The following is a 57,671-nucleotide window of genomic DNA, read 5'->3' as shown; positions in this document are numbered from 1 at the left end:
GTTCCGGTTCCGGTTCCGGTTCCGGCGCAGAGCCCGGCGACGAGCCTGACGTCACGGATCCCACCACCGGGGCCCCGCTCGCGTGCAAGGACGGCGCGGTGTACCCCGGGCGAGCGCCGCTGCGGCGGCTCACGCGCGTCGAGTACAACAACACCGTCCGCGATCTCCTGGGCGACACGACAAACCCCGCCTTTTCGCTGCCCAGCGAGGATGTCGGGAACGGCTTCGGCAATGACGCGGACACGCTGTCGGTCTCGAGCCTGCTTGCCGAGCAGCTGAGCACCGTCGCGGAGGGCGTCGCCCAGCGCGCGACCGCCACCCCGGAGGCGCTCGCGAAGCTCGCCCCTTGCGCGCGCAACGTGGCGGCGGCGGACGAGGAGGCGTGCGCGCGCACGATCATCGAGGGGTTCGCCCCGGTCGCGTACCGCAGGCCCCTCGCCGACGGCGAGGCGGACGAGCTCCTCGCGCTGTACCGAGTCGGCAGGACCGACGCGACGTTCGCCACCGGCGTCGCGACGGTGATCGAGGCGCTGCTGCAATCGCCGGACTTCCTCTACCGCATCGAGCGCGGCATGCCCGACCCGGAGCGCCCCGAGCTCCGCCGGCCCACGGGCGACGAGATGGCGACGCGGCTCTCGTACATGCTCTGGGGCACGACGCCCGACGAGCAGCTGCGGACGGCCGCGCAGGCGGGTGAGCTCTCGACGAAGGAAGGCGTGCGCAAGCACGCCGAGCGCATGCTCGAGGATCCCCGGTCCCGGCCCACCATCCGGTTCTTCTTCGACAACCTGCTCCCCATCAGCAGCCTCGCGGACCTCGAGCGGAACGCGGAGACGTTCCCGACCTTCTCTCGCACCATCGGCTCGCTGATGCGCGAGGAGACACAGCGGCTCATCGAGCACGAGGTCTTCGAGGGGGGCGGGACATGGCCGTCCATCTTGACGGCCCCGTACTCGTTCATGAACGAGCAGCTCGCGGCGTTCTACGGCGTCTCCGGCGTGACGGGCGACGAGTTCCAGAAGGTAGAGCTCGACACGACCCAGCGCCTCGGGATCCTCACCCAGGCGGGCATGATGGCCGGGACGACGCACTCGAACACGACGAACCCCGTGACCCGCGGCTCGTTCGTGCTGCAGAAGCTCATGTGCATCCAGATCCCGCTCCCCACCGGCGACATCCTGGAGCAGGTGAAGCCGCCGGATCCGTACTCCGGCAAGACGGCGCGCGACCGCTTCAGCCAGCACAGCCAGGACAAGGCGTGCGCGGGGTGCCACCAGTTCATGGATCCGGTCGGCTTCGCGTTCGAGAACTACGACGCGGTCGGGCTGTACCGCACCACCGAGAACGACGTCGTGATCGACCCGAGCGGCACGGTCCCGGGGACGCTGGGGGACGTGAGCGGGCCGATCGAGCTGGTGCAGAAGCTCGCCGCGTCGGAAGAGGTGCAGGACTGCTTCGCCAAGCGCTGGAGCGAGTTCGCCTACGGCCTCACCCTGCGCAAAGAGGACAAGTGCACCGAAGAGGCTGTCACGACCGCCTTCAAGGCCTCCGGGTACAACGTGAAACAGCTCCTGATCGATCTCACGCAGACGGACGCTTTCCACTATTTGGCTTCAGGACAGGAGTGAAGGTCATGTCGAAATTTCGTTTGAGCCGACGTGCCATGCTGCGGGGCGCCGGCGCCATCGCGGTCTCGCTCCCCTGGCTGGAGATCATGGGCACCGAGCGCCCGGCGCACGCGGCCCCTGCCCCCGCCAAACGCTTCCTCGCCGTCTACACGCCCGGCGGGACCGTGCTGAACCGCTGGAGGCCGACCGGCTCGGAGACGAGCTTCACCCTGAGCCCCATCCTGGCGCCGCTCGCGCCGGTGCAGAACCGCCTGATCGTCGTCGACGGCCTCGACATGAAGAGCGCGCGCGGCGAGCAGCACCAGGCCGGGATCATCGCCTGGCTCACGGGCACGTCGCAGGAGGGCTCCAACAACGGCGGCTACGGGAAGGGGCCGTCCATCGATCAGGTGATCGCCGCCCGGATCTCCGCCGGTCAGAAGGCGAAGGCCAGCATCCAGATCGCGTTGCGCTGGGCCACGGGCAAGTCTCACGGCCTGCTGTCGCCGATGAACGCCGCGAATTTCGAGAACGACGCGCCGCACAAGCCGATCCCGCCGCGCCTCGATCCGGTGGAGATCTTCACCGAGCTCTTCGGCACGCTGAACCCGAACGACGGCAACGACGCTGCCCGTCGCCTCGCGCGGAAGCAATCGATCCTCGACTTCCTCGACCGGCGCTACGCCACCCTGTCCGGGCAGCTCGGCGCCGCCGACAGGCAGAAGATCGACCAGCACCTCACGAAGATCCGCGAGATCGAGCAGAGCCTCAGCAACATCCCGGTCGAGACGAGCGCGTGCAAGGTGCCGACGAGGGTCGACACGTCCGACTACAACCCGCGCACGGGGCTCAACTCATCCGACAACGGCTCGATCAAGGACACCTCGACCGACGCGGCGATCCCGAAGGTCGGCAAGCTGTTGACGGACATGATGGTGATGGCGTTCGCCTGCGACATCACCGGGGTCGGCACCCTGCAGTGGAGCGACACCGAGGCGAAGCACACCTTCCCCTGGCTCAACCTGACCGAGCACCACCATTTCTACCAGCACGACGGCGGCTTCAGGCCGAACGAGTGCGAGGCCATCTGCACCTGGTACTCGAAGCAGCACCTCTATCTCCTGCAGGAGATGGAGAAGATCGACATGGGCGGGCACTCGCTGCTCGACGAGAGCGTCGTCTTCTTCGGTTCCGAGCTGTCGGATCCGCCGTCGCACAAGAAGAACGACATGCCGTTCCTGCTGGCCGGCGGCGGCGGCGGCCTGCGCACCGGGCGCTGGCTCCGGTACCCGAACCTCCCGCACAACAACCTGCTCGTCTCGATCTTGAACCTGTTCGGCGACACCCGGACCACGTTCGGCGACCCGCGGGACTGCACCGGGCCGCTCACCAACCTGACCTAGCCGCTCCCGAGGCGGGACGCCCCCTCGCTCGAACGCGACAGGGCGGCGCCCGCCCCTCGCCCGCGCGCCCGCTACGGTGAGCCGCAGTCGTCGCAGGCGACGCTGGGGGGCGGCTCGCCGTTCGCGAGCGCGTCGAGCCATCGGACGAGGCGCGTCCCTCCCGACTCCAACGTGTAGAACTCCGGCCGCCAGAGGATGCAATGAGCGCTGCCGGCGGCGAGGTACGCGCTGAAGTTCGGCGTCGACGCCTCGATGTGGCCGACGGACGCCCTCATCGCCGCCGACCACGCCTCCGCGCCGCCCTCGCCGCCCATCGCGCTGTAAAAGAAGATCTGGTCCTCGTCGTGGACCGTGTTGTACTGCGACAGGCGCATATCGGGGTAGTGCGCGCCGATCTTCTCGTAGAGCACGTACAGGTTCACGAGCTCGGCCGGATCGAGCCCGGGGATCCACGTCGGATAGGCGCCCTCCGGCTTCCAGGAGGGGAGGCTGTCGTTGAAGAAGGCGTCGGTGATGACCCCCGCGCCGCTGTCGGCGAACTGGACCACGGACGCGTTCTTGTAGTGCTCCCGCAGGTGGGCAGACCACAGGATCGAGCCATACGCGCCCGCGCTGCAGCCGGTCACGAAGATCTTCTCGGGCGCGGGGACGTTCGCGTAGACCCAGTCGAGCGCGGCGCGGACGTTGACGGCGCCCTTGTGCCGGACGGTGACGGCGCTGCTGCCCTGTCCGTACGTGGCTACGTTGTCGCCCCAGTGGATGTCCCCGGTGCAGTAGGGAATGTAGACATGGTGCCAGTCCCTGAACGGGTTGTCCGGGTTGTCATGGTCGTAGATCCCGGTCGTCAGGGGATCGTCGCCGACGGTCTCCTGGAAGATGTCGGCGCCGGCGGAGCAGGTGGCGGCGCTCCAGCACGCGCCGCCGCCGCGGAACTCGACGATGAGGCGATTGACGGTGCCCGGGCGCACGAGGTACTTGAACGGATCGCCGCGCGCGCAGGTGGTCTCGCCGCCCGGCTCGATGGTGTTCCATCCGGAGGGCAAGCTCAGGATTCCCGCCCGTGGCGGGCTGTTCGGGCCTTCGTCCTTGGCGGACGAGCCGCCACAGCCAACGATGGCGAGCAGACACAGCGGGATGTGGAATCGAGGGAATGCGGGGTTGAAGCGCATGACGGGCGTGAGGATAGCATTCCGCGACTCCCAGGCTTGTCCGCCGGCGACGGCGCGGGCCGCCGGCGACGGCGCGGGGGTGGAGCGCGCTACGGCGGCGGGGCGTGCTCTGCCCAGATCTGCGCGGCGGCGGCGCTGACCGCGCGGCGAATCGAGCCCTCGTCGAGGCGCGCACGGTCGCGCGGCGCGAGGGCGGCGCAGATGGCGAGCGCGACGAGGTAGAGGGCGCCGATGAGCCCGATCCACCGCAGACCGGACGCGCCCAGCCGGGAGATGATCTCGATGGGCACGATCTGCGCGCGGATCTGGACCGCGCCGATCACGAGGACGGCGCGGTCCCCTTCCTGGAGCTCGATGTCGGCGGGGCCGGTCAGCAGGCGCCCGAGCCCGTCGGCGCCGTGGACGCGCGCCCGCGTCCGCCGCGGTACGTGCAGCACGTAGCGCGCGCCGGTCACCTCCGCGATGACGGGGGCCGACCTGTCCAGCTCTATCGACGGCACGCGCGCGATGGATGCGGGCGTGTCGCCGATGTGCGCCCGGCCCTCGGCGAGCAGGTGGCGGACGCCGATCACGTCCTTGCCTCGGACGGCCACGAGCTCCAGCGCGCGCCGCGCGGAGGCGCTCGCCGCGGGCGGCCGTGATCTCCGGTCGCTGACGGGTTCGGCCCGCGGTGCCTCATTAGGACCTTTCGCCATACTCTACAGCCCCCTTCGTCGGCCGCGGGCAGGGGTGGACTCCGCATGTCCCCTGGTCACCTGCCCTCGGCGCGCCGCCCCGCTCGCCGCCACATCACTCCCCTTCCCCGGCTCCTCTGGCATGGATCGTTCCGCCGCCAAGCGCGCAGGGACGTGGCGCCCCGGCGGCCCCTGCCAGCGCGCGCCTCGTCCACCGGAGAAGGAGGGAGAAGGCGACGGAGAGGACGACCGCGGCGGCGCCCGCGGCGCGGCGGTGAGCGGCCGTCGTCGCTGACGGACCGGAGCGCGGGCTCGACCTCGACGTCCGGCGCTTGGTCAGGGAATCCGGCCACACGGGGGCGATCCGCGGCGGAGGGGGCGCCGAGCGTCCTCTCCGCCGCGGCTGACGGCGATGCGGGCCTGGTCTGTCAGGGCGTCACGTAGCAGAGGTCGAGGCGCGGCCGCTCGGCGGCGTTCGCCTCCTCGCTCGACCGGAGGGTCCGCTTGCCCGTTCCGAGCTCGCGCAGGAGCACGCCGTGGTTGGCGAGCGCGCCCGAGACCCAGTCCTGGACGAGCGCGGTCACGTCGCACGACACGGTGGTGGTCAGGTTGGCCGGCACGGCGAGCGACGCCTCGACGGCGGGGTCGAAGGCGCCGTTCAGCGTGTTGTACGTGACGGTGGCCTCGGTCCACGGCGCCGTGATCGCGTGGACGTCGAGCGTCGCGGCCGTCGGGGCGTAGAGCGCTCTCACCGAGAACGTCGCGCCCTCGATGGTGGCGTCCCCGGGGATCCCGGAGAGATCGAAGGCGACGAGGGCCATCTTCTGTCCGGAGCCGGAGACGCCGGTGAAGAGGCCAGGATACGAGCCCGAGGTCGTGTTCGGCTCGGAGCTGGAGATGAAGGCGTCGGCGGCCCCGCCGGCGCCGCCGCGGCGGACGGCGACGCAGATCGGATCGCAGGCGTTGCCCACGCCGTCGGCGTCGTTGTCGCCCTGCCCCGGGTTGGCGTCGCCCGGGCAGTTGTCGCACGCGTCGCCCACGCCGTCGGCGTCCGCGTCGGCCTGGCCCGCGTTCGCGGCGAGCGCGCAGTTGTCGCACGCGTCGCCCACGCCGTCGGCGTCCGCGTCGGCCTGGTCCGGGTTCGCCGCGAGCGGGCAGTTGTCGAAGGTGTCGCTCACGGCGTCAGCGTCGGAGTCGACCCACTCGGGGACGCTCACGTCGAAGGAGGCGCTCGCCGCGTTGCCCGCCGCGTCGGTCGCGCCGCAGGTGACGGTGGAGACGCCGACGGGCAGGACGGTGCCCGGCGCGGGGGAGCAGGTCACGGGGACCGCGCCGTCGACGACGTCGAGCGCGACGGCGACGAACGCGAGCTCGGCGCCCCAGGGCCCGGTCGGCTCCAGGGTCATCGGGCCGGGGACGGTGAGGACCGGAGCGCTCGTGTCCTCGACGATGACGGCGAAGGTGCCGTAATCGAGGTTGCCTGTGGCGTCGAGCGCGTAGCAGTGGACGACGGTGACGCCGATCGGGACGATGCTGCCCGGGGGCGTCGTGCAGATCACGGGGACGGCGCCGTCGACGTCGTCGATCGCGGAGACCGTGAACGTGGCCGGGGCGCCGCTCGCGCCCGTCGCCTCGAGCACGAGGTCGTCGGGCACGGAGAGCGTCGGCGCCGTCGTGTCGCCGACCGCGCCGGTGCCGCAGTCGAGGCGCAGGTCCAGGTCGAAGACCGGCGGCGGGATGATCATGACGGCGCTCTCGACATACGTCCGGGCGGCGTTGCCGGGCGCGTGGCAGCCCGGCTTCTCGGCGCGGACCTTGTAATAGCCGGTGACGACATCCCAGCCGAAGTGGCCCTCCGCGTCGGAGATGCTCGGGTTGGCGCGGTTCATGGGCGACATGAGGGCGCTCCCGTCCGGCACCACGGTGAACGAGCCCTCCCCCCCGGTGTCCGAGCGGAGGAGCGTGACCGTGGCCCCCTCGATCGGCGCGCCGCCTACGGTGCGGACCCACCCGCTCGGGTCGATGTAGATGGAGAAGCCGATGCTCGCGGTCGTCAATCCGCAGTGCGTCTGGATGAGGACGTCGGCCGGGCCGTGGTTCGGGTAGAAGGGCGGAATCGTGACGGTGAAGTTGCCGCTATTGGCGTCGAGCGCCATGGTGCCCGAGGCGAAGGTGAGGGCGCCGAACTTCACCTGGTAAGTCGCTGTCCCGCCGGCGCAGCCGGGGGTCGTGAGGGTGGTGGGATTGCCCCAGTAGACGACGGGGACGTCGCCGCCGCCCGAAAAAGAGGGCTCGAGGGCGGTGCCCGGGGGAGGGGTGGACGGCTTTGCGAGCACTATCGGCGAGAAATCATCCTCCTCGCTTCCGTCAACGTCGAGCACCTCATCACCCACGGTGACGACGATCTCGCTCTCGATCAGGTTTCGCCCAGCCGGTGAGAACGCCGTGATCCTGTAGGTACCCACCTCCAGGCCGCTCGCCGTGAACCGCCCCGTCTGATCGGTCGTCCCGATCCACGGGCAGACATCCCCCGCTGCGGCCGCCGCTGTCGAGCAGACCTCGACGGGCGCGCCGGGCACACCGACGATCTGACCTTGCTCGTCCTCCACGACCCGCTGCTTGATGACGCCGCTGCCCGTGTTCGGCAAGCCGTTCGTGACCGGGTACTTGTAGCGCCCCAGCGCGCCCGAGCTGTTACTGTCCCTCTTGGTGAGCGGATAGGACAGGTCATCGTCGGTGAAGATGTCCCGGACCTCGGGATCCGTGGAGAGCTGGTACTTGTCCCGTGAAAGCTCTTTGGCCCGGCCTCTACCGGAAGCATATCCCACGCGCGCCGTCTCGCCGCCGAGCCCGCCGGCGCCGCCGCTCGCGGATCCCGCGTTCCAGCGGATCTGGTCATAATTGAACCAGATATCGAAATCGCCCTTCGGACGATACAAGGAATTCGTCTCCTCATTAAGAGGCGGGAGGCACTGCGGCGACATAGGGTCACATCTCGCAGGCGGACAATTTGACTCACCATCGGCGCAACGCCAATTGATACATTCTTCCTCTTCAGAATCGCACGAGTGAGCGTCGACCAACAGGAGTTGAAAGATATTCAGCTTGTCGGTACCCGAGTTGTAATAGCCGACGCCCGCGACAGTATCCGGCGGCGCGATGGGGGTCGCCCACAGCACGCAGAATGCGTCTCGGTCAGACGTGAAGTTCTCGATCGTACCCCAGTGCACGACCCCCGAACCAGAGCCCCTGGTGTCGACGTCCGCGAAGAAGGGAGCGATGATGGCGCGCTCCGTATCGTCCAGCGGAAAGGGCGTGTACACGTTGAGGGGACCGTCGAAGGTGACGTTGCCGTTGTTGTTGACGTAGATCGTGTTGTAGTGCCGGTCGAAGAAGTTGACCTCGAAAGGGAGCGCCACCACGCCGCTTGAATCGTCGTCGTTCGAATCTAGCGAATCCCCCTCGAGGCAACCTGGGTGGTAAATCACGGCGTTCGGGCCGACCGCGAGCGCCTCGCTGGGTAGCCACCCCGAGAGCACCACGATGCCGGAGGCCAACACCCGATGAATATTGCGTCTCATCCCGTCCTCGCTTCGCCTCACACAAAGAGGCGCCATGATATTGCATCACCCCGCGCGACGATGGAACCTTTTTCGCGCTGGCGTTATCTCGTCCGCCAGCGCGCATCGCGTCTCGCGCCGCCACGCGGTTCAAGACGCCTCGCGCCATGCACTTAGATCTTTGAAAGGACACAGAAAACCTGCGTATCCAGGCATGAGCGCGCGGGCGCCGTTGGCTGGCAACGCCCTTTCACTCACAGTGGAAACGCGGCAGCCGCAAATCTCTCTTGACGACCTTCCGGACGCCCGTCTCTCATGGCGGCCATGTTGCGCGGGCTCCAATGGCTTTGCGAACGTCCGCCGGCCCGCCATCGCTTGCCGGCAGGGTCGCTGCTCGCGGCGCTCGCCGCCGCCGGTGGATGCGATGACACGGCGGCGCCGCCCGCCGAGGCGCTTTCGGAGCGGTTCCCCGCCGTGGCAGCGCGCGCGCTCGAACGGGGCGGGGAGCTGGTCGAGAAGGGCGCTATTTTCACCCTACCAGAAATCCGCGGCACGGGGCTCCTCGCGGTGGAGTTGCCCCGCGACGCTGGAGAGGCGGTCCGCTTCCGCCTCCCTGGCGCAGGAGGATGCGAAGGCCCTGCCCCCGTGTGCCCAGACGCCCTGGACATCCAGGTGCGCGAAGCGGGCGCCCGTGGCGAGGTGACGCGGGCAGGCCGCGCTGTCGCCTTCCGGCGACCCGGTGGGACTTCCTTCTGGACCGCCAACGAGAATGGTTCCGCAGAGGAGTGGCTGCTGCTCGACGCGGAGGCAGTCCAACGCGGCGCGCCCGTGGCCTCGTGGCACATCAAGGGGGCAGCGCTGCGCCAGGTGGGCGAGGTCGTGCTCGTGGTGGACGGGACAGGCGTACCGAGGCTGCGCGTGACCGCGCCAGAGGCGTATGCCCAGGGAGGCGTGCGCCCGGTCGATGCGCGGCTGTCCGTCGAAGGAGAGACGCTCGCCTTGCACGTCGACGCCGAACGAGAGGCGATCCTCGTCGACCCGCTCTGGGAACAAGTCCCCTCGGCGCTGAGCGCGGCGCGCCGAGAGCACACCGCGACCTTGATCACGAGCGGCACGAGGGCTGGCCAGGTCCTCGTCGTGGGCGGCTTCAACGGAGCCGCCTCCCTGAATACCGCCGAATTGTACGATCCCGTCGCCAATGCGTGGTCGCCCGCGGCCTCGCCAAGCGCACGATACCAGCACACGGCGACCTTGCTGAGCGACGGACGCCGCGTTCTCGTGGCAGGCGGCCGCGTCGGTACGACGTACCTGGGCACGGCGCAGCTGTACAACGCCGACACGAACACCTGGTCGGACGCCGGGAGCATGGGCAATCGGGCGCTCCACACGGCGACGCTCCTCGACGACGGCGACGTGCTCGTGGCGGGCGGGTACAACGGAAGCTCCGCGGTCGGCGATGCCCGCCGCTACGACGCCGCGACGGGCGCGTGGTCGGCCGCGGGGACGATGAGCGCCCGCTACACGCACAGCGCCGTACGGCTGCTCGACGGCGCCGTGCTGGTCGCGGGCGGCAATGGCGCCGACTTCCTCAACACGGCGGAGCTCTTCGACCCCGTGGGCAACACGTGGTCGTCCACCGGCAACCTGAGCACAGCGCGGAGGCAACACAGCGCGACGCTCCTCCCGAACGGCGATGTCCTCGTCGCCGGGGGCACGAATGCGACACACCAGGCGAGCGCCGAGCGATACAGCCCAGCGACGAGGACCTGGTCACCGGCCGGATCCATGCCTTTCGCGAGCAGCAATCACGCCGCGGTCCTGCTCGCCTCGAGCGGCGACGTGCTGGTCACCGGCGGTTTCAACGGCAGCTATCTCGCCACGGCGGCGCTGTACGACTCGACGAGCGGGACGTGGTCGGAGGCCGATAGCATGCTCACCGCTCGCGGCTACCACACCCTGGTGGCGCTCGGCGACGGCCGGCTCCTCGCGGCGGGCGGCCGGAACACCACGGCCGCCCTGTCGAGCTCCGAACTCTATCTCCCTCAGTCCCCGAACGGCACGCCCTGCGTCGCCGACGGGGAGTGTCTGAGCGGCCACTGCGTCGACGGGGTTTGCTGCAACAACGCGTGTGGCGGGGGCGACGCGAGCGACTGTGAGGCCTGCAGCACCGCGGCGGGCGCATCCGCGAACGGCGTGTGCGGGGCGCGCGCCTCGGGAAGCCTCTGCCGCGGCTCGGCCGGGAGCTGCGACGTCGAGGAGCGATGCAACGGCAGCTCCACGGCATGTCCCGCGAACGCCTTCGCCTCCGCCGCCACCGTGTGCAGGCCCGCGGTGGGCCTGTGCGACACCACCGAGACGTGCACCGGAAGCTCCGCCGCGTGCCCTGCGGACGGCTTCGTGGCTGCCGCAACCGTGTGCAGGGCAGCCGCGGGCGCCTGCGACGTGGCCGAGACCTGCTCCGGAAGCTCCCCTGCGTGTCCCGCAGACGTCCTCGCCTCCGCCTCCACCGTGTGCAGGGCGGCCGCGGGCGCCTGCGACGTGGCCGAGACCTGCTCCGGAAGCTCCCCTGCGTGTCCCGCAGATGTCCTCGCCTCCGCCTCCACCGTGTGCAGGGCGGCCGCGGGCGCCTGCGACGTGGCCGAGACCTGCTCCGGAAGCTCCCCTGCGTGCCCGGTGAACACCTTCGCGTCGGCCTCCACGGTGTGCCGCGCGGCGGCGGGCCCCTGCGACGCAGCCGAGACCTGCACTGGCACCGCCGCCGCCTGCCCGGCCGACGCCTTCGCGCCGGCCACCTCCGTCTGCAGGCCAGCGGCTGGCGCCTGCGACGCGGCCGAGACCTGCTCCGGCAGTTCCCCCGCGTGCCCCGCCGACGCCTTCGCGCCGGCCACCTCCGTCTGCAGGCCAGCGGCTGGCGCCTGCGACGCGGCCGAGACCTGCTCCGGCACCGCCGCCGCCTGCCCCGCCGATGTCTTCGCGCCGGCCTCGACCGTGTGCCGGGCGGCGGCGGGCCCCTGCGACGCGTCCGAGACCTGCTCCGGCACCGCCGCCGCCTGCCCCGCCGACGCCTTCGCATCCGCCGCCACGGTCTGCCGGCCGGCGGCGGGCGCCTGCGACGTGGCCGAGACCTGCACCGGCGCCGCCGCCGCCTGCCCCGCCAACGCCTTCGCGTCCGCCGCCACGGTGTGCCGGGCGGCGGCGGGCCCCTGCGACGCGGCCGAGACCTGCTCCGGCACCGCCACCGCCTGTCCGGCCGATGCCCTCGCGCCTGCCACCACCGTGTGCAGGCCGGCCGCAGGCCCCTGCGATGTGGACGAGCGCTGTACCGGCACCGCCGCCGCCTGCCCCGCCGACCTCCTCGCGCCGGCGACGTCGGTCTGCAGGGCGCCGGCCGGCGCCTGCGACGTGGCCGAGAGCTGCACCGGCACCGATGTGGCGTGCCCCGCGAACCTCTTCGTACCTGCCGACACGACCTGCCGGACGGCGGCGGGCGCCTGCGACGCAGCCGAGACCTGTACCGGCTCCGCCGCCGCCTGCCCCGCGAACGCCTTCGCGCCTGCCACCACCGTCTGCCGGACGGCCGCCGGCCCCTGCGACGTGGCCGAGACCTGCACCGGCGCCGCCGCCGCATGCCCCGCCGACGCCCTCGCGGCGCCGGATACGGTGTGCGCCCCCGGCGCCTGCATCGACGCGACCTCCAGCGTCCCGCCGAGCCGCTGCACTGCCGACGGCGCCTGCGTCGAGCGCGCCGCCGTCGAGTGCGGCCTCTACGTCTGCGCGGACGACGCGTGCATGACCCGCTGCTCCGCGCACGAGGACTGCGCCGCAGGCGCCTACTGCGCCCCGCCGACCTGCGCGGCGAAGAAGCCGCTCGGTGCGCCTTGCAGGGCGACCGTCGAGTGCGCCGACGGCGCCTGCATCCGCGGCACCTGCTCGCTCGATCGCGACGGCGACGGCGTCCCCGACGCAGAGGACACGTGCCCCGACACGCCGAACACCGCAGACGTCGACATCGACGACGACGGCAAGGGGAACGCGTGCGACGACGACGACGACGGCGACGGCAAGCCGGACACGGAGGACGCCTGCCCCACGATCGCGGACCCGGGCACCACCTCCGATCGGGCATGCAGCTGCGAGCCCCCCAAGCAGGACGGCGACCCCTGCGACGACGGCGATCCCTGCACCCTCGCCGACACCTGCCAGGCGGGGCGATGCGCCGGCGGCGATCCCTTCATCTGCCCCCAGCCCGATCCGGGCCCATGCAGGAGCTTTGCCTGCCTGGCGCCGAACGGCGCCTGCGTCGAGCGCAACGCGTACGAGGAGTCCCCGTGCCCCGGCGGGCAATGCAGGGCCGGTGGCTGCGTGCTCGACGACCCGCCCGGCGGAGGCGCTGGCGGCGAACCGAGCGGGAGCGGCGGCGGCACCGGCGGCACCGGCGGCACCGGCGGCGGAGCGGGCGGGGCCGAGCCGGGCTCGGGCGGGGCCGCCGGCGGCTCCGGCGGGGCGGGCGCGGCGGGCGGCGCGGCGGCGGGCGGCGACGCTGGTGGCGCCGTCGCCGGCGGCGAAGACCCCCCCGGCGACGCCCACCGCGGAGAGCTCCGGCTCCACGGCAACGGCTGCGCGGCGAGCGCGCCCCCCGGCGGCGCCCCGGGTGATGCCGGCCACGGTCCGCTCTGGCTCCTCGCGGCGCTGCTCCTCGGGCGCCTGCCTATTTCGTGGCGCGCTCCCCGCGCTGGTGTAGATCGCCGCCCGTGAGGAAACGCCCCCTCGGCAAGACGACCCTCCAGGTCTCGGAGCTCGCCCTAGGCACCTGGGGTCTCTCAGGCGACGGCTACGGCCCGGTCTCCGAGCTCGAAGTCGATCGCGTCATCGATCGCGCGCTCGCGGTCGGCATCGACCTCTTCGACACGGCCGACGTCTACGGACGCGGCGAGATGGAACGCCGCCTCGGCAAGCGGCTCAAGGGCGCCGGCGCCACGTTCGTGGTGACCAAGATCGGCACCGATCTCGAGGGCCTCCCGCCGACCAAGCGCTTCGACCCCGCCTACCTCCGCACCGCGTTCGAGCGCTCCCAGGAGCGGCTCGCCCGCGACGTCGTCGACGTCGTCCTGCTCCACAACCCCACCGTGGCCGCGATGCAGGCGAAGGAGCCCCTCGCCTACCTCAAGGAGCTCAAGCAGGCCGGGAAGATCCGCGCCTTCGGCGTGAGCGCCGGCTCCGCGGACGTCGCCCGCTCCGCGCTGCGCGACGAGGTCGACGTCATCGAGCTCGCCTACAACGCCTTCCTCCCCGGCGACCTCCACGAGGTCGCCGGCGACGTCTCCGAGAGCGGGGCCGGCGTCCTCGCCCGCTCGGTGCTCGCGCACGGGCTGCTCGCCGGCCAGTGGAGCGCCGACCGCGAGTTCTTCCCCGACGATCACCGCATGCACCGGTGGACCCGCGACGAGCTCCGGACCCGCCTCGGCCAGCTCGACGCCCTCAGGCCGTTCGTCTCGGGCGCCGTCGTCTCGCTCCGCTCCGTGGCGCTGCGCTTCGTCCTCGCGAACCGCCTCATCTCGTCCGCCGTGCTCGGCCCCCGCTCGGTCGCCCAGCTCGACCAGCTCGTCCGCGAGGCCGGCATGCCCCCCTACCTCCGCGACACGGCGCTCGCGGAGCTCGCAGGTCGCCTGAACCAGGTCGGGATCGAGGGGTGAGCACGATGAGCCAGAGCGACGGGGAGCTCGACGAGATCGTCAAGATCGCGCGCGCGGCGGCGGCGATCGTGATGGACGTGTACGCGACGCCGTTCGCCGTCGAGATGAAGGGCCCGGGCGATCCGGTGACGCGCGCCGATCGCGAGGCGAACGCGCTCATCTGCGGCGCCCTCGAGGCCGCGTTCCCCGGGGAGGCGATCCTCGCCGAGGAGAGCGTCCCGGCCGGCGACGAGCTCGCCGCGCGCTTCGGCCGGGAGCGGGTGTTCTTCGTCGATCCGCTCGACGGCACGCGCGAGTTCGCCGACCGGAACGGCGAGTTCGCCGTGATGATCGGCCTCGCGGTCCGCGGCAGGGCGGCGCTCGGCGTCGTGGTGATGCCCACGACGGGCGAGGCGCTGGCCGGCCGCGCCGACGACGGCGGGTGCTTCGCCTTCCTCGAGGCGCGGGACGGCAGCCGCCGCCCGCTCCAGGTCTCGGCGGTGGCCTCGCCGGCCGACGCCACGCTCATCGTCTCGCGGTCGCACCGGCCGAAGGAGATCGAGCCGCTCCTCTCGCGGCTCGGCATCGCCAAGGTCGTCCCGTGCGGCTCGGTCGGCGTGAAGATCGCCCGGATCGCGACGGGCGAGGTCGACCTCTACGTGCACGGCGGCGGCGGCGCCAAGCTCTGGGACAGCTGCGCGCCCGAGGCCGTGCTCCGCGGCGCCGGCGGGCGCTTCACCGACCTCGCCGGCGCGCCCATCGACTACACCGGCCCCGGGCTCAAGCTCGCCCGCGGCATCATCGCCTCGAACGGCGCGCTCCAGGACGCCGTCGTCGCCGCGGCGAGGTCCGAGCTCGGCTGAGGCGCGATGCGGGCGCAGGCGGAGATCGTCATCATCGGCGCGGGGATCATGGGCCTCGCGATCGCCTACAACCTCGCGCGGCACCACGGCATCACGGACGTCGTCGTCGTCGACCGGGGCTACCTCTGCGGCGGCGCCAGCGGCCGCAACGGCGGCGGGGTGCGGGCGCAGTTCTCGAGCGAGGGGAACATCCGGCTGATGCAGGAGAGCATCCGCATCTGCCGCGATTTCGCCCGCGAGATGAAGATCAACATCTGGTTCCGGCAGGGCGGCTACCTCTTCCTCGTGCGCAGCGAGGCCGGCCGTCGGACGCTCGAGAAGAGCGTCGCCGTGCAGAACGACTGCGGCCTCGGGACGCGGATGCTCACGGCGAACGAGGCGCGCGCGCTCGTGCCGGAGCTCTCCACCGAGGGCGTCGTCGCGGCGAGCTACAACCCCGACGACGGCGTCGTGTTCCCGTGGCCGTTCGTCTGGGGCTACGCCGAGCGCGCCCAGAAGCTCGGCGTCGACATCGCCACCTTCACGGACGTCCTCGGCTTCCGCACGCAGGGCGCGCGCATCGACGCCGTGGTCACGGATCGCGGCGAGATCCGGACGCACCGGGTGGTCAACGCCGCCGGCGCGTGGAGCCCGGAGATCGCGCGCATGCTCGGCGTGGATCTGCCGAACCGCCCGCACCGCCACGAGATCTGCTCGACCGAGCCGCTCAAGCCCTGGCTCGGCCCGCTCGTCGCCGACCTGTCGAACGGCCTTTATTTCTCCCAGTCGATGCGCGGCGAGATCGTGGGCGGCATCTCCAACGAGGATGTCCCCGAGGGCCTCGACATGGGGTCGAGCCACAAGTTCCTCGCGCTGTACGCGCGGGCGCTCGTCACGGCGTGCCCGGTCCTCGGCAGCGTGAAGGTGCTGCGGCAGTGGGCTGGCTGTTACGACCTCACCCCCGACCAGAACCCCATCGTGGGCGGGGTCGACGAGGTGGAGCACTTTTACCAGGCGTCCGGGTTCATGGGGCACGGCTTCATGATCGCGCCGGTGATGGGCAAGCTCATCGCGCAGCACATCGCCGAGGGCACGGCCCTGCCGCTGTTCGATCGCTGGAACCTGCGCCGCTTCAAGGAGGGCAGGCTCCTCAGCGAGGCGATGATCATCGGGTGATCACGGCCGCGGCCGTGTGCTGCGGTGTCCGTGTATCCGGTCGGTATTCTTCTAGCGATACGCTACCCGGACAGGGGGGCCGGCCGCACGGACAGGGGGCCGGCCGCACGGACAGGCGTGCCGGCCACCCGGACAGGAGTGCCGGCCGCACGGACAGGAGCGCCGGCCGCACGGACAGGGGTGCCGGCCGCACGGACAGGGGTCTAGAGCGGTTTTCAGCTGGGATTGGCACACCGGCTCTCGTCTTCGTCCTCCGTCCTCCCGTCTCCCGTCTCCCGTCTCACGTCTCACGTCTCACGTCTCACGTCTCACGTCTCACGTCTTGCCTCTCTCGTGCGCGTGCGCGTGCGCGCTGATTCTGGGGAATCGCGCACGCGCACGCGCACGAAGGACGCGCACGGAAGACGGAAGACGGAAGACGGAAGACGGAAGACGAGCACGGGAGACGAGCGCGGGAGACGAGCGCGGGAGACGAGCACGGGAGACGAGCACGGAAGACGAGCACGGGAGACGAGCGCGGAAGACGAGCACGGAAGACGAGCGCGGAAGACGAGCACGGAAGACGAGCACGGAAGACGAGCACGGAAGACGAGCACGGAAGGCGGCTGACGTGGTTCGAATTTCTTCTCTTTCGAGCGGTTTCACCCCATTTGCCGCTCTAGTGAACCCTGGCACCTCGTCTATACTCGCCCCCCTCCCCCATGGGTCACCTCATCCTCATCACCGGATCCTCGAGCGGCATCGGCCTCGCGACCGCGGTCGCCTGCGCGGCCGCGGGCCACCGGGTCGTCGCCACGATGCGCCGCCCCGACAAGGCCGGCGCGCTCCTCGCCGCAGCCGCGGCGGCGGGCGCCTCGCTCGAGGTCGAGCAGCTCGACGTCGCCGCGGCGAGCGCCCCCGACCGGGTCCGGGAAATCCTCCAGAAGCACGGCCCCGCCTACGCCCTCGTCAACAACGCCGGCATCGCCGTCGGCGGCGCCTTCGAGGAGCAGGCGGACGATGACGTCCGCGCGCAGTTCGAGACCAACGTCTTCGGGCTCATGACCGTGACGCGCGCCGTCCTCCCGGCCATGCGCGGCGCCGGGCGCGGTCGCATCGTCAACGTCTCGAGCGTCTCCGGGCTCGTCGGCCTCCCCGGCGTGAGCGCCTACGCGGCCACGAAGCACGCCGTCGAGGGCTTCAGCGAGGCGCTGCGCTGGGAGGTCGCCCCGTTCGGCGTCCACGTCTGCCTCGTCGAGCCCGGCACGTTCAAGACCGAAATTTTCTTCGAGAACCAGCGTCGCGGCGCCCACATCTCGCCCGACGGGCCCTACGCCGCCATGACCCGGACGATCGAGCAGCTCGTCCTCCAGGACGCCGCCAAGGCCCCGCCGCCCGCCCCGGTCGCGGCGGCGATCCTCCGCCTCATCGAGGCGCCCTCGCCGCCGTTCCGCACGCTCATCGGCCGGGACGCTCGGGCGCTCGTCGCGCTGCGCCGTGTCATCCCCGACCGGCTGTTCGCCACGGGGATCCGCCGGCTCGTGTCCGTGCCGCGCTCGCGTTGACACGTCCCCGGGCGCCGAATAGTTTCGGCTCCGCCGTTTCCATGGCGGAGCGGCGCCACGTCGTGGCCGAAGGGGGGCCGCGCCCCCTGCCGCGCGCTGTTTTTGTCCACTTTCGTCCCCTCAGGCTAACGAAGGCTAGCCGCTGACCGCCTCTCCTTCTCGCGCCTCGCGACGGCGAGGTCAGGCCGGCAGCATCACCGAGGTCCCGGAGGAAACACCATGTCCCGCTCAGCACGCAGCATCCTGCCGCTCCTTCGCTCGCTCCTCCTGGGGGCCGCCACCGCGTCGTCGATGGCGCTCTCCGCAGGGATCGTCGCCGGGTGCGCCGACGAGAACGACCCCGAGACGCACGTCAAGCGGCTCGACGACCCGGCGACGGTTACCCCCTCGGTCAACCGGCTCGTCCAGTTCTTCGAGGACGCGATGACGCGCGACAACAAGGACCGGAACGGCCCGACCGTGAAGCCGCTCCTCGACAAGATCATCGAGCCGATGACGCAGCGGTGCGTGGCCGGCGACCTCGACGAGCGCACGAACTCGAAGCTCATCAAGTTCATCTCCGACACGCGCGACCCGCGCGGCGACGCCTGCCTCATCAAGGCGCTCAAGGACTACAAGCCCGAGTCGACCGAGGAGGACGTCCGCTGGGCCGTGCGCGGCCTCGGGGCGATGAAGTCGGAGAAGGCCGCCGAGCCGCTGATGGCCGTCTTCACGAAGCTCCAGCACGGCAAGCCGAAGGGCTCCACGATCTCGCGCGACGTGCACGACGCGATGATCGAGATCAACAGCAAGTCGTGGGAAGACGGGCTCATCACGATGCTCGGGCGTCCGATCAACGATCCGAAGGACGTCGCCACGATGCGGAACGAGCTGTTCTGGCAGATCACCGCGGCCGAGCTGCTCGGCTGGCAGCGCAGCGAGAAGGCGGTCGTGCCGCTGCTCAAGGTGGTGCTGTCGCCGATCAAGGCGGACGCCGCCGCGACGGCGATCCTCGCGCTCACGAAGATCGGCAAGCCCGCGATCGAGCCGGCGATCCAGCTGCTCAAGGGCGAGCACAAGGAGCTCGTCGAGTACTCGAAGGTCGAGAACCTGAAGGCCGCCGGCGACAAGCCGAGCGCGGAGCAGAAGAAAGCGGCGGAGACCGCCCACGTGGCGGCCGCCGCGCTCGTCCTGGCGACGATCGGCCGGCAGGAGTCGGTGCAGCCGCTGCTCTCCGCGCTCGAGAAGGCCGAGGACGTGCCGCGCGCCATCATCGCGCGCGAGCTCACCAAGGTGCCCAAGACGCCGGAGACCCTCGCCGCCTTCCAGGCGGCCTACGAGAAGACGCCCGCGAGCCTCGAGATGCCGCCGGCCGGCATCAACGCGCGGGTCATGCTCGCCGAGGCGGCGGGCAACTTCTTCGACGCGAGCCTCGTGCCGTGGATCGTGAAGACGGGGCTCGAGGCGCGCGGCGAGGAGGACGACGTCGCGCAGATCCGCGACGTCTCGCTCCAGACGGCGCTCAAGCTGATGAAGCCCGACCAGGTCGCCGACGTCGACCGGCTCGCGAACACCCGCACGAGCGGCGGCGGCACGGTCGGCAAGTCGATGGAGAAGGAGATCAAGCTCGCGAAGGACCTGCTGAACGGCTGCGGGACCAAGGTCGACTGCTACATCGGCAAGCTCGGGGACCCGGCGTCGCAGGCCAAGGAGACGCAGTTCCAGGGGATCAAGGCCGCCTACATGACGGGCGTCCTCGGCTCCCCCGACGTCCGGCAGCAGATCATCGACGCGCTGCCGAAGGTCTCGAACGCGGCCGTGCGCTTCGTGTCGGTCTCGGTCATCGACGCCCTGTCGCCGAAGGGCGACGCCGAGGTCGCGACCAAGCTGCAGAAGATCGTCGACGAGGGCGAGGCGTCGAAGGATCCGGAGAAGATCTCCGGCAACGCGCCCTTCAAGACGGTCATCTACCGCCTGACCGCCCGCGCCCAGTGAGCGCCGCCTTCCCGCGCGCGACCCCGGGGTCGCGCGCGGGCGCGGGTGAGGAGGTCGACGCGACCTCCTGATTCCAGATTTCCTTTGCCGAGCGCCTTCCGGGTGCGATGTTTCGCCGAAGCGCAGGGCTCCCCGGTTTTTCCTGGCATCTCCTCCGTCTTGACGGTTTACTCCGGGCCTTCCCCGCGGGGCCTTCCTGGCTGAACGAACCATGATCGTGCTCGAGGTAACCCAGGGTCTCGCTGCCGGGCGCGCCTTCGAGCTCCAGGGCGAGCTCATCACGCTCGGGCGCTCTCCGGACAACCGGGTCGTGCTCGACGATCGCCACGTCTCCGGGGCGCACGCGCGCATCGTGAACGGCGCCGACGGGGCGATCCTCGAGGACCTGCGCTCCACGAACGGGACGAGCGTGGTGCGCCGGGGCGAGCGGCTCGAGCTCGGGCCCGGGCGCAGCGCGGTCGCCCTCCAGACGGGCGACGTCATCGAGCTCGGCTCGGGCGACGCGGTCACCCGGATGGTGGTGAAGATCCCGGAGGAGGCCGACGACGCGCGGGTCGTCTCGATCCGGCGCCTCGACGAGATCGAGCCCGCCGAGGCGAAGATCGAGCGCGACCCGAGCGCGCTCTCGGCCATGTACGCGGCGCAGAAGCGCATCGGCGCCGCAAACGATCTCGACGAGGTGCTCGCCGAGATCGCCGACGCGGTGCTCGCCCTCGTGCCGAGCGCGACGCACGTCACGGTGGTGCTGCGCGACGACGACCAGGAGCCGGGCGCGGCGCCGGCGGCGTTCGTCCCGGTGCTGACGCGCGTCCGCTCGCCGTCGGGCCGCGGGGCGCCGCCGGCGGGGCCGGTGCCGATCACGCGCAGCGTGTACCGCAAGGTGATCAAGGAGCGGGCGGCGGTGCTCGCGGCCGACGCGCCGATCGAGGTGGGGCAGACCGAGTCGCTGATGGGCGCCTCGATCCGCAGCACGCTGGCCGTGCCGCTATGGAAGGGCGAGGAGATCATCGGCGTGCTCCAGGCCGACAACCGGAGCGCGCCCGGGATGCTGAACGCGGGCGATCTGGAGACGCTGCTCGTGCTGGCGGCGAACGCGTCGCTCGCGGTGGCGAACGCCCGGCTGATCAAGCGGCTCGTGCTCGCCGAGGAGCGGCTCCAGAAGGAGAACAGCTTCCTCAAGGGGCGCGAGGAGAAGCGCCGGGGCGGGGGCGCGGTCGACATCATCGGCAACAGCGAGGCGATGCGCCGGGTCATCGGCCAGCTCGACAAGGTGGTCGACACGCGCGTCACGGTGCTGATCGAGGGTGAGACGGGCACGGGCAAGGAGCTCATCGCCGCCGCCGTGCACTACCGCTCCCGCCGCCGCGACAAGCTCTTCGTCGCGCAGAACTGCGCGGCGCTGGCCGAGAGCCTCCTGGAGAGCGAGCTCTTCGGCCACAAGAAGGGGTCGTTCACGGGCGCCACCGAGGAGAAGAAGGGCCTGTTCGAGATCGCCGACGGCGGCACGCTCTTCCTCGACGAGATCACCGAGACCCCGCTGTCGCTCCAGTCGAAGCTGCTCCGGGCGCTCCAGGAGGGCGAGATCCGCCCCGTGGGGGCGACGAGCCCGAAGCACGTCAACGTGCGCATCGTCGCGGCGACGAACCGGAACCTCGAGGACGAGGTGGCCAAGGGGCGGTTCCGCGAGGACCTCTACTACCGGCTCAAGGTGTTCCCGATCCGCCTGCCGCCGCTGCGCGAGCGGCGGGACGACATCCCGCTGCTCGCGGCGCACTTCCTGGAGCGCTACGCGGACGAGATCGGCAAGCCGTGCGGCGGGTTCAGCCAGCAGGCGATGGAGCTCATGGTCGCCTACGACTGGCCGGGCAACGTCCGGGAGCTCCAGAACGAGGTGCAGCGGCTCGTCATCCAGCTGGATCCGGGGGCGTTCGCGACGCCGGAGCTGCTGTCACCGCGGATCCGGCAGGTCGAGGGGCTCGTGGCGCGGGCGGGGACGCCCAAGGGGTCGCTCAAGGAGATGATGGACGCGGTCGAGAAGTACTTCCTCCTGGAAGCGCTGCGCGGGCACAACAACAACAAGACCAACGCGGCGAAATCGCTCGGGATCACGCGCGAGGGGCTCCACAAGAAGCTGCGGCAATACGGGATCTGACGGGGGCGGGAGCGGGCGGGGGGAGAGAGCCGGGTCGCGGGGGAGCCATCGGGAGGGGGTGGCGCGCGCGGGGGTGGCGGGGGGCCCTTCCCACGAACTCGCGCCTTGTGGTGGCGATGGCCCGCTGAACGGGTAAGAGAGGACCAGGAGCGACTCGCTTCGATGCGGGCCGGCGCTCGGATTCGTGGGGCCCTTCCCCCGCCACCCCCGCGCGCGCCACCCCCTCCCGATGGCTCTTCCCGAGGCGCGGCGGGTAGAGAGAGGGCGAGACGCCGGTCGTGAGATCGAGCCTCGATATCGGCGTCGGCCGCGCGAAGCGCAAGACATCGGTCCACGATGGTCCGAGGTATGGCCCTTTGCGCCTGCCCGGAGCATCGCCCCTACCCCGGAGCACGCGGGATCTCTCCTCGTTGTACGCCAGCTATCCCTGCGCCACGTCGCGTTCGATGGGGCGCCGGCCTGCACGGACTTTGTAAAGAGCTTGGACATTCCGAGCAAGTTGGTGTTACAACCGAATCTCAGGGGGGCGCGATGAGCGCATCGTCGGCGGCAGGGGTGGACCGGCGATCGACGCGGGTGGGGCGCGGCTACCGGCCTGCGCGCTGCATCCGGCCCGCCCGAGCGAACCGGCGAGAGGGGGGGACGTGAACGAGCTCGGAGACGAGCGTCTGAAGACGCGGACCGGGGAGTTCTCCTTCGACAGGGAGAACGGGATCATCCGCTTCGATGTCGACGAGGGCGCGGTCCAGACGCTCGCCGACGCGAAGGAGAACATCGCCGCGAACAAGCGATTCAGCAGGGGCAAGCCGTACCCGGTCCTGTGCGATCTCACGCGGTGCAAGGCCACCGACCTGGACGCGCGCAACTACTTCGCATCCGAGGAGGCGACGCAGGCGTACCGCGCGATGGCGCTCCTCGGCGGGCGCCCGGTCGCGCGGATGATCGGCAACATCTTCCTCACCGTCTACGGGAACCGCGCCAAGCCCGTTCGGCTCTTCACCGAGGAGAGGGAGGCGATTCAATGGCTGAAAGGCTTCGCTGACTGATGGGCACAGGCCCACTGGACGATCCACGCGTGGCCGAGCTCTGCGAGCTCGTGCTGCGCCTGCTCCCGGCCGAGCGGCGCGGCGCCCTGCCGCCGGCCTTCGGGGCGGATCCGCTCGATCAGGCCCTCTCCGCGCTACGATCGCTCGCGGCCCCGCTCGCGGCGCCGCGCCCGGCCGAGGACGAGCTGAGCCAGCGGCTGGAAGAGCTCATGGAGGTCATCGTCGCGCTCGTCGGGTTCAATTACGCCAGGAAGGCGCCTGTCAGCGACAGGAACGATCTGATCGACGGAATGGCGGCCGGGCTGAACATGCTCGGCGAGGAGCTCGCGGGCTCGACGGTCTCCAAGACGTACGTGACGGGCATCATCGAATCGATGCTCGACCTCCTCGTCGTGGCCGACGGCGACAGCGGGATCCGGAGCGTCAACCAGGCCGCCTGCGACCTCTCGGGGTATACCCGGGATGAGCTCGTCGGCAGGCCGCTCGACGTCGTGTTCCCCGGGCTCTCGGCCGGCGCGCTCATCGACGCGGGCGGCGCGCGCGACGAGAGGGTCTGTCTGCGCAAGGACGGGCGCGCCGTCGCCGTGTCGTTCCTCGCCTCGGTCATGCGGACCGACGGCGGGCAGGTCCACGGGCTCGTCTGCGTGGCGCGGGACCTCACCGAGAGCAAGCGGGCGGACGAGGAGCGCTGGCGGCTCCGCGAGGCGGTCCACCGGCAGACGATCCTCGTCGAGGAGCTCTCGACGCCGATCATCCCCATCACCGGCGGGATCATGGTGGTCCCGCTCGTCGGCTCGCTCGACGAGCAGCGGCTGTCGCGGATGACCGAGTCGCTGCTGCAGGCGCTGTCCGAGCGGGTCGCCAGCGTGGTCATCCTCGACATCACCGGGGTGCGCACCGTGGATCAGCAGGCCGTGCACGGGCTCATCCGCTCGGTCGGCGCGGCGCGGCTCCTCGGGGCGCGGGTGCTGCTCAGCGGCATCCGCCCGGACGTGGCGAGGGCGCTCGTCGAGATCGGGGCCGACCTCGACGGGGTCGCGACGTTCGGGTCGCTGCAAGACGGGATCGTCCACGCGCTGCGGGGGGCCGCGAAGGGCCGGCCTGCCGCGGGCGCGCGCTCCGCGTGACAGAGGGTCAAAGCTCGTGCGGAGGATCCCTCCGCACGGGGAGGTCCCCCGCCGGAGAGCGTGTCAGGGTCGAGAGCAGATACGGAAAGAAGCGCCAGGAACGCCAGGAGATCTCATGTTCCCCCCGGCGTTCCTGGCGTCCTGGCGATTCCAGAGACGGATCGCTCTATTGCTTCGGATTCGCGCGCATCCGCTTCGAGATCTGCTTCCAGCGCCGCTTCTCCTCGAGCTTCGCGCGCACGTCCTGCTGCCGGGCGAGGTAGCGCCGCTCCGCCCCGAGCTTCTGGTACGCGCCGAGGCGCTCCGGATCGAGCTCGCCCTCCTCGATGGCGCGCAGCACCGCGCACCCGGGCTCGCCGTCATGGCTGCAGTCCCGGAAGCGGCAGGCCGCGGCGTGGGCCTCGACGTCGTCGAAGCCCGCGGGGGCCGCGCCGTCGTCGGACCAGAGGCCGAGCTCCCGCACGCCCGGCGTGTCGATGAGGAGGCCGCCGCCGGGCATCACGAAGAGCTCCCGGTGGGCGGTCGTGTGGCGGCCGCGCTCGTCCGACGCCCGGATCGCCCCCTCGCGCTGCACCTCCACGCCGAGCAGGCGGTTGCTGAGGGCCGACTTCCCCACGCCGGACGAGCCGACGAGGGCGATGGTCTCCCCGGCCCCGATCTCGGCGCGGAGCGCGTCGAGGCCGGCGCCAGACAGGGCGCTGACCAGCGCGACCGGCGCGGCGGGCGCGACCTCCCGCGCGGCGTCGATGAACCGCCCCGGATCGGGGCAGACATCCGCCTTGTTGAGGACGAGCACCGGGCGGGCGCCGCTGTCGATGACCGCCTCGATGTACCGCTCCAGGCGGCGCACGTTGAAGTCGGCGTTCAGCGACGTGACGATGAACACCTTGTCGACGTTCGCCGCGAGCACCTGCGCCTCCATCGCGGGGCCCGCGGCCTTGCGCCGCAGGCACGTATTCCGCGCGAACGTGTGCACGATGTACGCGGGCCCGGCGCCGTCGCCGGGCCTGAGCCCCACCCAGTCGCCGACGGTGGGCAGCGCCGCGCGGCCCGCGGCCTCGTGCGCGAGGCGCCCGCTGACGACCGCGAGGCGCGGGCCGTCCGCGGTCTGCACGTGGTGCCGCGAGGCGGAGGCGAGGAGGACGCGCGCCGGCTGCACGGCCTCCTCCAGGGACGCGAGCTGGCTCGCGAAGAAGGGAGTCCATCCGAGCCCGATCAGATCGGGCCGCGGTTCGTTCTGCGATGACGGATCAACGGAAAAATCGGAGTCGATATGCATGACGGACGAGCGCTCCATGGCGTTCGGCCGCGCGGCGCGAGCTGCGGCGCGCGGCGATCGACGGACAAGGGCGCGGCGGCGCGCAAGCGCGCCCGCGCCGGCCATTCCACGCGCGGGGCCGCCGCGGGGCGGAGCTCGTCGACCGTCAGGACGTCACGCCGGAGGGCGCGCCCGGCCAGGGCGGATGCCCTGCGAGGCGCGCGCAGCGCAGGACGAACGCGCGCCGATCAGGGCGCGCGCACGCCTTCACGACAGCGTGGAGACGAGCTCAGCTGGCCGCGGCGGAGACGACGGCGGCGGCGCAATGGGTCTGCTGTGTATTCCCACTCATGACCTGACCTCCGTGTTCGGCTCACGTCACAACGACGCGGCAGCGCCTAGAATCCGCCAGCCCCGCCCCGCCGTCAAGCGCCTCCTGCTCTGCCCGGCCGCATCGCCCCAGGCACTTCACCTCGCCACCGCCGCCACCACCACCGCCGCCACCACCCCGCGCGCGTGCGGCCGTGGTCGGTGTCCGACCACGGCCGACAGCTGGCCGACAATTTTCGGTCGGCCGGTGGTTGGTGCAGCGACGAGGCCGGACCTCTGGGGCCTCTGGGACGTGGAGCGGGCCGTGACCGCGCCGGAGGTTGCGAGGAGGCCCTCGCCGCACTAGGGTCCTCCGCTCCATGCCCACAAACTTCGAGCTCGTCTCCGATTTCAAGCCGTGCGGTGACCAGCCTCGCGCGCTCCAGGAGATCTGCTCCGCTTTCGAGCAGGGCGAGACCTTCCAGGTCCTCCTCGGCGTCACGGGCAGCGGCAAGACGTTCACCGCCGCCAAGGTGATCGAGAAGCTGCAGAAGCCGACCCTCATCATGGCGCCGAACAAGACGCTGGCGGCCCAGCTCTACGGTGAGATGAGGGAGCTCTTCCCCAACAACGCCGTCCACTATTTCGTCAGCTACTACGACTACTACCAGCCCGAGGCCTACGTCCCGACGAGCGACACGTACATCGAGAAGGACGCGATCATCAACGACGCGATCGACCGCATGCGCCACGCGGCGACGCACGCGCTGCTCTCGCGCCCGGACGTGATCATCGTCGCCTCGGTGAGCTGCATCTACGGCATCGGCTCGGCCGAGAGCTACCACGGGCTCCTGATCAAGCTCGAGCGCGGCACCGAGATCCGCCGCGACGAGCTCCTGCGGCGGCTCGTCGACATCCAGTACACGCGCAACGACGTCGACTTCCACCGCGGCACGTTCCGCGTCCGCGGGGACGTCGTCGAGATCTTCCCCGCCTACGAGGAGTCGCTCGCGATCCGGGTCGAGTTCTTCGGCGACGAGATCGAGGCGATCAAGGAGGTCGACCCCGTCCGCGGCAAGGTGGTGGGCCAGCTCGACCGCTACGCGGTCTTCCCCGGCTCCCACTACGTCACCGAGCAGCAGCAGCTCCGGCTCGCGATCCAGGCGATCCGGGAGGAGCTGCGCGAGCGCATCGACTTCTACGACAAGGCCGTGCGCTTCCTCGAGAAGCAGCGGATCGAGCAGCGCACGATGTACGACCTCGAGATGCTGGAGCAGATGGGGTTCTGCAACGGCATCGAGAACTACTCGCGCCACCTCTCGGGCCGGAAGCCCGGCGAGCCCCCGCCCACGCTGATCGACTATTTCCCGAAGGATTTCCTCCTCATCATCGACGAGTCGCACCAGACCGTCCCGCAGGTCGGGGCGATGTTCCGGGGGGACCGGGCGCGGAAGGAGACGCTGGTCGAGTACGGGTTCCGGCTCCCGAGCGCGCTCGACAACCGGCCGCTCAAGTTCGAGGAGTTCGAGCAGCACTACGCCCAGGTCCTCTTCGTGAGCGCGACGCCCGGCGACTACGAGCTGCAGAAGTCGGCCGGCGCGGTCGTCGAGCAGATCATCCGGCCGACCGGGCTCATCGATCCGCAGATCCACATCCGGCCGGTGTCCGGGCAGGTCGACGACCTGCTCGCGCGCATCCGGGATCGGGTGGCCCGCGGCGACCGCGTGCTCGTCACGACGCTGACCAAGCGGATGGCCGAGGATCTGACCGAGTACTACACCGAGCTCGGCATCCGGGTCCGGTACCTCCACTCGGACGTCGACACGCTCCAGCGCGTGGAGATCCTCCGCGATCTCCGGCGCGGCGAGTTCGACGTGCTGGTCGGCATCAACCTCCTGCGCGAGGGGCTCGATCTGCCGGAGGTGTCGCTGGTCGCGATCCTCGACGCCGACAAGGAGGGCTTCCTCCGGAGCCCGCGCTCGCTCATCCAGACGATCGGCCGCGCCGCCCGCAACGTGCACGGCGAGGTCGTGATGTACGCCGATCGCATCACCGACGCGATGAAGCGCGCGATGGACGAGACGACCCGGCGGCGCGCGATCCAGGAGGCGTACAACAAGGAGCACGGCATCACGCCGGCCACGGTGAAGAAGGCGATCCTCGACCTGTCGCCCACGTCGGGCACGCGCGACTACTACGCCGTGCCGAAGGGCCCGGCGAAGCCCGCGGCCGAGGCGGCGCGCGCCGCGGTGGACCTCGTCGACCAGATCGACGCGCTCCGGCAGGAGATGTTCGCGGCGGCGGAGAACCTCGAGTTCGAGAAGGCGGCGCGGCTGCGCGACCAGCTCCGCCAGCTCAAGGCCCAGCAGGGCGACGGGGAGGCCGGCATCGCGCGCGAGGCGGCCGAGGAGAAGCCGGCGCGCTCCGGGCGAACGGCGAGCCGGCGGGGCGCGGCGGCCGGCGCCAAGGCGAACGGCGGGCGCGCGGGCGCGGGGGCGAGCGGCGGCGGGCGCGCGAGCGCGGGCGCGGGGGCGAGCGGCGGCGGGCGCGCGGCGGCGGCGCGGGGACGCGGGCGATACCGGTGACGGCGACGGAGCCCGGCTCCGCGGCGACAGGCGCTCTTCCGGGCTTCCGGACGTCGCGGGGGATCGGCGTCGACCCTGCGTCGCGGCCCTGATAAGGGGCGCGCGATGGCCGCCTCCGATCCCATCCTCGTCACCGTCACCGGCAGGGACCTCCCGGGCATCACCGCCCGGCTCACCGGCGTCCTCAGCGACATCGGCGCCACGCTGCTCGACATCGAGCAGGTGGTGGTGCACGGCAACCTGAACCTCGCGCTGCTCGCGCTCTTCCCGGAGACGCGCAGCGGGCTCAAGGAGCTCCTGTTCGCGGCGAAGGAGCTCGGCGTGGCGCTCGACTTCAAGCCGCTCGACGGCGGCGCGCCGCCGCGCGCCCCGGGGAGCCGCTACGTGGTGACGGCCATCGGGCGGGAGCTCGGCGCGAAGCAGCTGCACGACGTGGCCTCCACGCTCGCGCGCCACGGCGCGAACATCGAGAAGATCGCGCGCCTGTCGGTCGAGCGCCTGTCGTCCGTGGAGATCCAGGTGCTGCTCCAGCGCGAGGAGGAGGCCGACGCGCTCAAGCGGGCCCTCCTGGCGCTCGCCATGCAGAACAGCTTCGACCTCGCCCTGCAGCGCGAGGGCCTCTTCCGCCGGAGCAAGCGGCTCGTCGTGATGGACATGGACTCGACGCTCATCCGCATCGAGGTCATCGACGAGCTCGCGCGCGAAAAGGGCGTGGCGGAGCAGGTCGCGAAGATCACCGAGCGGGCGATGCAGGGGGAGATGGATTACGACGAGTCGCTCCGCCAGCGGCTCTCGCTGCTCCGCGGCCTCGACGTCGGCGTGCTCCGGAAGCTCGCCGCCGAGCTCCCCATCACCGAGGGCGCCGAGACGCTCGTCCGCGTGCTGAGGCGGCTCGGCTACCGGACCGCGGTGATCTCGGGCGGCTTCTCGATCGCGGCGGAGGCGCTCAAGGCCCGGCTCGGAATCGACTACGCCTACTCGAACTCGCTGGAGGTCGAGGGCGGGAAGCTCACCGGCCGGGTGACCGGGCCCATCGTCAACGCGCAGCGCAAGGCGGAGCTGCTCGAGACCATCGCGCAGGCCGAAGGCGTGCTGCTCGATCAGACCATCGCCGTGGGCGACGGCGCCAACGACCTCCTGATGCTCCAGCGCGCCGGGCTCGGCGTCGCGTTCCGCGCGAAGCCCAAGCTGCGGGAGGCCGCGGACACGTCGCTGTCCGCGAGCGGTCTCGACGCCATCCTCTTCCTGCTCGGCATCACCGAGCGCGAGCTCCTGGAAGTGGCGTGAGCGGCGCCTGCCGCGCCAGACGAACCGGCCCGCCAGGCTGAACCGGTTCAGCGAACACGGCGTCCGCCGGGGGCGGAGGCGGCTCCCCCATCCCCCGCGCGGCGGATCTCGGCGCGCCGACCGGGGCGCCGCGCGGGGCAGCGAGGCCCCTCGCCCGCGGCGCCTGCGCTGGGAGGGGGTGTGGGAGCGGCTGCGCAGGCCTCGGGCGGCGCGCGGCCCTGCGCGGCGCGAGGCTCGCCCGCGGGCCGCCGTGCTATCCAAGCGGGGCCATGCGGCGGAGCAGGTCCACACGAGAGGCGCGCTCCACCGGCTGGAGCGGAGGTGAGGCGTGAAGCGTCCGACGATCACGGACATCGCGTGGCGTGCGGGGGTGTCCAAGGGAGCGGTCTCCTATGCGCTGAACGGCAGGCCCGGCGTGTCGGAGCCGACGCGCGAGCGGATCCTCGCCATCGCGGCGGAGCTCGGCTGGCAGCCGAGCAACGCGGCGCGCGCGCTCTCCGACGGCCGGGCCAGCGCCGTCGGCCTGGTCATCGATCGGCCCGCGCACACGCTCGGCATCGAGCCGTTCTTCATGCAGCTCATCTCGGGCATCGAGGCGGAGCTGTCCGAGAAGGCGGAGGCGCTGCTGCTCAAGGTGACCGACGATCGCGCGGCCGAGCTGGAGACGTACCGCCGCTGGTGGGCGGAGCGGCGGGTGGACGGGGTGATCCTGGTCGATCTCTGCGAGGGCGATCCGCGCGTGAAGCTGGTCGAGGAGCTGAAGCTCCCGGCGGTGGTGGTCGGCGGGCCGACGGGCAAAGGGCGGCTCTCCGGCGTGTGGAGCGACGACGCGAGCGCGATGCGCGCGGTGGTCGACTACCTGGCCGCGCTGGGGCACCGGTCGATCGCGCGGGTCGCCGGCCCCGCGGAGTTCATGCACACCGCGCTGCGCACGAAGGCGTTCAGCGCGGCCGCCCGCCAGCGGCGGATCGAGCGCGTGCAGACGGTCCACGCGGACTACACGGGCGAGGCGGGGGGTCAGGCCACGCGGCGGCTGCTCGCGGGGGCCACGCCGCCCACGGCCATCGTCTTCGACAACGACGTGATGGCCGTGGCCGCGCTCGCCGTCGCCCAGGAGATGCGCGTCCCCGTGCCCGAGCGCCTCTCGATCGTGGCCTGGGACGACTCGGCGCTGTGTCAGCTCGTGCACCCCGCCCTGACCGCGGTGCGCCGCAACATCGCCGAGCACGGCTCCCGCGCCGCCGCGCTGCTCCTCCGCCTGGTGGCCGGCGAGCCGATCGACGACGTCGAGTGCAGCGCGCCGACGCTCGCGACGCGGGGCAGCACCGCGCCGCCCCCCCGCGCCTGATCCGGCCCGGCGCCGCCGCCGGTGCGTTCCTCCCTTGCGGAGCGCATACTGAACCGATTAAGTAGCGTGATCGGGACGTGAGGACTATGCATCGCAATTTCGCCAAAGTCGCTGTTCGTCAACAGGCCGTCGCCTGGCTCGGGGCCAATTTCTGGTCGAGGCGCGGCGGCCCGCTCATGTGGCAGAGCTACGATCCGGCCCTGGTCCGCGAGGAGCTCCGGGTGCTCGCCGAGCACGGCCTCACGATGACGCGGTCGTTCTTCTACTGGCCCCACTTCATGCCGGAGCCCGACCGGATCGACGAGGGCTGCGCGGAGCGCTACGGCGATTTCCTCGAGGCGCACGTGGAGGTGGGGATGACCACGATTCCGACCCTCCTCGTCGGCCACATGTCCGGCGAGAACTGGGACCCGGTCTGGCGGCGCGGGCGCGATCTGTACGGGGACGTGTGGATGGTGGCCCGGCAAGCGTGGTTCGCCGAGCAGATGGCGCGGCGCTTCGCGGGCCACCCGGCGGTGACCGGCTGGCTCGTCTCCAACGAGATGCCGATCTACGGCGAGCGCGAGCGCTCGGTCCGCGAGACGGTCACGAGCTGGGCGAGCCTGGTCGTGCAGGGATTGCGGGCCGGCGGGGCGAGCGAGCCGATCTCGATCGGCGACGGCGCGTGGGGCATCGAGGTCACCGGCAACGACAACGGGTTCTCGGTGCGCGACCTCGGGGCGCTCGTCGATTTCCTCGGCCCGCACGTGTACCGCATGGAGAACGACCTGGTCCGCCAGCACTACGGGGCGGCGTTCATCTGCGAGCTCACGGGCTTCCTCGGCAAGCCGGTCGTGCTGGAGGAGTTCGGGGTGTCCTCGAGCTTCGTCTCCGACGAGAACGCCGCGCACTACTACCGGCAGGTCCTCCACAACACCCTGCTCGCCGGCGCCACCGGCTGGATCGGCTGGAACAACACGGATTTCGACCTCATCGACCAGGATCCCTACCGGCATCACCCGTTCGAGCTCCGTTTCGGGCTGACGACGACCGAGGGCCGCCCCAAGCCGCAGCTCGAGGAGATGGCGCGCTTCGCCCGGGTGCTCGCCGACATCGACGTCCTCGGCTGCGAGCGAGAGCCGGCCGACGCGGCGCTGATCGTGCCGTCGTACCTGGAGGGCGCGTTTCCGTTCACCGAGGCCGAGGATCGCAGCTACCTGTTCACGACGCTGCGGCAGGCCTACGTCGCCGCGAAGGAGGCGGATCTGCCGGTCGGGCTGACCCGCGAGCGGGACGGGATCGCCGAGGACTGCCGGCTGTATCTCCTGCCGTCGGCCAAGCAGCTGACGGCGCCCAGCTGGCATCTCCTGGAGCGGCTGGCCTCGGGCGGCGCGGTGGTCTACGCGTCGTACTCCCACGGCACGCACGGGTCGCAGCGCGGGCCGTGGTACGCGCACCTCAACGCGATGTTCGGCGTCGAGCATCAGCTGCGCTACGGGATGGTCGATCCGATCGAGGACGATCGCGTGCAGCTCACCTTCGAGCGCGGGTTCGGCACGATCGCGGAGGGCACGACGCTCGCGTTCCCGGTCGCCGGCACCGAGCACAGCCGCGCTTACCTGCCGGTGCGGCCCCGGGGCGCGGAGGTCGTCGCGGTCGACCAGCGCGGCCGGCCGGCGCTGCTGCGGCGCCGGGTCGGCAGCGGCAGCGTCGTGCTCTGCACCTACCCGATCGAGCACTTCGCCGCGGCGACCCCGCGGGTCAACCCGGAGCCGACCTACCGCCTTTACGACGCGCTCGCCGCGCTCGCCGGCGTGCGTCGGCCGGTGACCGTGGACGACCCGCGCGTCGCGGCCGACACCCTGCGCCACCGGGACGGCCGGCGCTTCGTGTTCCTGGTCAGCCAGGCCGACGCGCCGATCTCGGTCAAGCCCGTCGCGGCCTCCGGCCACCTGACCGAGCTGGGCGGCAAGTCCGAGGTCCACGCCGTGGAGCTCGCGCCGTACGACGTGCGGATCCTCGAGCTGCGGGCCTGAACCGGGTGAGCGCGGGGCCGCCTGCCCTCGTCTCGCGCTGACCCATCGAGAGTCCCACCTTCACGCCACAGCCGCTCTCCTGCGGGCCGACGTCGCTATCGCGCCCAGCCCAACCATTGAGGCGTCCTGCATGGCATTCACTCCATCCGTTGGTGATGGCCGCAAAGTAGGCCGGCGCCGCGAGGCCGCGGCAGCCCTGAGGCGCGCCCGCGGCTCAGTACCAGCGCGGCGTGCCGCAATCGACGTGCAGGTGGTCCCGGTGGCTCGCGTCGAAGTCCGGCCCGAGGACGCGCGCGGCCGCCCCCTCGGCGCGGAGGCGGCGGGTCACGCCCCGGAGAAAGCGCCCCTCGCGGGTGGTCGGGTCGCTCCCATAGAGCACGTAATCGCGGAGCACGCTGATCGCGCGCCCGCGCTTCGGCGAGAAGCGCGAGATATCGAATGCATTGCCGAACGAGTGCTCGCTCAGCCCCTCGCTCCACCTTCGCATCCTGCCGACGACTTCCCTGCAGGCGTAGCTCCCCAGGGTGCTGATGCGGGCGATCGGCGAGCCCAGGTGCGTCTCTGCCTCTTCCTGGATCACGCGCTCGATATCGGCCAGCCGGAGGGCGAGCGAGCAATCGACCTGCAGCGGCGGCGAGTAAACGATGCCGGTCGGGCCGCGCGTCAGCAGCACGCCGTGCGGGATGCCGCACCCCTTCTTGTTGGGCTTCGCGACGTCCGGCAGCGCCTGGAACCGCGCGCCGGATTGCTTGAGCGCGTCGCGGCAATCCGCGCCTGCGGCCGCGGCGATGTGGTTCCACTGGCGCTGCGCCCGCGGCGGCCGCTCGCGCAGGCCGGCGGCGTCGGCGAGCTGCTCGACCCAGGGGCCGGCCCATCCCGGCGACGCCGCGGGAGCTCCGCCGGCGATGGCGGGCGCTGGCTCCGCCAGGGTCGGCGGCCCACCGGCGTCCACCGGCGCTGCGCCCGCGAGGGCCGGCGCTCCGCCCGCGAGGGCCGGCGCCGCTCCCGCAAGGGCCGGCGCTGCGCCCGCGAGGGCCGGCGCCGGGGGCGCCATCAGCGCGGTTCCACCGAGGTCCGCGAGCGTGGGGCCGCCGGGCGAGCAGGACAGCGCGGAGATCACCGCCGCCGCAACGAGCCCCGCAAGAGAGCGTGCGTGCACATCGATGTCCGTACCCCAGCGGGCGAGCGGCGCAAGACACGCGATTCATCCACCTCGGCGCGACGGCCCACACCGCCGCCGCACCCGCCAGCCTCGCTCCTCCCCCGCGCCGGTCGCGCTCGCCCTCGCCGGGAGCGGCCCCACGAAGGCAGCAAAGTATTGTTTTAGTTCAGATTTTCTCCCTGCTTCCCGCCCTCAGGGCCCCCTCGGCTCCCCATCCCCGAGGTGCTCGCCCTCTTCCGGCGCTCGCGGCGATGCCGACCGGAGCAGGAGCAGCCCGGTCAGCGAGACGACCGCCGCTGCGGCCGTCACGCTCCACGGCAGCAGCTCTCCCTCGACGATCCCTTGCACCGACGGCGGCTTGAAATAGAGCAGCGACACGGCGAGCCCGTTGTTCAAGGCGTGCAGCAGAGCGCCGGGCAGCACCGAGCCGGTGCGGTGGCGCGCGTAGCCGAGCACGAGCCCGAGCGAGAGCGTCGGCAGGAGCCGGTACACCGAGCCGTGCGCGAGCCCGAAGAGGAGCGCCGAGACGCCGATCGCCACGGCGGGCCCGGCGCGGCGCAGCCCGGCGTAGACGAGGCCGCGGAACAAGAGCTCCTCGCAGACGGCCGGCGTCACCGCGACGAGCAGCAGCACGACCAGGTACGGCTGCCCGCCGAGCAGCACGAGCTCGCCGAGCTCGCGGACGAACGGCTCGGGCGGGGGGAACCACCGGAGGACGGTGCCGCCGATCGCCGCCCACGCCGACGCCCCGAGGAGCAGCGCCCCGGCGAGGCCCCGGACCGAGGGCCGCCGGAGGCCGAGCGTCGCCCGCGGCGAGTAGCCGAAGCCGGCGACCAGCGCGAGCGTCGGGGCGAGGAAGAAGCCGACCTGCGAGACCGCGAGCTGGACCGCCACGCTGGCGCGGGCGATGAGCAAGCTGCCGTAGAAGAAGAGCACCTGCACGCCCGCGAACGCCGCGAGCGAGAACCCGGCCGACGGCGCCCCGCCCGCCCGGCGCCGGAGGCCCAGCACCGCGCGCGCCGACTCCTGGCCGCCGAGCAGCACGTTCTCGCGCTCGAAGACGCGCGCCGCGAAGAGGAGCGCGAGGCAGGCGTAGAGCGCCGAGGAGAGGAGCGCCGTGAACAGGAGATCGACCGGCGCCTCCCCGACGAACAGCGCCTTGATCAGCACCGCGATGTTGAGGACCGGGGCGTAAGCCGTCCACGGGTTGAGCTCGACCACCGGCAGGGCCGTGATGCCGGCGAGCAGCGAGAGCGGCAGGTACGCCGGCATGAGCGCGTTCTGGCCGTCCTTGAAGTCCTTCGCGAACACGGCGAGGGCGAGGAACAGCGCCGAGAACAGGAGCGTGACCGGCACGAGGAGCGCGAACGTCAGCGCGAAGATCCAGGGATCGACGACCATCACGTCCGGCAGCATCCGGCTCACCGTGAGCGACAGGCTCACCACGTTGCCGAGCGCCGTGAGCAGCGAGATGATCCACACGGCCAGGAACTTCCCCGAGATGATCTCGATGGATCGCACCGGCGCGCAGAGCAGCGTCTGCATCGTGCCGCGCTCCTTCTCGCCCGCCGTGAGGTCGATCGCCGGCAGGAAGCTGCCGAGGAGCGACATCAGGATCAGCATCATCGGCATCATCGAGCCGAGGATCTGGCCGACCTTGCGGCTGTCCTCCGCGACGTCGCGCGGCACGACGTCGTAGGCGATCGAGAACCCCTCGGGCAGTCCGCGCGCGGCCTCGCGCTCGGCGACGATGGCGCCGCGGGCGCGCCGCAGCGCGGCCGCGAGGCGCGCCTCCGCCGTGGCCGAGTCGGCGCGCACCGAGTCGAAGTAGATCGCGACGGCGCCCTTCCCGCCGCGCCCGAGCTCGGCCCCCAGCGACGGCCACGGGACGAGCACCGCGTCGACCTCGCGCGCGCTCACCGCGGCGCGCGCCGCGGCCAGCACGGGGTTGTCCGGCTCGATCCACCTCGGCCGCGGGTCCTCGGCCCCGGGCGCCCCCTCCTCGGCTCGCGGTGGAGGGTCCGCCGGCGGCGCGAGCGCCCCGGAGAGGAGCCCCTCGCGCACCTCCGGCGGCGCGCCGGCCCACGGCACGAGCTCGAGCTTCGCCGCCGACGAGAGCCGCGTCGAGAGGCCCTCGGCCAGCTCGCCCCACACCGCGATCCGCGACGAGCGCGCCTCGCGCGCCGCCGCCTCCGAGCCGACGAGCTTGCTCATCGCGAGCGCGAAGAGCGGATAGAGGAGGATCGGCACGAGGACGAGGCGCACGAGGGTGCGCCGGTCCCGCAGCGACTCGACGAGCTCCTTGCGCAGGATGGTCCAGACGATGGCGAGCCTCACCGCGCGGGCCCTCCCGGAGCAGGCGCGCCGGCGCTGCCCGATCCGTCGCGCGCCTCGCGCGGGCGGCTCCGCTCCACGTGGTACAGGAAGGCGTCGGTCAGGTTCGCGGTGGCGGTGCGCTCGAGGAGCTCCGGCAGCGCGCCGCTGTCCGCGATGCGCCCCTCGTGCAAGAGGGCGATCCGGTCGCACAGGTACTCGGCCTCGCCCATGATGTGCGTCGAGAAGAGGACCGCCCTGCCCGCGGCGCGCTCGCGCCGGATCGACTCGACGATGAAGCGGCCGCTGATCACGTCGAGCGCGGTCGTCGGCTCGTCGAGGATGAGCACCTCGGGCTCGTGGAGGAAGGCGCGCGCGATGTTGGCGCGCTGCTTCTGCCCCGCCGACAGCGTGCTGCACGGCCGCGAGGCGAACGCGTCCATCTCGAGGTCGGCCACGAGCGCGTCGATGCGGCGCGAGAGCGCAGCCTCGCCCATGCCGTACAGCCGGCCGAAGTAGCGGAGCACCTCGCGGGGCGTGAGCCGCTGGTAGAGCTGGGTGTCGCCCGAGAGGAAGCCGATCCGCTGCTTCGCCTCGAGCGGCCTCGCGGCGAGGTCGACGCCGCCGACGAGGACGCGCCCGGCGGTCGGCGACAGGATGCCGGCGAGCATCCGCAGGGTCGTCGTCTTGCCCGCGCCGTTCGGCCCGAGCAGGCCGACGATCTCCCCGGGGTGCACGGCGAGGTCGATCCCGTCCACGGCCGTGAAGTCGCCGTACCGCTTCACCAGCTGCTCGGCGCGGAGTGCGGCGCGCATGGCGGCATGTCCTATTCGGTCCGCGGCGGGGCGCAAAGCGCCGGTCTCTCGATGGGGCCGCCGCGCAAGGCGCCGGCACGCGCGAGCGCCCTGCTCACGCCGCCCGCCCCCCGCCTGCCCTGTTCCGCGGCGCCGCCCCTCGACGTCCGCCGCGGACCCCCTAGACTACCCTGAAAACGCATGTCGCCGAGCACACCTTCCATGCCCTACCGCAACCGCACGACGTCCGAGCCGGTGCAGTGCCCCTGCGGACACGGCCGTGATCACTACATGGTGAGCGCCGAGGCGGAATACCGCGTCGTGGGGTACATCCAGCTCGCGTTCGGGATCTCGGCGCGGCCGACGAAGGTGAAATACCGGTGCCGTCGCTGCGACACGGTGTTCTCGACAACGACCGATCCGGCGGTCCTCGACAAGCACTATTGACGCGCGGCGGCGGGTGCTCATGAACGACACATGGCTGGCCGCCCCCCGCGGCCCGGGGGCTCCATGAAGGGCCGCGTCCTCATCGTCGCCGGGTCCGACTCGGGCGGCGGCGCCGGCATCCAGGCGGATCTCAAGGCGGTCACGGCGCTCGACGCGTACGGCGCGACCGCGATCACCGCGCTCACCGCGCAGAACACCCGCGGCGTCGCCGGCGTGTTCCCGGTGCCGCCCGACTTCATCGGCCGCCAGATGGAGCTCGTGCTCGACGACATCGGCGCCGACGCGATCAAGACCGGCATGCTCCACTCGGCCGAGGTCATCGACGAGGTCGCGCGCGTCTACGAGCGCCTCGGCCGCGGCGCGCCGCTCGTGGTCGACCCCGTGATGGTCGCCAAAGGGGGCGCGCGCCTCTTGAAGCCCGACGCCGAGGGCGCCCTGCGCGGCCGGCTTTTGCCGCTCGCCGCGCTGCTCACGCCGAACATCCCCGAGGCCGAGGCGCTGACCGGCACGGTCATCGACAGCGTGGACGCGATGCGCCGCGCCGCCGCGCAGCTGCTCTCCATGGGCCCGCGCGCCGTGCTGCTGAAGGGGGGCCACCTCCCTGGCGCCGTCGTCGTCGACGTCCTCCGGACCGCGCCGGAGCCCGGCGCCTCCGGGCACCCCGGGGGGGAGCAGCTGTTCGAGGACGCGCGCATCGAGACGCGCGCGACCCACGGCACGGGCTGCACGCTCGCCTCGGCCATCGCCGCCGGCCTCGCCCAGGGCCTCGCCCTCGTCCCGGCGATCGCGCGTGCGCGCCGCTACCTCCGCGAGGCGATGCGCGCCGCGCCGGGGCTCGGCCACGGCCACGGCCCGCTGAACCACGCCCACACGGCGCGGCCGTTCTCCTGAACAGCGCGCCGGGCCGCGCCCTCCTGTGAACAACGCGCCGGGCGGCGCCCTCCCGCGGGCGGGCGCCGCGGGCGGCCACGCGCAGCCGGCCGCCGCGCGCGGTCGGCCGCGCCGGCGGGCCCGCGGCGGCGGCCGTGGCGGCCGTGGCGGCCGCGCGCCGGCGGCCTGACAGCGCTCCGCGCCGCGCCGAACGGGCAAGCCGCAGCGCATGTGCAACGACTCGTTGCGCCCGGGGCTCGAATGGACGACCCTGCGCGCAGTCCGTATCGGCGTGCCGGCGGTTCAGCTTCGGCGCCGGCGCGGAGCTCTTCCTCACCCTTCGTGCGCCCGTGGCCGTGACCAAAGATCCCCTCCCTCCCATCGACGTCGGAACGGTCATCAACGACCGGTACGAGGTCCTGAAGAGCATCGGCAAAGGCGGCATGGGCGAGGTGTTCTTGGCCTTCGATCGCCTGACCCAGCAGCAGGTGGCGCTCAAGGTGGTGCCCGAGGCCTCCGCCATGCCGGGCGACGACGAGGCGCTGCGGCAGGAGGTGATCCTCGCCCAGAAGGCGCGCCACCCGAACGTCTGCCGCGTGCACGACCTCGCGCCGAGCCCGTGGGGGCCCATCCTCGTGATGGAGTACATCCCCGGGCAGACGCTCCACAACCACATCCGCAAGCGCAAGACGTCCGGCGGCTTCAGCGCCGACGAGTTCCGCAAGATCTCGACCGACGTCTGCGCGGGGCTCGCCGCGATCCACCAGCAGGGGCTCGTGCACGGCGATCTGAAGCCCGGCAACGTGATGGTCGCCGACGATCGCGCCGTCATCCTCGACTTCGGCTTCGCGAAGGAGCGCGCGCGTGCGGCCGTGCGCAAGCCGGGGGCGCCGCCGGACGGCGGCACGCCTCACTACATGTCGCCGGAGCGGCTGCGCAGCGGCGGCGCGAGCCCCGAGGACGACGTCTACGCCGCGGCGCTGACGCTCTGGGAGATGTGGACCTGTCGCGTCCCCGAGCCCGGCTACAAGCCGCGGCTCAAGACGATGAAGCAGCAGATCACGTTCGACGTGCCCGCCGCGCTGACGAACGACGAGATCAGGCAGATCTTCCGCGCGCTCAACCCGGATCCGCAGATGCGCCCGCAGGCGCGGCACATGCGGTTCTTCAACCCGACGCAGACCACGACCGCGCCGATCCAGCTGCCGCGCGAGCGCATCGATCCCGGACCTGCGCCCGGGCGGGCCATCAAGACGCAGTTCACCCCCGGCGCGCAGTCGCTGCTCATCACGTACGCCACGAACGCGCCCGACAGCGTCGCCACGCTGTTCCCGCTGCAGAAGCCGGTGCTCTCGATCGGCCGCCGCAGCGATCAGGATCTCGTCCTGGCCGAGGCGACCGTCTCCGGGTCGCACGCGCTCCTCCGCTGGCAGACGGGCTCGTGGCTGGTCGAGGATCTGAACAGCACCAACGGCACGTACGCGGACTTCCCGTTCGAGCGCAAGGCGCAGGTCTCGCTGCTCCACGGGGCCGAGGTGCAGCTCGGGGAGTGCCGCCTCATGGTGGTCACGTTCGGACCGGACTCGCCGCACCACGACAAGGCGAAGCGCTACCTCGCGCGGCGCGACGGCCTCACGGGGCTCCTCGTGCGCGAGCACCTGATGAAGGCCATCGACGAGGACGGCTTCTTCGCCGAGTGGGCCGAGGTGCCGATGCAGATCGCGCGCTTCGAGCTCCGCGGCCAGAACGGCCTCGTGAGCCTGCGGCCGACGATCCTCGAGATGCTCGCGCTGCGCAAGGCGGCGCTCCAGGTCGTCGACCTGACCCAGACGCTGCTGCTCAGCCTGACGCCGGCCGCGGCCGGGCGCACCGGCCCGCTCACGTTCGTCGTCTCGATCGTGGGTCCCAACCTGGACGAGGCCCAGCACGTGGTCGAGCAGGTCGTCGCGCAGGTGCAGGGCACGCTCCCCGAGACGCTCGAGCTGACCGCGACGCTCGTGAAGTGCGAGCCGGGTCGCCCCGCCCGCACGCTGATCGACTGACGGCGGACGGCCGCGCCGCCGAGCCGTTCGATCGCGTGGAGGGCGATCTCGGCGTCGCCGGCGCCGTCGCGGTCGCCGCAGGATCGCGGCCGCCTAGCCGTCCTCCGCGCCGCGGGGCCGTCCCGCGGCCGCGCGCTCCGTCGGAGATGCGGCGCTCGTCACGCAGCCGCGCAGCCGCCGGCGCGAGCGCACGCTCGCCGGCAGCTCGCGCGCGACTGGACCGCTCCGGCGCCGGAGCGGCGAGCGATCACAGGGACGAGCCGCTGCAGGACTCGCCCGGAGCGGCGGCGTGGTCGAGCACCACCTCGCCGGACAGCTTCCGGGCGTCGATCTCCCCCTGCCAGATGAGCTCCGCGCTGCCCTGCGCGTCGACGACGTCGCGCAGCAGCCGCACGTAGACCTTGCGCGGGGCGACCTCGGGGATCGAGACCGCGAAGTCGAACGCGCAGACCGAGTCGCACCGCGGGTTCGCCGCATCGGGCTCGTCCCTCTCGGTGATCTCGTAGATGCTGTCGATCCGGTCCACGTGCATCGCACGCTGGCCGCAACAGTTGAGCAAGAGCCGGCTGTCCGCGACCTTCAGGGAGCCGGTCGACGGATCGTAGCGCCAGCGCAGCACCTCGGCGCCGCAGTAGCTCTCCTCCCCCTCGACGGCGAGCCTCCGCTCCGGATCCACGAATCCGCCGGCCTCGCTCACGGTCCCGACCTGCGCGGGCTCCGTCTCCAGACACGCGCTCAGAAGAACCAGCGATCCAACCGTTGCAAGCGCCCTGCAGGCCCCCACGTACTTCATGCCCCGACGTCCTTGGCTATCCCGCCCCACTGTTAAAATACGCCCAAAATGAAGAAGCAGGGGCTTCGATAAGAATTCGCGATCCGTTTCCGCGGCACATGCCCCGGATTCAGTCGCAGGCAGACGTGGGTAGGTGGCGCATGCGCGCTGCACCCCGGAGCAGCTGCACGCACATTCGGGTGTGATCTACGCGTTCTTGGAATAAGAGTCCAGGTGAAAGTGGCAGAGTACGCTCGGTCGTCTGACCTTGGACGTCATGGTCGGTCGACGTACTCCACCATCCCACCTTCGTGCGGTCTGTCGAGGTACGCCGACCCGCCGCCGGCCGCGATCCCGGAATCCCGGCCGCGGCGGGGCGACGCGGGCGCCGTCGTCACCTCGCGGCGACGGTCGTGCTGCGCGGGCGCGGCGAGCTCTGTTCCTGGCAACCGGCGTCCGCGGGGGCCTCGTCGAGGACGACCGCGCCCGCGGCGACCTCCAGATCGAGGGTGCCGCTCCAGACCACGGCCGGGCTGCCCTGCCGATCGACGACGTCGCGCAGCAGCTTCACGTAGATCTCGCCCCGCGGGACGTCCTGCACGCCCACCGACAGGTCGAAGGCGCACTGATCGCTGCAGCGCCCCTCGGCGTCGTCCGGCTCGTCGCGCTCGGTGACCTCGTAGAGGCTGTCGATCCTCTCGACGTGGATCGCGCGCTTGCCGCAGCAATCGAGCATCAACCGGGCATCCGCGAGCCGGAGCGTCGCCGACGGCTCATCGTACTGCCAGCGGAGCACCTCGGCGCTGCAGTACCCCCCGTCCTCTCCCGGCGCGAGCCGCTCCTCCGGATTCCGGAAGCCCCCCTGCTCGCTGATCTTCGCCTCCTGGACCGCCTCCACCGAGCTGCAGCCACCGGCGCAGAAGGTCCAGACGATCGCGATGGCGGTCCAGATGCGGCTCGACACCATGCTCTTCTCCATGTTCGTCTCGCTGGCTGACCAGGGCGGTCTACGGCCAGTCCGGTGCAACTTTCCAGCCAACTCACCCCTGAGCAGTCCGGAGGCTAACCGCGGCCGACGCAGCGGGCCAAAGAAGCGGTGACCCAGGGGCGCGGTCTGATGGCGCTCCGCTCGCTGCGGAGACGCGCGCGCTCGCGCAGGAACGACCTGCGTAAGACGCGCTTGGGCCGAAGAAGTTGCCGGACGGAGAGCCCCTGGATCCAGCCGCGACGAGGCGCCCGCCGATCCCGCGCGCCGGACGTCCTGGCCGCGCCCGCCGCGGCGCGACGCGCGGCTGCCGTCCGCTGGAGCGGGAGGCCGACCGTGCGGGACGCCTTGCCACAGCGTGTGCAGCGTCCGCACGCTGCGCGCCCGGTCTACACGCCGCCGCCGGGCTCGGCTCCGTGGAGCTCGTCCCGGGACGGCGCCGGCGATCGGGTCAGTTCTTCGCCTCGACGGCCTTGCCGGGAGGAAGGGGATCCCAGCGCAGCGAGTCCCCGAGCAGGTTGGAGATGCGCTTCGGGCGCTGCCCGTCGACGCGCATGATGTAGAGCCCGGGACCCTCGCCGGACGTGCGCGTGGAGAAGAAGGCCACGAGCCGCCCGTCGGGGCTGCAGGCCGGGTACCCGTTCCTGCCCTGGTTCTGGGTCAACCGCGCGAGGCCGCCGCCTGTCTCGCCGGAGACGACGAGGTCGGTGTTCTTGCCGACCCCGACGGCGTAGATCGCCTTCACCCCGTCGGGGTGGTTGCAGAACGTGGGCGCCGACGCGAAGAGCCCCTCCGGCGAGATCGCCTTGCCGCCCACGTAGATGCGCTGCCCGTACCTGCCCTCGCCGGAGAAGGCGAGCTTGCCGGTCGGCGTGAACGCCGGGTGCAGCGCCATCCCCACCTCGGACGCCGGCTTGATGCCCTGGAAGTCGGGCCCGGAGAACAGCTTGATCGTCGAGCCGACGCCGATGCTGAGCGCGACCTGGGAGCGATCCTTGGAGAAGGCGATCCCGTAGACCGAGCCCTTCACGGGCAGCGCCTGCGGGCCGCCCGCCGGCGTGAAGATCTTGTACTCGTCGCCCTTCACGCTCGCCGCGTAATAGAGCTGCTCGTTCTTCCCGAACGCGGGGGCGATGGCGGTCTGATCCGGCGGGGAGACGGCCTTGGCGTCGTGCCCGTCGGCGTCGATCGTGAAGACGCGGCGCAGCGAGCCCGAGCCCGAGGCGAACGTCATGTGGCTGGCGAAGCCGCCGTTCTGGCCGGTGAGGGCGCCGATGAGCTGGTCGGCCACCCGGTGCGACTCGAACCGGACGTCGCGGAGCGGCACGATGAACTTCTTGTCGAACACGGGGGCCTGCCCGCGGTTCACCAGGAACGCCTGGCCGACGAGCTCGGCCTTGTCCGCGCCGAGCTTCTTGCCGCGCACGCTGACGACCGCCTCGACCCCCTTCGCGGACCACGCCTTCACGTCCACCGGGCTGTCGGAGAGGTACAGGCCGTCGGGCGCGGCGCTGTCGGGCAGCACCTCGAACTCGCCGCAGAGCTCGAGGTCGCGCCGGACCACGCTGTGGAGCGTCACGTCCTCGGGGTCGGAGACGAGCGACGGCAGGACGCCGATCTTCGGGAGCGGGCGCGACGCGCCGGCGACGACCGTGATGTGGCCGAGGATCTCCTCGGCGTCGGGGGGCGCGGTCGAGGCCGGCGCCTGCGCCGGAGCAGGGGGGGCAGCGAGCGCGGCGGCGGCGAGCGCCAGCGCGCCGAGGGCGTATTGAGCTAGTCGCATGTGTTCTCCCGACAGACGAAGGTGACGCTGACCTGCTTCTGACCGAGGTCGGGATAGTTCTCGGGCGGCGGCGGCAGCGATTGCCCCTTCGCGCCCTCGAGCGTCGCCCGCGCGGCCGCGTCGAAGACGGGATTCCCGCTCGGCGTCAGCGTGTAGCTCACCATCTGCCCGTCCGACAAAACGATCACCGCGCGCGGCTTGTGCTTCGTGAGCTCCTCCGGCGGGAGCCCCGAGCCGTTCACGCGGAACCTGCTCGAGAACCAGCCCGCGATGCGGGCCAGGTACAGATCGACCGCGCGCGCCTTGAGGGGATCGGTCTCCGTCCCCTCCTTCACGCCGTCCGCGTGCCCCTCCTGGTCGACGTTGGGGGCCTCGCCCGCGTCGGTGGTCTTCGGATCGAGCTCGATGTCGACCTGCTTCGCGATCGCGGCGTCGGGCGGCGGCGGCGCGGTGCCCGCGTCGGCGACCTTGATCTCCGGCGGCGGGATGTCCTTCTCCGTCTTGCCCGCGCTCGGCGAGACGAACGCCTTCTGCTCGACGCGCGGCTTGGGCGTCTGGCGCACCCACCGGTCGGGCAGCTTCATCTTGTCGCGCTTGCCGCCCAGCTTGAGCAGCGGCGTGTCCATGTCGAGCACCGGGATGACCTTCACCGGGACGCTCGGCCCCTTGTCGATCTCGGGCGCGGCGGCCGGCACCGAGAGGTCCGCCAAGGTGATCGCCACGGCGGCGCCCGCCTGCACGCCCATCGCCACCGCGACGGCGAGGGCGACGTCCCGCGGGCGGAAGTCGCTCCGCGGCCGGCGCTGTCCCGGCGGCGTCGGTCGCGGCGCGCGCGCCGCGGCCGTGCTCAAGGCGCCGCTCCCCCGGGCCGCGGCGCCGCTCCCCCGGGCCGCGGCGCCGCGCCGCCGGGCGGAGGCGCCGCGCCCTCGGGCTCGAGCTCCGGCTGGACGAGGAGGTTCAGCCCCTCGACCCCGGCGGCCCGGGCGGCGGCCACGACCCGCGCCACCGCGCCGTAGCGGGCGTCCTTGTCGGCGCGGATGTAGAGCTCCTTCTCCTTCTGCACGCGCCCGTTCGACGCGAGCACGCCCTCGATGTCGGCGGTCGCGTCGTCCTCGCCGAAGAGGATCTTCTCCTCCTTCGTGACGGTCACGACGAGCTTCGTGTCCTTGGTCGGCGCCTCCTCGGCGGAGACGTTGGGTAGCTCGACCCGGAGCCCGGCCGTGAGCAGCGGGGCGGTGACCATGAACACCACGAGGAGCACCAGCATCACGTCCACGAGCGGCGTGACGTTGATCTCGCTGAACCCGCCGCCCCGCCGCCTGCGCCCGCCGCCGACCGACATCGCCATGACCGGCCCCGCCCCTCAGCCCTTCGGCATCACCGGCGTCGGCCGGTCGCTCGTCCGCTGGAGCGCCAGCGGGATGGACTCCTGAATCCCCCGCGCCGACAGCGACGCGATCTCCACCCAGCCCTCGCTCGCCGCCTCGAGCGCGGCGAGCAGGTCGTCGATGCGCTTGTTGATCGCGTTGTAGGCGATGACCGCGGGGATCGCGGCGAACAGCCCGATCGCGGTCGCGATGAGCGCCTCGCCGATGGCCGGGGCGACGACCGGGAGCGACGCGCTCTTTTGCTGACCGATGCGGAGGAACGCGTCCATGATCCCGTACACGGTGCCGAACAGACCGATGAACGGCGACGCCGCCGCGATCGACGAGAGCGTCGGCATGAGCGAGCTCGCCCGCTGCGTCTCGGTCACGATCGCGCGCTTCGCGATCGAGTCGAGGAGCTTGCCCGTCCCGGTGCGGCGGCTGAGCTCAAGCACCACGCGGGCGCCCGGCGCGTCCGCGTGCCGCTGCGCGAGCGCGAACAGCTGATCGGGCGAGTGGGCGTGCGCCGACTCCTGCTCGAACCGCGCCTGCTGCGCCGAGAGCCGGGCCAGCTGGAGGACCTTGAGGACGGCGATCACCCAGACGAGGATCGCCGCGAGGATCAGCAGCCAGACGACCAGGAAGACGGGACCGGAGGCGTGGAGGATCAGCGAGACGGGATCGAGCTTGATCGGGACCGCCGTCGCCGCCTCGGGGGCGCTTTGCAGGAAGGCCATTTCGATCTCTTCGGGTCAGGGAATCGGCTCGTCGGGGATGCGCGCGCGCGGCCCCGTCCAGTGCAGTTTGCGGCCGCGGCCCCCTCTCTCACCTGGAAGCGCGGCCGTGGCCCTCTTCACATCGTCGAGCGCCGGCGCGCGGCGCGGCGCTCAGTCCGCCAGCAGGATGTCGACCTTCCGGTCGCGCGCCCAGCCCTCTTCGTCCGTGCCGGTCGCCTCGAACTCGCCCTTCGACGAGGTCGCGATGCGGCCCTGCTCGAGGCCCTTCTTGGCGAGGTACTCCGCGACGCTGCCGGCGCGCTTCTGGCCGAGGCCAAGGTTGTACTCCGTCTCCCCGCGGGGGTCGGCGTGGCCGATGAGCTTCATCCCCTTGCCCTTGAGCGGACCCGAGACGAAGCAGCGCGCGAGCGCGTCGAGGGCGCCCGCCGCCTCGCCCTCGATGGCCGTCGAGTCGAACGCGAAGCGGGCCGTCGGCAGATCGCCGCAGGCCTTGAGGATCTTGTCGTCGATGCGGATGGATCCGCTCGTCGGCTTGGCGGTGTCCTGCTTCGGCGCGGGCGCCGCGGTGCTCGCCACCGGAGGGGGCGCGACGGTGCCGCCGACATTCGCCGGCGGCTGCGGATCGGAGCCGCAGCCAGCCGCGAAGGCGGCGAGGGGCGCCGAGACCACGAGGATCAACGCAGGCAGTTTTGTCATGGGCATGCCGTTACCACGCCGGGGGGCGCGTTGCAGCATTTTGAGCGGCCGCCGGCGAGCCGGCGCGCCGGGACGACGGCCATTCCTGTAAAGTGCCGCGGATGCATCGCCGGCCCCCGGCACGGGAATATTTTGGGCACCAACGAAATGCCCCGCCTCGCGCCGCCCGTGGCGCCCGCCATGCGCTCGGAGCCGCGCTCCTCTCGCTCGGCGCCGCGGCGGCGGTCGCGGCCCCCGGCGCGGCGCAGGCCGAGGCGCCGGTGCGGCGCACGTTCTTCCGGCTGCCCTCGTCGAACGGGTTCGGCGCGGTGCTCCTCGATCTGGGCGCGGCGAGGCTCACCCACTTCCGCGAGCACCTGTTCGCCACCGAAGAGCCGCTCCTCGACGAGCGCGGCGCGGAGGTCTGGGTCGGCAACCAGCCGCAGGCCGTGGCCACGCGCGACCTGCTCTACGACGCGTACTTCGGGCTGCGCTCCGACGGCAGGCAGCGCTGGCTGACCGACGTCCCGGTCGATCTCGACGCGAGCGGCTATGCCGGCTGGACCGGCGGGGAACGCGGCGGCACGGGCGTCGTCACGATGGTCCAGCGGGTCGGCAACCTCGAGTGCGCGCAGTTCTTCTTCGCGCCGCGGGGCCTCGCGCAGGCGGGGTTCGTGATGGCGATGCGCGTCGAGAACCGGGGCGACGCGCCGGCGGAGGGCGTGTCGGCGTTCTCGCTGCACAACTTCCACCTCGGCTTCGGGCGCCCGGGCGTCATGGCCGACATCGGCGAGTCGGGCGAGACCGTCGCCTACGACGCGAGCGACGGCCGGCGCGACTTCCTCGAGCGCGCCTTCGCCGGCGTTGTCGCCGCCCGCGCGCTCGAGCCCGTCGCGCGCCACGGCGCGTCGAGCGCGAGCAGCCCGGCGGACCTCAACGTCTACCGGATCGTCGCGAGCGGCGCCGTCGCCGACCTCCCGGACCTCGAGGGGGTCGCGCCGACCTCGGACGGATCGGTGAGCGCGTTCCAGTGGGACCTCGGCAGCATCGCGCCCGGCGAGGCGCGGTGGGTCGGCGTGGCGTTCGCGCACCACGGCGACCCCTCGGGCGCGGCGGATCCGCTCGTGCAGGGCGCCCTTGACGCGTACGTCGGCGACAAGGGCGCGGCCGAGGTGGTCGCGGGCGAGATCGCCGCGTACCGCGCGTTCCAGGGCTCGGTGAAGGTGCCGCCCACGGCGACGCCCGAGGAGACGGCGTTGCTCCGGCAATCGGCCGTGATGCTCCGGATGGCGCAGTCGCGCGAGAGCCACGCCTTCCTGCGCGAGCACCTGACGCGCGACCAGGAGCCGCGCGCCACGCGCTTCGGCACGACGCTCGGCGGCGAGCCCGCGGCGCTGCCGGCGACGGTCGCCCACCGCGGCCGCGGCGCGGTGCTCGCGAGCCTCCCGCCGGGCGAGTGGACGGTCGCCTGGATCCGCGACGGCGCCTACGCCACGGTGGCGATGGCGGCCCTCGGCATGCAGGCCGAGGCGCGCGACGCGCTGAGCTACTACCTAGACGCGGAGGCGGGGCGCTTCCAGCGCTGGAACGAGCTCGCGTCGTACGACATGCCGCCCTACCAGATCAGCCTGGTGCGCTATCACGGATTCGGGGTCGAGGAGACCGACGTCAACGACTTCGGCCCGAACCTCGAGTTCGACGGGTTCGGCCTGTTCCTCTGGGCGCTGCGCCGCTACGAGGAGCTCACCGGCGACACGGCGTTCGTGGACGAGCGCTGGGCCGAAGCGTCGGCGAAGGTCGCGGACGCGCTCGTCGCGCTGATCGACCCGGACACCGGCCTCGTCCGGAAGGACTCGTCGATCTGGGAGACCCACTGGAACGGGCGCGAGCGCTCCTTCGCGTACACGAGCATCACCGCGGCGCGCGGCCTGTGCGACGCGGCGGACATCGCGGCGCGGCGCGGCGAGGCGGAGCGGGCCGCGGGGTACCGCGACGCCGCGAACCGGCTGCGCGCCGCGATCGCCGCGCGGCTCACGGACGCCTCGGGCGCGCTCGCCGCGAGCCTGGAGGAGCTCGAGGCGGGCGCGGGCTACTGGGACGCGGCGGTGCTCGAGGGGATCGCGATGGGCCTGTTCGATCCGCGGGGCCGCATCGCCGCCGCCACGCTCGCCGGGCTCGACGAGCACCTGCGCGTCCCCGCAGGCGCCGGGTGGTCCCGGAACGACGACCGCTTCGATCACGCGGGCGCGAGCGACCTGAGCCCCTGGGGCAGCGAGTACGACAGCGCCGAGTGGGTCGTGACCGATCTGCGCGGCGCGGTCGCCGCGCGGCTCATGGGGGACGAGGCGCGCTCGGACCGGCTGCTCCGGTGGGTGCTCGACCAGTCGTCCGCGAACTACCTCGCGATCGCGGAGACGTATGACGAGACGAGCGGCGCCTACAAGTTCAACGCGCCGATGATCGGGTTCGGCGCGGGCGTCTACGCGCTCGCGCTCGCGGCGCGCGACGGGCTGGTCGTCGGGCCGGCGTGCGGCGCGTACTTCGACGAGGGCCCCACCGACGTGACCGGAGCCGGAGGCGGCCCCTCGAGCGGCAGCGCCGGCTACGGCGGGGCGGGCGCTGCGGGCGCCGGAGGCGCGGGCGCTGCGGGCGCCGGAGGCGGTGACGGCGGAGGCGGCGGTAACGGCGGAGGCGGCGGCAACGGCGGAGGCGGCGGCAACGGCGAAGGCGGCGGCAACGGCGGAGGCGGAGGCGGAGGCGGCATCCAGGACGACGCCGGCTGCGGCTGCCGCCTCGCGACCACGGAGGGCGCGGCGCGCTGGCCGCTGCTCGCGTCGGCCGTGGCCGCGGCCGCCATCGCCCGACGGCGGCGCGGGAGGGCGCGGCGATGACGCCCGCCGCGCGCAACGCTGACGCCCGCCGCGCGCAACGCTGACGCCCGCCGCGCGCGCGGCGATGACGCTCGCCCAAAGCGCCTCGCGGGTTACTCCTCGCTCTGGTCCTCCTGGCGCTCCGGCTGCGCGGCGGCGGGCGGCGGGGTGCCGGCGACGGCGGCGGCCATCGCGTCGGTGAGCGACACGGGCGGCGCCGGCCGCGGCGCCTCTTCGGACGCGGGCGGCGCGGGCGGCGGCGCCGGCGGGCGCGCAGGCCGGGCGCGAGCTCCCGACGCGGACGCCGCGCGCGCGCCGGCCGCGGCGAGGGCGCGGACGCCTGCGCTGGAGGCCGTGCGGGCGTCCGCGCCGGAGGCCGCGCTCGCCCCGGCCCTGGCCGCGGCGGCCGGCGCCGCAGCCGCGCCGCGCTCCGCTGCGCCGGCCTCGCCGGACGCAGGCGCCAGCGCCTCGCTCCCGCGCGACGCTGCGCCGGGCTGCCCGGGCGCATCGGCCGGCGCGCTCACCTCGCGCGCGATCTCCCCGGCCCGGGAGACGCCGCGCTGCGCGGCGGGCAGCAGAGCGTCCTCCGGCGCGCGGGGCCGCTGGCGGACGACGACCAGCGCGACCAGCACGGCGATCGCCAGCGCGCCGGCCGCCGACGCCGCCACGAGCGCGCGCACGCGGGCCCGGCGCCGCGCCTCCGAGGGCGCCGCGACCGGCGCGAGCGCGCCGTAGACCCGCAGCACATCCGTCACGCTTGGCGGCGCATCGACCGCGACCGGCGTCGACGCCGCGACCCGCCCCGCCGCCAACCCTGTCATGCCCGCCGGAGAGGACGGGCCGCCCCCCGGCGGCGGCGAGCTCTCCGCCGGCGCCGCCGCCGTCCGGCGGGCGGGATCGGTCGCGAGGAACGACTTCAGGGCGAGCGACCGGAGATCCATCATCGTGGGGTCGTCGTCGTGCCGCGGCACCGGCGGCGCGCTCGACCGCCGGAGCGGAGGGGGAGGCCGGCTCGAGCGCGCCCCGGCGCCCGCCGCCGGCAGCCCGGCCGTGCCCCTCCCCCGCGCGCCGACCATCGCGCCGCCGCAGATGCGGCACTCGATCGCAGCCCCGCCGCGCGCGCCGCCCGAGACCGTGGTGACGATTCCGCAGACTTCGCAGTAGACGTCCATGAGCCCCCCGCAGGCCTCGCACCGTGACGGCGCCGAGAGCCCGCCACGTCGTACTTTGTGATCTAAATTACATCGAGAGTATGGCGTGCTCGGGCCGGCCGTGCATGGGGTCTGCCCGGGAATCGAGCGCGGGACGCGCGATGGGTTGTCATCCTGGACGGTCGAGGAGGTGCGCGAACCGTCCTGGACCGAAGGATTCCCGGGTGGGCGCTTGCGATCCCTGCCTCTGAGCCGCTGTGGTAAGAGCCGCGCTTCGATGTGGTCGGGAGCGGGCCGGAGGTCCGCTCGACGGGGTCGGGGCTCCCTGCCGGGGGTCACGCTGACATGGGTCTGGGGGGCCACGTCCGGCCTCCGAAGCGCCCGGAGGAGTTCGAGAATGGGTCTCAGCGAAACGCTGCTCGATGCGAACAAGAAATCACAGGTCATCGCCGACTGCTGCACGCTGGTCGACGAGGAGGTGGCTTCGAAGGGCGGGCTCTCCGGCCTGGCGGTCAAGGCTGGCTACGCGGCCGTGAAGGGCATCAAGCCCGGCTTCATCGCCCAGGTGGTCGAGAAGCTCCTGCCCGAGTTCGCCGCGAAGCTCGATCCCCTCTGGGCCGAGGCCACGCGCAGCGGCAATGCGAGCTCGTACCTGACCACGAACCGCTCGCGGGTCGCCGACGCGCTCCTCAGCGTCACCGATGAGAAGGCGAAGACGTCGACGAGCGGCGTGGTGCGCGGCACCTACGAGAAGCTGCGCGGCTCGGCGAAGAAGAACGTCGAGGACGCCGTCCCCCGCCTGTCCCAGCTGATCCAGAAGCACGCGTCCTGAGCGGCCCGGCGCAGCAGGCCCGCGCGGGCCTGCTGCGCGCCGCAGCGCCGCCGGCGCGCCTCGTGAGAGCGGAAGATGTCGGAGGGGGGACGGTGGAGCGCTCCGCGCGCCGGCTGAGCCGGCGCGCCGAAGCGCGCGCGGGAGGTCGGGGAGCGCTCCGCGCGCGTCTCAGTCGGGCGCGCCGAAGCTCCGCGCGAAGAGATCGCGGATGGCCTCGCGGCCGGCGTCGTTGAGATCCTGCGTGCCGATGCCGGCGAAGTTCTCGCTGGTGATGCTCGGCTGCCGCGCGATCTCCCAGGCCGTGCCGCTCCAGCGGAACCAGCCGCGCTTCTCCTGATCGTAGACGAACAGCGGCTTCTTCCAGAGCCGCGCGAGCTCCGCGCCCCAGCCGGTGCCGCCGCGCACCGTGCCGTCGTCCTGGAGCGTCCCCACGACGAAGACCTGGCTGGCCGCGTTGATCTGGTGCCAGATCGTCTGGAGGATGTTGCGCACGAGCGGGATCTCGCTGAGCACGCGGCCGAGGCGCCGCGACACGTAGACGAGGCTGAAGTCGCCCTTGCGCAGCTCGTCGTCGCCGAGCACGACGACGCCCCGCTGGCGCTCGAGGAGCCGGTGGCCCTCGAAGCTGTAGTTCAGCTCCTGCACCCCGTACCGCTCGGCGCACTCGCCGAACTCGGCCTCGGCCCCCTTGGCCCCGCCCGAGTGCAGGCGGAACTTCCGCGGGTCCTTCGGCCGCTCCGAGGGGGGGCGCACGTCCTCGTCGATGACCCGCATCGAGTGGGGATCGAGGCGCAGGTGGAGATCGGCGAGGTCCTTGTTGCCGTGGTCCTTGAGCAGCCGCAGGCGGACGACGTCGCGCTCCGGCTGCAGGTAGACGACGACGCTGAGGTGGCGCTCGATCTTCTCGAGCGCCGCCGGCAGCTTGCCCGGCGCGCCCGCCTCGTCGACCTGCGCCGCGATCCAGACCTCGGCGGAGCGCTCCTTGGCGAGGCGGCCGAGCGCCTCCATCGCCTGCTCGGACGCGACCGCCACGTCGAAGCCGTCGACGATGATCACGTCGGGCTCGAAGTGGGCGACGCCGCGCGCGAACGCCACCGTCTCGAGCATCTTCTCGACCCACAGCCGCGCCGCCTGCTCGGGCGAGTCAGGCGACGCCTTCACGTGACCGAGGTGCGAGTAGATCTGCCGATGCCGCTCGACCTCGAGCCGGACGGCCTCGGGCTCCTCGAGCCGCATCGACTGCGCGAGGTCGTGGAAGATCTCGTCGTAGTACGCGCGGACGTGGTCGACCGCGTTCTCGTGCGAGATGTGCAGGACCCTGCGATCCCGGAGCAGATCGTCGAGCGCGATCTGCACGAGCAACGCCGTCTTGCCCACGCCGGGCCGAGAGACGATGACGCCGACGTTGCCGCGGCCGAGACCGCCGTGCATCGACCCCTCGAAGACCCGCATCGGGCTCCGCTCGTTCACCTCTTTGCGGTACATGCCGACCCCCCTCACTTGGCCTTCTTGGCCTGCTCCTCCCGGTACTTCTTGATGAGCTCCTCCGAGAGCGCCGCCGGAAGAGGAGCATAGCGCGAGAACTCCATCGTGAACTCGGCTTTGCCCTGGGTCGCAGAACGAAGGATGGTCGAGAAGCCGAACATGTCGGAGAGGGGCACCTCCGCCTCGACGCGGCAGAAGCCGTCCGCCTCGGTCGAACCGACGATGATGCCGCGCCGCTGCATGAGGATGCCGACGATGCCGCCCTGGAACTCGCTCGGCCCCTCGACGGCGACCTTCATCAGCGGCTCCAGGATCTGCGGGCCGGCCTTGGGGTACGTCTCGCGCCAGGCGCCGCGCGCGGCCTCCTGGAAGGCGATGTCCGACGAGTCGACCGAGTGGGCCGCGCCGTCGTTCAGCGTGACCGACACGCCCGTGACCGGCGCGCCGATGAGCTGCCCCTTCGGGAGCATCGACTGGAAGCCCTTGTCGACCGCCGGGATGAACTCGCGCGGGATCGCGCCGCCGACGACCTGATCGTCGAACCGATACGGCGCCTCGGTCCACGGCTCGATGTAGCCGCCGACCTTGCCGTACTGGCCCGAGCCGCCGGTCTGCTTCTTGTGCGTGTAGTTGAAGTCGACCTTGCGCGTGATCGTCTCGCGGTAGGCGACGCGCGGCGGGCTCGTGATGACCTCGGCCGAGTACTCGCGCTTCATGCGCTCGATGTAGACGTCGAGGTGGAGCTCGCCCATGCCCTCGATGACCGTCTCGCCGCTCTCCGGATCCGCCCCGACGCGGAAGGTCGGGTCCTCCTTCGTGAAGCGGCGCAGCGCCTTCGACATGTTCGCCTGGGACTTGTTGTCCTTGGGCGTCACGGTCAGCGAGATGACCGGGGCGGGCACGTGCATCGACGTCATCGCGACGCTCACGCTGCCGTCCGTGAAGGTGTCCCCGGAGTTGCAGTCGATGCCGAACATCGCGACGATGTCGCCCGCGCTCGCGCCCTCGATGTCCTCCATCTCGTCGGCGTGCATGCGGACGAGCCGGCCGACCTTGTGGCGCTTGCCCGTGCGGGTGTTCGTGATCTCGACCCCGCGGGAGACGCTGCCCTGGTAGATCCGGAGGTACGTGAGCTGGCCGAAGCGGCCGTCCTCGAGCTTGAACGCGAGCATCACGAGCGGCTTGTCCGAGTCGCTCGCCAGCGTGACCACGGCCTCGTCCTTGTCGAGGTCGACGGCCTTGTTCGTGATGTCGCCGGGGTTCGGCAGGAAGCGGGTCACGGCGTCGAGCAGGACCTGCACGGCCTTGTTCTTGTAGGCCGACCCCATCATCACCGGGACGATCTGGAGCTTCACGGTCGACTCGCGGATCGTCTTGTACAGGAGCTCCTCGGTGACGCGCTCCTCGAGGATCGCCTCGGTGAGCTCGTCGGAGTACATCGAGAGCGCGTCGAGCATCTCCTCGCGCGCCGCCTTCACCTCGTCCGCCATGTCGGCCGGGACGTCGCCGGTGATGATCTTCTCGCCGTTCGAGCCCTCGAACCGGTAGGACTTCAGCGTGACGAGGTCGACGACGCCCTCGAACTTGTCCTCGAGCCCGATGGGCAGCTGCAGGAGGACCGGGTTCAGGTTGAGCTTCTCGCGCAGCTGCGCGCGGACCCGCAGCGGGTTCGCGCCGGCGCGGTCGCACTTGTTCACGAACGCGATGCGCGGCACGCCGTAGCGGCGCATCTGGCGGTCGACGGTGAGCGACTGGCTCTGCACGCCGGCGACGGCGCAGAGCACCAGGATCGCCCCGTCGAGCACGCGCATCGCGCGCTCGACCTCGATCGTGAAGTCCACGTGCCCGGGCGTGTCGATCACGTTGATCTGGTGCCCGTTCCAGAAGCAGTGCGTCGCCGCGGACTGGATGGTGATCCCGCGCTCGCGCTCGAGGTCCATCGAGTCCATCTTCGCGCCGACGCCGTCCTTGCCCTTGACGTCGTGGATGGCGTGGATCCGCTTGGTGTAGAAGAGGATGCGCTCGGTCAGCGTCGTCTTGCCCGAATCGATGTGGGCGCTGATCCCGATATTGCGCAGCTTGGACAGATCGCTGATCACAGAAGGCTCCCCGCCGCGCACCCGTGAGGGCGTGCCCGTGGAGGGCGTGCGGCACGCAATGAACCTCAGCCGGGCGGGCGCACTCTTGCGATCGCCCAGTCAGAAATTCGGCGCGGCTCTTAATTCGGCCCCATCCCAAGCGCCAGGGGGAAAATGATCCTTCGCGATCATTTCAACTACTTGGCCTGGATCCTGGAAAGTCCGACGGTCTCGTCCCACTCCGGTCCGTAGCCGTCGTAGTGGATGCGGTAGCGCTCCTGCCCCACGATGCCGGTGACGACGGCCGGGTACATCTGCCCGTGCCACTCGACGCGCACCCTGTCGCCGATCTTGTAGAGGTTGGTCTGCGAGGCCTGCAGCCCCTTGCTCCGGACCTTCGGCGGCGGCGGAGGGTGGACGACGTCCCGGTCGACGAAGCCACGGATCCGCTCTCGCGGTACAACTTCATCCCAGATGTCATCATACCCCTGGTAGTGGACCTTGAACTTTGTCGGGCCCACGACCTCGATGACCTTGGCCGGGTAGTCGTTCCCTTCCCACGACACGAGGACGTCGTCGCCGATGGCGTATTGGCGCTTGCAGCCCCCCAGAACCAGGGCAAAGGCCAGGAGGAGGGCCGCAGCGTGAGCGCGCGCTGCGGGCATACGTCTCGCCCGCCTTACCGCCCTCCCCGGCGCCCTGCAAGGGGGTTCGCGCCCGGGGGCGGCGACGCCCAGCGAAGGGGGGCCGGCCCGGGGGCGCCGGCGCCGCCGGGGGGCGACGGCGCGGCGCGGAGGGCGCGCCCCCGTCGCCGGGGACGACGGGGGCGACGGCGCGGCGCGGAGGGCGCGCCGGCGTCGCCCTGCTGCGCGCCGCGCCGGTGACGCCGGGCGCTGCCGCGCGGAGCGAACCCGTGTAGAGGGACGCCCATGGCCCGAGATGTTCGTCCTGGCACGGGGAGCCTCTCCCGCCCGTGCCCGTGCGGCTCGGGGCGCGCGTACCGCGAGTGCTGCGCCCCCTGCCACCTGGGGGATCGCGAGGCGCCGGACGCCGTGGCGCTGATGCGCTCGAGGTACGCCGCCTTCGCGGTCGGAGACGCCGCCTACCTCTGGCGGACGCTGCACATGGGCCACATCGACCGAGGACGCGACAGGGACGAGGTGCTCCGCGAGCTCAAGGCGACGACCCACCACCACCGGTACCGGGGCCTGAAGATCCTCGACAGCCTGCAGGGCGGCGACTCCGCGTCGGTGCTGTTCCTCGCCAAGATCTTCGAGGCGGGCGCGGACCGCTCGTTCATCGAGCTCTCCGATTTCCTCCACGACGGCGAGGGCTGGCGCTACCTCCACGGCGTGGCCATCCCGCGGGCCCGCATCAGCGTCCCGCCCGACGAGCTGACGATCGCCCGCTTCTCGTCGCTGGTCGCCTGACCGCGCTCCCGGCCGGGCGCGCCCCGGTCGGCCGCCGCGCCGGCTGCCGCCGCAGCGCCGGCTGTCGCGCCTCAGCCAGCCGCCGTGCCCTAGGCGCGCGCCTCGTGCCACCCCACCGCCTCGACCACCGCGCGGTTCTTCTCCATCCACACCGCGATGCGCTCGCGCGTCGTGCGGTAGGCGTACTCGAGGATGGCGCGCCGCGCGCGCAGGTTGGCCGGGTTGTGGAGGAACAAGAGCGCGTCGTTCGGCGCGGGCTCGAGCACCAGGACCTGCATCTTGCCCTCGGCGAGCGTCCGCCCCACCGCCTGGTGGAGCCGCGCGTGCGCGCCGATCCGCATCGCCTGGTTGAAGATCCACAGCATGCCCTTGTCGCGCACGCTCTCGCGCACGCCGTGACCGGTCGGGACCGGGCGGTGCGCCGTGGAGACCGGCACGAGCGGGCTCACGATGATCGTGAGCTCCGCCCCGGCGGCCTGCGCGAAATCGAGGTGCGCCACGTGGCCGAGCCCGCCGTCGAGGTAGTGCCGGTCGTCGATGCGCACCGGCGAGAAGAACAGCGGCAGCGCGATCGACGCGGCGCAGGCGAGCGACACGGGGACGTCGTCGAACCCCTCGGCGCCGAAGATCACCCGCTCGCCCGAGTCGAGGTCGTACGTCGGGATGCGCAGCGTCCGCGGCATCGCGCGGAACGAGTTCGGGATGCCGCGCCGCAGGAAGAACTCGGCGAGGAACCGCTCGTAGCGATCGAGCTGGAACAGGCCCGCGGGGAGCGAGTCGTTGAAGCGATCGAGCTGCTCGAAGAGGTACTGCTGCGCGGGCGCGTTCGGGGTCGCGTCGCCCCGGGTCGAGAGCCGGACGATCGCGTGGCGGAGCGCGACGAGGCTGGTGGTGAGCGCGCGGCGCCACTCGCCGACGTCGAGGTGCAGGAGGTGGCCGCGCTCCAGCGGGAAGAAGTTGTCGACCGGATCGAGCAGGGCGCGGTAGAGCCGCTCGGTCGGGATGCCGCCGGCGAGGGCCGCGGCCACCGCGGCGCCGCTGCCGTGCCCGAGGTAGAGCGAGAAGCTCTGGTTGTCGATCCCCTCGACCCCGTCCTCGAGGGCCGCCAGCGCCCCGATCTGGTAGAGCGC

At 72.1% G+C, this 57,671-nt stretch carries 40 protein-coding genes and 1 pseudogene (2 of these 41 running past the window's edge); 21 read left to right on the top strand and 20 right to left on the bottom strand.

All coding sequences use genetic code 11. The features are described 5' to 3' along the window. Both WMF26_RS04570 and WMF26_RS04565 read left to right on the top strand, forming a co-directional pair. Positions 1–1,628: the 3' portion of a DUF1592 domain-containing protein gene (locus tag WMF26_RS04570; RefSeq protein WP_437999278.1), read on the top strand. The gene continues 7 nt to the left of window position 1, outside the view; 1,628 of the gene's 1,635 nt are visible here — the last part of the coding sequence; its start codon lies beyond the left edge, outside the window; it ends in the stop codon at positions 1,626–1,628. Positions 1,629–1,663: 35 nt separating this feature from the next. Continuing rightward, positions 1,664–3,010, top strand: a complete 1,347-nt coding sequence (locus tag WMF26_RS04565) for a DUF1552 domain-containing protein (RefSeq protein ID WP_438002376.1) — start codon at positions 1,664–1,666, stop codon at positions 3,008–3,010. Between the two features lie 71 nt (positions 3,011–3,081). On the opposite strand, the gene WMF26_RS04560 is transcribed toward WMF26_RS04565, so the two are convergent. The 4 genes and pseudogenes from WMF26_RS04560 to WMF26_RS04545 form a co-directional block, all read right to left on the bottom strand. Continuing rightward, the gene (locus WMF26_RS04560; protein ID WP_437999277.1) at positions 3,082–4,053 is read right to left on the bottom strand and encodes a pectin acetylesterase-family hydrolase; all 972 of its coding nucleotides are present in this window, start codon (positions 4,051–4,053) and stop codon (positions 3,082–3,084) included. Positions 4,054–4,268: 215 nt separating this feature from the next. After that, positions 4,269–4,772 (bottom strand): hypothetical protein, encoded by a 504-nt coding sequence (locus WMF26_RS04555; protein WP_437999276.1) that lies wholly within the window; start codon positions 4,770–4,772, stop codon positions 4,269–4,271. Between the two features lie 509 nt (positions 4,773–5,281). Then, complete coding sequence (locus WMF26_RS04550; protein WP_438002375.1) at positions 5,282–7,792, bottom strand: DNRLRE domain-containing protein; 2,511 nt, start codon at positions 7,790–7,792, stop codon at positions 5,282–5,284. A 198-nt stretch (positions 7,793–7,990) separates the two neighbouring features. Beyond that, positions 7,991–8,434 (bottom strand): annotated as a pseudogene (locus tag WMF26_RS04545) (nidogen-like domain-containing protein); the annotation flags it as partial. 807 nt (positions 8,435–9,241) lie between these two features. Between WMF26_RS04545 and WMF26_RS04540 the strand changes: the two are divergent. The 9 genes from WMF26_RS04540 (at position 9,242) to WMF26_RS04500 (ending at position 23,946) form a co-directional block, all read left to right on the top strand. Beyond that, a complete protein-coding gene (locus WMF26_RS04540) occupies positions 9,242–13,168 on the top strand; it encodes a kelch repeat-containing protein (RefSeq protein ID WP_437999275.1) in 3,927 nt (1,308 codons plus the stop codon). Further along, positions 13,165–14,106, top strand: a complete 942-nt coding sequence (locus WMF26_RS04535) for an aldo/keto reductase (protein ID WP_437999274.1) — start codon at positions 13,165–13,167, stop codon at positions 14,104–14,106. Before WMF26_RS04540 ends, WMF26_RS04535 begins: the two co-directional genes overlap by 4 nt. A gap of 5 nt (positions 14,107–14,111) precedes the next feature. Beyond that, positions 14,112–14,948 carry a 3'(2'),5'-bisphosphate nucleotidase CysQ family protein gene (locus tag WMF26_RS04530; protein WP_437999273.1) on the top strand — a complete coding sequence of 279 codons (837 nt, stop codon included), beginning with the start codon at positions 14,112–14,114 and terminating at the stop codon, positions 14,946–14,948. A 6-nt stretch (positions 14,949–14,954) separates the two neighbouring features. Further along, a complete protein-coding gene (locus WMF26_RS04525) occupies positions 14,955–16,103 on the top strand; it encodes an NAD(P)/FAD-dependent oxidoreductase (RefSeq protein ID WP_061626458.1) in 1,149 nt (382 codons plus the stop codon). 701 nt (positions 16,104–16,804) lie between these two features. Beyond that, the gene (locus tag WMF26_RS04520) at positions 16,805–17,647 is read left to right on the top strand and encodes an SDR family oxidoreductase (RefSeq protein WP_061626462.1); all 843 of its coding nucleotides are present in this window, start codon (positions 16,805–16,807) and stop codon (positions 17,645–17,647) included. Between the two features lie 219 nt (positions 17,648–17,866). After that, positions 17,867–19,621, top strand: coding sequence for a hypothetical protein (locus tag WMF26_RS04515; RefSeq protein ID WP_437999272.1), 1,755 nt, complete (start codon positions 17,867–17,869; stop codon positions 19,619–19,621). Between the two features lie 211 nt (positions 19,622–19,832). After that, positions 19,833–21,773 carry a sigma 54-interacting transcriptional regulator gene (locus WMF26_RS04510; RefSeq protein ID WP_437999271.1) on the top strand — a complete coding sequence of 647 codons (1,941 nt, stop codon included), beginning with the start codon at positions 19,833–19,835 and terminating at the stop codon, positions 21,771–21,773. Positions 21,774–22,417: 644 nt separating this feature from the next. Continuing rightward, positions 22,418–22,819: a DUF7793 family protein gene (locus tag WMF26_RS04505; RefSeq protein ID WP_437725444.1), complete on the top strand. Its 402-nt coding sequence runs from the start codon at positions 22,418–22,420 to the stop codon at positions 22,817–22,819. Between the two features lie 29 nt (positions 22,820–22,848). Further along, the gene (locus tag WMF26_RS04500; RefSeq protein WP_437999270.1) at positions 22,849–23,946 is read left to right on the top strand and encodes a PAS domain S-box protein; all 1,098 of its coding nucleotides are present in this window, start codon (positions 22,849–22,851) and stop codon (positions 23,944–23,946) included. A 166-nt stretch (positions 23,947–24,112) separates the two neighbouring features. Here WMF26_RS04500 and rsgA read toward each other — a convergent pair whose 3' ends face one another. After that, positions 24,113–25,225, bottom strand: a complete 1,113-nt coding sequence (gene rsgA, locus WMF26_RS04495; RefSeq protein WP_437999269.1) for a ribosome small subunit-dependent GTPase A — start codon at positions 25,223–25,225, stop codon at positions 24,113–24,115. Positions 25,226–25,893: 668 nt separating this feature from the next. Here rsgA and uvrB point away from each other — a divergent pair. The 4 genes from uvrB (at position 25,894) to WMF26_RS04475 (ending at position 32,748) form a co-directional block, all read left to right on the top strand. Next, the gene (gene uvrB, locus WMF26_RS04490) at positions 25,894–28,098 is read left to right on the top strand and encodes an excinuclease ABC subunit UvrB (RefSeq protein ID WP_437999268.1); all 2,205 of its coding nucleotides are present in this window, start codon (positions 25,894–25,896) and stop codon (positions 28,096–28,098) included. A 105-nt stretch (positions 28,099–28,203) separates the two neighbouring features. Next, positions 28,204–29,385 (top strand): phosphoserine phosphatase SerB, encoded by a 1,182-nt coding sequence (gene serB, locus WMF26_RS04485; RefSeq protein WP_437944900.1) that lies wholly within the window; start codon positions 28,204–28,206, stop codon positions 29,383–29,385. 328 nt (positions 29,386–29,713) lie between these two features. Next, on the top strand, positions 29,714–30,733 hold the full coding sequence (locus WMF26_RS04480; protein ID WP_020732885.1) for a LacI family DNA-binding transcriptional regulator: 1,020 nt from the start codon (positions 29,714–29,716) through the stop codon (positions 30,731–30,733). 86 nt (positions 30,734–30,819) lie between these two features. Beyond that, positions 30,820–32,748: a glycoside hydrolase 5 family protein gene (locus WMF26_RS04475; RefSeq protein WP_437999267.1), complete on the top strand. Its 1,929-nt coding sequence runs from the start codon at positions 30,820–30,822 to the stop codon at positions 32,746–32,748. Positions 32,749–32,962: 214 nt separating this feature from the next. Here the strand turns inward: WMF26_RS04475 and WMF26_RS04470 are convergent, their stop codons facing one another. The 3 genes from WMF26_RS04470 to WMF26_RS04460 form a co-directional block, all read right to left on the bottom strand. Then, a complete protein-coding gene (locus tag WMF26_RS04470) occupies positions 32,963–33,907 on the bottom strand; it encodes an extensin-like domain-containing protein (protein ID WP_437999266.1) in 945 nt (314 codons plus the stop codon). A gap of 195 nt (positions 33,908–34,102) precedes the next feature. After that, on the bottom strand, positions 34,103–36,247 hold the full coding sequence (locus tag WMF26_RS04465) for an ABC transporter permease subunit/CPBP intramembrane protease (protein ID WP_437999265.1): 2,145 nt from the start codon (positions 36,245–36,247) through the stop codon (positions 34,103–34,105). Beyond that, the gene (locus WMF26_RS04460) at positions 36,244–37,038 is read right to left on the bottom strand and encodes an ABC transporter ATP-binding protein (RefSeq protein ID WP_061621841.1); all 795 of its coding nucleotides are present in this window, start codon (positions 37,036–37,038) and stop codon (positions 36,244–36,246) included. The genes WMF26_RS04465 and WMF26_RS04460 overlap by 4 nt, the downstream gene beginning before the upstream one ends. 201 nt (positions 37,039–37,239) lie before the next feature. Here WMF26_RS04460 and WMF26_RS04455 point away from each other — a divergent pair, with 201 nt between their 5' ends. From WMF26_RS04455 to WMF26_RS04445, 3 genes are all read left to right on the top strand, one after another. Further along, complete coding sequence (locus WMF26_RS04455) at positions 37,240–37,464, top strand: hypothetical protein (protein ID WP_020732880.1); 225 nt, start codon at positions 37,240–37,242, stop codon at positions 37,462–37,464. A gap of 63 nt (positions 37,465–37,527) precedes the next feature. Beyond that, positions 37,528–38,355, top strand: a complete 828-nt coding sequence (gene thiD / locus WMF26_RS04450) for a bifunctional hydroxymethylpyrimidine kinase/phosphomethylpyrimidine kinase (RefSeq protein WP_061621842.1) — start codon at positions 37,528–37,530, stop codon at positions 38,353–38,355. Positions 38,356–38,690: 335 nt separating this feature from the next. Then, on the top strand, positions 38,691–40,376 hold the full coding sequence (locus tag WMF26_RS04445; protein ID WP_437814849.1) for a protein kinase domain-containing protein: 1,686 nt from the start codon (positions 38,691–38,693) through the stop codon (positions 40,374–40,376). 247 nt (positions 40,377–40,623) lie between these two features. Here the strand turns inward: WMF26_RS04445 and WMF26_RS04440 are convergent, their stop codons facing one another. The 7 genes from WMF26_RS04440 to WMF26_RS04410 form a co-directional block, all read right to left on the bottom strand. After that, positions 40,624–41,169 (bottom strand): hypothetical protein, encoded by a 546-nt coding sequence (locus tag WMF26_RS04440; protein ID WP_437999264.1) that lies wholly within the window; start codon positions 41,167–41,169, stop codon positions 40,624–40,626. A 373-nt stretch (positions 41,170–41,542) separates the two neighbouring features. Further along, entirely contained in the window at positions 41,543–42,127 is a 585-nt protein-coding gene (locus WMF26_RS04435) for a hypothetical protein (protein ID WP_437999263.1), read from the bottom strand. A 457-nt stretch (positions 42,128–42,584) separates the two neighbouring features. Beyond that, positions 42,585–43,916 (bottom strand): PD40 domain-containing protein, encoded by a 1,332-nt coding sequence (locus WMF26_RS04430; protein ID WP_061623472.1) that lies wholly within the window; start codon positions 43,914–43,916, stop codon positions 42,585–42,587. Then, positions 43,907–44,767: a TonB C-terminal domain-containing protein gene (locus WMF26_RS04425; RefSeq protein WP_061623473.1), complete on the bottom strand. Its 861-nt coding sequence runs from the start codon at positions 44,765–44,767 to the stop codon at positions 43,907–43,909. The genes WMF26_RS04430 and WMF26_RS04425 overlap by 10 nt, the downstream gene beginning before the upstream one ends. After that, a complete protein-coding gene (locus WMF26_RS04420; protein ID WP_020732874.1) occupies positions 44,764–45,264 on the bottom strand; it encodes a biopolymer transporter ExbD in 501 nt (166 codons plus the stop codon). The genes WMF26_RS04425 and WMF26_RS04420 overlap by 4 nt, the downstream gene beginning before the upstream one ends. A 15-nt stretch (positions 45,265–45,279) precedes the next feature. Next, positions 45,280–46,020: a MotA/TolQ/ExbB proton channel family protein gene (locus WMF26_RS04415; protein WP_061621835.1), complete on the bottom strand. Its 741-nt coding sequence runs from the start codon at positions 46,018–46,020 to the stop codon at positions 45,280–45,282. A gap of 150 nt (positions 46,021–46,170) precedes the next feature. After that, the gene (locus tag WMF26_RS04410; RefSeq protein WP_437999262.1) at positions 46,171–46,716 is read right to left on the bottom strand and encodes an OmpA family protein; all 546 of its coding nucleotides are present in this window, start codon (positions 46,714–46,716) and stop codon (positions 46,171–46,173) included. A gap of 260 nt (positions 46,717–46,976) precedes the next feature. Between WMF26_RS04410 and WMF26_RS04405 the strand changes: the two genes are divergently transcribed. After that, a complete protein-coding gene (locus WMF26_RS04405; RefSeq protein WP_437999261.1) occupies positions 46,977–49,586 on the top strand; it encodes a glycoside hydrolase family 15 protein in 2,610 nt (869 codons plus the stop codon). Positions 49,587–49,678: 92 nt separating this feature from the next. On the opposite strand, the gene WMF26_RS04400 is transcribed toward WMF26_RS04405, so the two are convergent. Further along, entirely contained in the window at positions 49,679–50,737 is a 1,059-nt protein-coding gene (locus WMF26_RS04400; RefSeq protein WP_437999260.1) for a hypothetical protein, read from the bottom strand. A 376-nt stretch (positions 50,738–51,113) separates the two neighbouring features. Here WMF26_RS04400 and WMF26_RS04395 point away from each other — a divergent pair, with 376 nt between their 5' ends. Next, entirely contained in the window at positions 51,114–51,548 is a 435-nt protein-coding gene (locus WMF26_RS04395) for a DUF6918 family protein (RefSeq protein ID WP_020732871.1), read from the top strand. A 168-nt stretch (positions 51,549–51,716) separates the two neighbouring features. Here WMF26_RS04395 and WMF26_RS04390 read toward each other — a convergent pair whose 3' ends face one another. From WMF26_RS04390 to WMF26_RS04380, 3 genes are all read right to left on the bottom strand, one after another. Beyond that, positions 51,717–53,033 (bottom strand): hypothetical protein, encoded by a 1,317-nt coding sequence (locus WMF26_RS04390; protein ID WP_437999259.1) that lies wholly within the window; start codon positions 53,031–53,033, stop codon positions 51,717–51,719. Between the two features lie 11 nt (positions 53,034–53,044). Beyond that, on the bottom strand, positions 53,045–55,132 hold the full coding sequence (fusA, locus tag WMF26_RS04385; protein ID WP_437944887.1) for an elongation factor G: 2,088 nt from the start codon (positions 55,130–55,132) through the stop codon (positions 53,045–53,047). A 176-nt stretch (positions 55,133–55,308) separates the two neighbouring features. Further along, positions 55,309–55,776, bottom strand: coding sequence for a Tudor-knot domain-containing protein (locus WMF26_RS04380; RefSeq protein ID WP_129573121.1), 468 nt, complete (start codon positions 55,774–55,776; stop codon positions 55,309–55,311). A gap of 264 nt (positions 55,777–56,040) precedes the next feature. On the opposite strand from WMF26_RS04380, the gene WMF26_RS04375 reads away from it, so the two are divergent. Then, entirely contained in the window at positions 56,041–56,541 is a 501-nt protein-coding gene (locus tag WMF26_RS04375) for a YchJ family protein (protein ID WP_061626685.1), read from the top strand. A gap of 89 nt (positions 56,542–56,630) precedes the next feature. Here the strand turns inward: WMF26_RS04375 and WMF26_RS04370 are convergent, their stop codons facing one another. Then, positions 56,631–57,671: the 3' portion of a patatin-like phospholipase family protein gene (locus WMF26_RS04370; protein ID WP_437999258.1), read on the bottom strand. It continues 36 nt past the right edge of the window; 1,041 of the gene's 1,077 nt are visible here — the last part of the coding sequence; its start codon lies off the right edge, out of view; it ends in the stop codon at positions 56,631–56,633.

The sequence above is a fragment of the Sorangium sp. So ce185 genome (genome assembly GCF_051526825.1).
In the GTDB taxonomy this organism is placed as follows: domain Bacteria; phylum Myxococcota_A; class Polyangia; order Polyangiales; family Polyangiaceae; genus Sorangium; species Sorangium cellulosum_D.
This window is presented reverse-complemented; position numbering and strand designations above follow the sequence as displayed.

Bases quoted from the DNA above. Each gene is read 5' to 3' on its own strand.
- WMF26_RS04415 (WP_061621835.1), bottom strand. From the start codon at position 46,020: ATGGCCTTCCTGCAAAGCGCCCCCGAGGCGGCGACGGCGGTCCCGATC.
- WMF26_RS04515 (WP_437999272.1), top strand. From the start codon at position 17,867: ATGTCCCGCTCAGCACGCAGCATCCTGCCGCTCCTTCGCTCGCTCCTC.
- rsgA (WP_437999269.1), bottom strand. From the start codon at position 25,225: ATGCATATCGACTCCGATTTTTCCGTTGATCCGTCATCGCAGAACGAA.
- WMF26_RS04435 (WP_437999263.1), bottom strand. From the start codon at position 42,127: ATGGAGAAGAGCATGGTGTCGAGCCGCATCTGGACCGCCATCGCGATC.
- WMF26_RS04390 (WP_437999259.1), bottom strand. From the start codon at position 53,033: ATGTACCGCAAAGAGGTGAACGAGCGGAGCCCGATGCGGGTCTTCGAG.
- WMF26_RS04455 (WP_020732880.1), top strand. From the start codon at position 37,240: ATGCCCTACCGCAACCGCACGACGTCCGAGCCGGTGCAGTGCCCCTGC.
- WMF26_RS04420 (WP_020732874.1), bottom strand. From the start codon at position 45,264: ATGGCGATGTCGGTCGGCGGCGGGCGCAGGCGGCGGGGCGGCGGGTTC.
- WMF26_RS04510 (WP_437999271.1), top strand. From the start codon at position 19,833: ATGATCGTGCTCGAGGTAACCCAGGGTCTCGCTGCCGGGCGCGCCTTC.
- thiD (WP_061621842.1), top strand. From the start codon at position 37,528: ATGAAGGGCCGCGTCCTCATCGTCGCCGGGTCCGACTCGGGCGGCGGC.
- WMF26_RS04400 (WP_437999260.1), bottom strand. From the start codon at position 50,737: ATGGACGTCTACTGCGAAGTCTGCGGAATCGTCACCACGGTCTCGGGC.
- WMF26_RS04565 (WP_438002376.1), top strand. From the start codon at position 1,664: ATGCTGCGGGGCGCCGGCGCCATCGCGGTCTCGCTCCCCTGGCTGGAG.
- WMF26_RS04430 (WP_061623472.1), bottom strand. From the start codon at position 43,916: ATGCGACTAGCTCAATACGCCCTCGGCGCGCTGGCGCTCGCCGCCGCC.
- uvrB (WP_437999268.1), top strand. From the start codon at position 25,894: ATGCCCACAAACTTCGAGCTCGTCTCCGATTTCAAGCCGTGCGGTGAC.
- WMF26_RS04530 (WP_437999273.1), top strand. From the start codon at position 14,112: ATGAGCCAGAGCGACGGGGAGCTCGACGAGATCGTCAAGATCGCGCGC.
- WMF26_RS04410 (WP_437999262.1), bottom strand. From the start codon at position 46,716: ATGACAAAACTGCCTGCGTTGATCCTCGTGGTCTCGGCGCCCCTCGCC.
- WMF26_RS04375 (WP_061626685.1), top strand. From the start codon at position 56,041: ATGGCCCGAGATGTTCGTCCTGGCACGGGGAGCCTCTCCCGCCCGTGC.
- WMF26_RS04475 (WP_437999267.1), top strand. From the start codon at position 30,820: ATGCATCGCAATTTCGCCAAAGTCGCTGTTCGTCAACAGGCCGTCGCC.
- WMF26_RS04380 (WP_129573121.1), bottom strand. From the start codon at position 55,776: ATGCCCGCAGCGCGCGCTCACGCTGCGGCCCTCCTCCTGGCCTTTGCC.
- WMF26_RS04525 (WP_061626458.1), top strand. From the start codon at position 14,955: ATGCGGGCGCAGGCGGAGATCGTCATCATCGGCGCGGGGATCATGGGC.
- serB (WP_437944900.1), top strand. From the start codon at position 28,204: ATGGCCGCCTCCGATCCCATCCTCGTCACCGTCACCGGCAGGGACCTC.
- WMF26_RS04440 (WP_437999264.1), bottom strand. From the start codon at position 41,169: ATGAAGTACGTGGGGGCCTGCAGGGCGCTTGCAACGGTTGGATCGCTG.
- WMF26_RS04395 (WP_020732871.1), top strand. From the start codon at position 51,114: ATGGGTCTCAGCGAAACGCTGCTCGATGCGAACAAGAAATCACAGGTC.
- WMF26_RS04520 (WP_061626462.1), top strand. From the start codon at position 16,805: ATGGGTCACCTCATCCTCATCACCGGATCCTCGAGCGGCATCGGCCTC.
- WMF26_RS04460 (WP_061621841.1), bottom strand. From the start codon at position 37,038: ATGCGCGCCGCACTCCGCGCCGAGCAGCTGGTGAAGCGGTACGGCGAC.